We start from the raw sequence: 46,003 nt of genomic DNA, 5'->3' as shown, positions 1-46,003 counted from the left end.
CCGGTGACAATGACGGTGCGGGCAGCCTCAAGGAGGTTTGTTTTATTAACGGATTCTAGGGTGCCTCTGATGTCGGCGATGATGGTGGGGGTGTCGGTGATGGTGATGGAGTTCGGGCCTTTAGAGCGGTAGGTGAAGCGTACTCCGGGTTTAGCGGTGCGCTTGACACGAAGCTCCTTCAAACGCTTGGTGGCGACCTGGCGGACACGGTGGGCAGGGGTGCCGGCAAGCTTGATGCGTAGGTTCCAGGCATCAAGGTCTTTGTTGACTTTGGCGGTGTAGGACTCAATCAGGGTGAGAATGCTAAGGCTATGTTTGTGTGCCACCGCGGCGGCACGGGCTTTGCGTTGTTTGCCGGTGAAGCGGGTTTGCCCGAAGTAGATACGGTGAAGATGGGCAAGTTCTGTAGCATCGGCTGCGTCGGCGCCGAGCGCGCGGAGCTCGTCGGGTGAGCTGGTTGCTTGTTCCACTAGCGCGATCCCCGAGTTGCGGTAGTGGAAGTAGGTTTCTAATACCCCCATGGCCACGAAGCTTAAAACAGGCCCACCAACCCCGCAACCGGAAAACGCACACACCGCACGATTTTCATCGTGCGGTGTAAGCGACTTTGGGGTGGCTGACGGGGCTCGAACCCGCGACACCCAGGATCACAACCTGGTGCTCTACCAGCTGAACTACAGCCACCATCGTTGCCTGAAAGCAACGAGATACAGGTTAACCCACGCCGGGGATTTTACAAAAACGCCTGGTAGTCCGCCGTCGTGTCAGCCTTAAGTTGCTCAGCTTCCTCGCTCGTGGGGCCCTCATCGGTGCGGAAGACACTACGGCGGTAAAAGTCGAGCTCACGGATGGACTCGATAATGTCCTGCAATGCTCGATGTGCCATGCCCTTATCGGGCTGGTTGTAATACGCCCGCGGGTGCCAGCGCCGCGCAAGCTCCTTAATCGTCGAGACGTCAATCATGCGATAGTGCAGGGCTTTATCCAAGCGCGGCATGTAGGTGCGGATGAACATGCGGTCGGTGGCGATGGAATTTCCGGCGAGCGGAGCGGGGTGGTTGGGATCGCAATGCTTCTCGACGAGCCTCAGCACCGCTTCCTCAGCCTCTTCAATCGTCACGGTGGATTCGCGAATCTCCTTGTCGAGCCCAGACTTGGCGTGCATCTTGGTGACGAAGTCATCCATCTGGTCCAACTCGTCCTCGGTGGCGTGGACTACGAGGTCGAGGCCCTCGTCCAGGACGGTGAGCTCGGCGTCGGTAACCACGGCGGCGACCTCCACGATGACGTGGCGCTTGGGGTCGAGTCCGGTCATCTCCAAGTCGATCCAGACAAGGCGGTCATTCTTGGTGGGGATTTCACTCATGGCTCCCACCTTAGTTTCCTCCCCTGCGGCGGCCTTCGTTGCGGGGCACAGGGGGCCATCGGGGGTGCTCGAGGGGGTGAATAGTGGCCGCGTCGTTAGGTTTTCTCAAGCAGGTGCGGTAGTTCACCTTAATCGATGTGAGCTGGGGGTTTGCTGTGTGGAGGTGAGTGGACGCGGCAAAGGGGTCGAAGTTTTTCATGATTCTACTCACGAAGGCCCTAGGTGATGGGCCATGATGAATCCAGCCCGAAAAGTGACGGCACTCACAAATCCCGAAGGACGGTTTCCTCCGATGTCAGGCTTTATCGACACACTCAACGCAGTAATTTGGTCGCCCGCGTTGGTTTTCCTGTGCCTTGGCGCAGGCATCTACTTCACCGTGGTGACCAAGTTTCTCCAAATCCGCTGCATTCCCGACATGATCAAGCAGCTCAAGGACGGCGAAAGCTCTGAATCCGGAGTTTCCTCCTTCCAATCCCTCATGATTTCCCTGGCCGGCCGAGTCGGCGTGGGTAACATCTCCGGTGTTGCCACCGCTATCGCCTTCGGCGGCCCAGGCGCGGTGTTCTGGATGTGGGCTGTGGCGCTGCTGGGGTCTGCGACGTCCTTCGTTGAATGTACGTTGGCGCAGGTCTACAAGGAGAAGGATCAGGACACTGGAGAGTACCGCGGCGGCCCGGCCTACTACATCGAGAAGGCCTACAAGCACACCAAGGCAGGCCCCTTCATGCTGGTCTACGGCTGCGTGTTCGCCGTCGCCATGATTCTGGCCACCAGCTACTTCCTGCCCGCTATTCAGGCCAACGGTGTAGCCGCGGCCGTCGATAATGCATGGGGTATTAGCGTTGGTTGGTCCGCCGTCGTCCTCGCAGGCGTGCTCGCCATCATCATCGTGGGTGGCGTCAAGCGCATCGCCAACTTCGCCTCCCTCGTTGTTCCTTTCATGGCTGGTGCCTACATCCTCTTCGCCATCATTATTCTCTTCGTGAATTTCAGCCAGATCCCCGAGGTCTTCGGCATGATCTTCAAGTCTGCCTTCGGTGCAGAGCAAGCCTTCTCTGGCCTGCTGGGCTCTGCCATCATGTGGGGTGTCAAGCGCGGTATTTACTCCAACGAGGCCGGCCAGGGTACGGGCCCGCAGTCCGCAGCTGCTGCCGAAGTGTCCCACCCGGCGAAGCAGGGTTTTGTCCAGGCCTTCGCGGTGTACATCGATACCCTCTTCGTGTGTTCCGCTACCGCATTCATCATCATCTCTACTGACATGTACAAGGTCTTCGAGAACGAATCCGAGGACGGTCCGGTGCGCTACGCCGGTGCGATTCCGGACGATGTTGCGGTCGGCCCGGGCTATGTTCAGCACGGCCTCGACACTCTGCTCTCTGGTTTCGGCCCGACCTTCATTGCCATTGCTATTGCCTTCTTCGCCTTCACCACGGTGCTGGCTTACTACTACATGGCAGAAGTTAACCTCACCTACTTCAACCGCTGGATCAAGAGCAAGGTCGCCCGTCGGGCGCTGGTGTGGGTATTGCGCGTGCTGCTCGTTGGTTCCGTGGTTATCGGCGCTACTTCTACTCCGGGTGCTGCCTGGGCTCTGGGTGACATCGGTGTGGGCGCAACCGCATGGCTTAACATCATTGCGATTCTCTTCCTGCAAATCCCGGCACTGAAGTGCCTCAAGGACTACAGCGCGCAGAAGAAGGCCGGCAAGGACCCGCAGTTCGACCCTGAGGCGCTTGGAATCAAGAACGCCGAGTTCTGGGTAGAGCGCAAGCTCGCTCGCGAGGAGGCTGCGCAGAAGGCCATCGCACAGGACTCCCCGTTGCAGGGTAAGTAACCCCTCACGCACTACGGCGCCCTACTCTCGGCAAGAGAGGGGCGCCTCTGGTGCGTTTTAGGCCATCTTGGAATAGAAGCTGCCGATGAGCGGTGCGGCAATCGGCGTAGGGACGATCTTGCCCAGTGCATTCATGGCCTTCGACAGCGGTCCGGGAACTACTCGGCGCTGGTTGCGGGCCATGGCCTCGAGAGTCTCCTCAGAACAGGACTCGTAGGTGGTCCACAGGAAGTCCGGTACTACCTTGTCTACGATGGATTGCTCTTCCTCCGGAATGACGGCGTCACGAACCGGTCCAGGGGCGAGCAGCGTGCAACTCACGCCCGTGCCCTTCAGCTCGTAGTGCAGCGCCTCCGTAAAAGCATTGACGCCGGCTTTGGTGAACACATAGGTGGCGTTGTTCGGAATAGAGACGTTGCCGGCAGCCGAACCAACGTTGCAGATAGCGCCGCTGCGTCGTGGCAGCATCTGGTCAAGTGCCGCGCGGGTCAAACGGTGCACGGCCTTCGCATTGAGATCGAATTGGCGCGTCTCGTAGTCCCAATCTTGGTCCATAAACTTGCCAAAGCTGGCGATGCCCGCCGAGTTGACGATGATGGAGATTTCCTTGGCGGACATGAAATCGATGACCCGGGAGACGTCGGAAGCCTCGGAGAGGTCGGCGGCCAGCGCGATGGCGTCGACCTCATGGCGGGAACGCAGCTCCGCAGCGATGGACTCCAGAACTTCCTCGCGGCGGGCGACAAGAATCACGTTGTAGCCGCGTGCTGCTAAATCCCTGGCCATTGCGGCGCCGATGCCTTGGCTAGCACCAGTCAGCAGGGCATAAGACGTGCGGGTAGGGGCAGGCAGCCCGGGGGAGTGAGCCATGGTGAAACGGCGTCCTTTCTCTGGGGTCAAGGTTTCCACCCAGAGTAGAGGAAAATCAGGGTTTTTCCCGATGCCTTTCCCGCACTCGTTCTGAATAATAGAAAGGGAAAGGAGACATCATGAACAACCAACGCCTTACTCGTTCCACGACCGACACGATGATTGGAGGTGTCTGCGGTGGCATCGCAGACACCTACAATCTTGACCCGGCTCTCGTACGCGTGCTCTTCGTCGCAGCCGCGCTCTTAGGTGTTTTCCCCGGAGTCCTGCTCTACCTCATTCTGTGGGTCGTCATCCCCGTCCAGTAATTACTGAAGCGGACCCATGTCCATAAAGCTCTTCCACAGCCCCCACTCCTCCTGCAATCGCGGGAGGGCGGAGGGTGGGGTAGCGGTGCCGTCGATAAGCGTGGCGTCCATCATGCGCACGCCGTTGTCGAAGAAGAGCGCCGCATGCCCCGCCGCACCGTAGCGCAGCAAGGGCACGAGGTTGAGTCCGTCAAAGGACAGTGCGGCGTTCGGACGCACGTCTAGGCCGGCGATGGCCGCCAGCGTCGGCGCGAGGTCCAACGGGGATACTAGCTCGATGCTCTCGCCGTCCTCCGCTACACCAGGCCACAGCAGCGACATCGGCGCCGTGCCGTCCTCGCTTGCCTGGAGCGAACATACCGCCACGATGCCGTCGAGTGATGTCACCGCGGCGGGGTCCGGTTGTTCGAGGAGCCGGAACACGTTCTGCGCGGCAGAAACCCCGTCCGTGTCCTGCCGAATCTCATAGCCCGCTTCCTCGAAGACCTCCGTGATGCGTGTAGTTGCGCCGCGTTGCGGATACTGGCCGGTGAGTACTCCTCGGCGCGACTGGGCATAGCTTTCCGACGGCGCCCAGGCATTCCGAAAGCGCTTCCCCTTCAGCGCAGCGTCCGGGGCATGGTCAAACGTGGCGAGAGTGATATCCATACTTCTCAGCATAAGTGAGAGCGAGAAAGAGCCACTTCTAACCGCCCATTAAAGCGGCAAAAAGTGGCTCTGACCTGCGTGCCCCCAGCAGGACTCGAACCCGCGACACATGGGGTAGAAACCCACTGCTCTAATCCGCTGAGCTATGGAGGCGTACCGAGACATCATAACGCAGCACGTCACTGAGCCGGAAACCTAGCTCGTTGGAGGAAGCTCGGAGGAGGTGTCCAGGAGGACGTCGAGAAGCGTCTGCGCCGCCGGGGTCAGCGCCCGGTCTGCGCGGTGGATGAGCAGGGCCTGCATCGAGGGCAGGTGCTCCTCGATGCGCCGGAAGTGTACTCCCCTCTGGCCCAAAGCCTGGGCGGTGTGGGGCATGAGGCTGATGCCGTAGTCACCCGCCACGAGCGGCAGGCCCGTCTGTAGAGTCGAGACCTCTTGCACGGTGGCAGGCTTGCACTCAGGGGCTGTGGCCCACAGCTGATCCAACAGCTCCGGCAACCCGCTCAGCTCCGTCCAACGCTGCGGCAAAAGCCACGTTTCTGCCGTTAGCGCAGACAAGCGCACCGGGTCCGGCAGGTGGGACAAGCGCTGGGGGAGAGCTACGAGGAATTCCATATCCGCCGCGCGGTTAATCGTCAGCTGCTCGCCGTAGATGTGCTGGAAGCGCTGCGGATTGGTGCTGGGGATAATGCCAATCCCTACGGTGCCCTCCAGCACACGCTTGAGTGTCTCGGTGGGCTCGACGTCACTTAAGGACACGTTGACTTGTGGTGCGCGCTCGCGCATGCGCCGCAATACCGTGGGCATAAAGAGCCAGTTAAACTCAGGCGCCGAGCACAAGGTCACTGAACCTGCGTTTCCCGCTGCAATTTCCGCTAGCCGCGTGGTGGCTGTGGTCAGTAGCGTGTCGATCGAGGTAGCGACTCCATAGAGGAACTCGCCAGCCTCCGTAGTCTTAACGCCACTGCGCCCTCGGGAAAGTAATTTGACGTTGAGGTCCTCCTCAAGCCTGCGAACGGTCAGACTTAATGACGGCTGTGTAAGCCGCAGCGTCTCCGCAGCCTGCGTGAACGAGCCGTGGTCCACGATGGTGCGGAAATGGTGAAGCTGACGAGAGTCCATGAGTGCAGACTACCCTATTGCTGAGACTTTGCTGCCTTTTAGGTAAGAGAGAAGGGGGGGCGGTACACTGCCCACTATGCACGAAGAGAGAGATAACTCCAGCTCACAGGGCCAACAAGCGTCTGTGACGGCGGTCGCACAATCAGGTCCACGGGCCCAATCTTCCCGCCTTCTCAATCTTTCTTTTGTCGTTTTTGCGGGTCTTGTCGGCGGAATTATCTCGCTGTTTTTCCTCGCGGACTCGCTCGCGGCGCTGGGCATCCCTGACCCGGGCCGCATCACTACCTTCGGCCTTCCCTTCTTTCGTGCAGCCGCGTGGATGTTGATGGCGCTTTCTATTGGCTCGTTCATGGCCAGTGCTTTCTTCATCTACCCGGCCGTGCCAGATAAGGACAATGATCAGCTCATTCGGGCCGGCCTTACCGTTGACGGCCATATTGCCGCCCGCACCGGCGCCTGGGCTGCCGTCGGCACCGCTGTGGTGTCCTTGCTTGAGGTTCCCCTCGTGATGTCAGACCTGACAGGCACGCCCATTGCCCAAGTGCTCAACCCGGAGCTGATGGGCATGGCGGTGGGGCAGATTGCGGCGTCGCAAGTCTGGCTATTGACCGCAGGCATTGCCGTTCTTGTTTCCCTCGTCGGATTCCTTGCCCGCACGTGGGCGGGGCAGGTAGGGGCGTTCTTCCTGTCGTTGCTCCTTACGGTTCCGCTCGGGATGGAGGGCCACTCCGCGGCTGGCGGTGACCATGACTATGGCACGAATTCACTACTTCTCCACCTCTTCTTCATTATGTTGTGGGTCGGTGGGCTCATGGGACTTATTGCCCACGGCCGCCGCCTCGGTCCCGACATGGATGTGGCGGTGCGCCGCTACTCCTCGGTGGCGCTGTTTTCCATCGTGGCTCTCGCAGCGACAGGAGTGGTCAATGCCTTCATTCGCGTTGAGCTGAGCGATCTTTTCTCCACGCGCTACGGCCTGCTGGTGTTGAGCAAAGCTGTGCTCACCGTGGTGCTTGCGGCGGTCGGTTACGTGCATCGCAGCATTACCATTCCGCAGCTTAAGAGTTCCCCGCGCCTGTTCATTCGGGTGTCCATCGTGGAGGTCGCCATCATGGCCGCCACCGTGGGCGTGGCCATTTCCATGGGCCGCACTCCGCCACCGCCTCCACGTGACCCGAATTTGAATGCCATGCAGATTCTGGTGGGCTATGAGCTTTTCGACGCCCCCACTTTCTCCAACGTATGGACCATGTTCCGCTTTGACCTCATGTTTGGCTCACTGGGTCTCGTCCTCGCGGGCTTTTACCTGTATGCGCTGTGGCGTCTCAAGCGCCGCGGCCTCACGTGGTCGGCCGAGCGGACCGCCTGGTTCCTGTTGGGTTCGCTGGGCATGACGCTCATCTTGAGCAACGGCATTGGCCTGTACATGCCAGCGCTGTATTCCATGCACATGCTCGTGCACATGATTCTTTCCATGGCCATCCCCTTGTGCCTGGTCTTGGGCGCACCGGTCACGCTTATGATGGAGGCTTTTGAGCCGGGGGCGCCTGGCAAGCCAACGCTTCACGACGCCTCCGTGGCCCTCACCAAGTCCCGTACCCTGCGTTTTCTCACGCACCCAGCAGTCAATGTTCTGCAGTTCCTGACGTTCCTCTACGTGCTCTACCTTTTCCCGAGCTTCTATGAGGTCGCCATCTCAGAACATGCCGGGCACGTCATCATGAACTGGGTCTTTCTGATTTCCGGCTACATCTACTACTGGGAGGTTATCGGCCCCGACCCGCTGCCGTGGCGCGCGCCGACGAGGATTCGTCTGGCTATCCTTTTCTTCTCGATGCCGCTGCACCTTTTTGCCGGTGTCTACCTCATGCAGATGCAGTCCATCCTGGGCTTGGAGTTCTATGAGTCGCTGAACTTGCCGTGGGACCCGGACCTTGTCAAGGATCAGCGCGCCGGTGGCGGTATTTCGTGGGGCTTCGGCCAGTTCCCGCTGGTGGTGGTGTTCGGAAAGCTGTTTATCGACTGGCTCCGTGAGGACCGCGCCCAAGCCCGCCGCTATGACGCGAAGGCTGACGTCGATGGCGATGCTGACTTGGAGAGCTACAATGCCATGCTCAAGCAGATGAGCGAAGGCGATGATGCGGGTTTCCGCCCACACTAAGGGTGTAGCGGCCTGTGAGTTTTGGGGACCTGAAACCCCTATTTTGTTGACGCTTACAACAAGTTATCCACAGGTTTTCGGCTGGGGTATTGCGGGCGCTTCGGGACGTGGCAATGATGCGAATCAAGGGAGGTCGATGACGCCTCCTTAGACACAGATTCACGAACCACGTAAAGGACCCCGCAATGTCGCAATATCCCATTTCACTAACCGGACGCCTAACGAGCGACCCACACCTGACCAAAATCAGTGAGACGATGTATAAAACCCGTTTCCGCATCGCCTCCTCCCGCAGCGTTCCCGAGACTACTGAGGAAGGCAAGACTATTTGGCGTGAGCTCGACCTCAACTTTATCGATGCCGAAGTCTGGGGCCAGTGCGCCATCAACGTCAAGAAGTCACTCCGGAAAGGTATGCCCGTCTTTGTCATGGGCTCGATCGTCACCGACCAATGGAAGGACCCACAGGGTGGCAATCGTTCCAGGACGTACATTAAGGCCGGCCATGTGGGCTTAGACCTTAACCGTTTCATTATTACGTCTATAAAGATCGGCACCCCGTATGGCGAAGAAGGTGCGGAGCAGTTGTGGTTGGGAGAGAACCCGCCGGTGCCGGACGTGGACCATACGGCGTCGGAAAGCACGGCGCCGTCGTCGGAAGAGACGGGCGCCATGCCTGAGGCACTACAGCCCACCGAGGACACGCCGCAGGACACGGCCGCTGACCGCCAGCAGGCACAGAGCGCTGCCGAGGAGATTCCGGAGCCGGAGGAGGCCATGGTCTAACCAGGGTGGGGCACCGTCAGCGGCCATGTGATGTAGTCTTTGTACTGTTATTTACCATTCCTGACAGAAGCAAAGGGTGAAACATGGGCGAGTTCATCTACACGATGAAAAACGTGCGCAAGGCCATCGGTGACAAGGTCATTTTGGACAATGTCACCATGGCCTTCTACCCGGGCGCCAAGATTGGCGTCGTGGGCCCCAACGGTGCAGGTAAGTCCTCGATCCTGAAGATCATGGCCGGCCTTGACCAGCCCTCCAACGGTGAGGCCTTCATCGATCCGGGCAAGACCGTGGGCATCCTCCTCCAGGAGCCGCCGCTCAATGAGGAGAAGACGGTTCGCGAAAACGTTGAGGAAGGCCTCGGCGAGATTTTTGAAAAGAAGCAGCGCTTCGAGCAGATCGCCGAGGAGATGGCTACCAACTACTCCGACGAGCTCATGGAGGAAATGGGCAAGCTACAGGAGGAGCTGGACCACGCCGATGCCTGGGAGGTTGACTCCAAGATTGAGCAGGCCATGGAGGCCCTGCGCTGCCCGCCGTCCGATGACCCGGTGACCAACCTCTCCGGTGGTGAGCGCCGCCGCGTGGCACTGGCCAAGCTGCTGCTGAGTGAGCCGGACCTGCTGCTTCTCGACGAGCCCACGAACCACCTCGACGCCGAGTCCGTCCAGTGGCTGGAGAAGCACCTCGAGTCCTACCCAGGCGCTGTCCTGGCTGTTACCCACGACCGCTACTTCCTCGACCACGTCGCGGGCTGGATCTGTGAGGTTGACCGCGGCAAGCTCTACCCCTACGAGGGCAACTACTCCACCTACTTGGAAAAGAAGGCCGAGCGCCTCGAGGTGGCCGGCGCCAAGGACAAGAAGCTGCAGAAGCGCTTGAAGGACGAGCTCGCTTGGGTTCGCTCCGGTGCTAAGGCTCGCCAGGCTAAGAACAAGGCCCGTCTCCAGCGCTACGAGGAGATGGCGGCCGAGGCCGAGCAGTACAAGAAGCTCGACTTTGAAGAGATCCAGATTCCGACCCCGCCGCGTCTGGGTAACAAGGTCGTGGAGGTTGAGAACCTGACCAAGGGCTTCGACGGCCGTGTCCTCATCAAGGACCTGTCTTTCACCCTGCCGCGCAACGGCATCGTCGGTGTCATCGGCCCGAACGGTGTGGGTAAGTCCACCCTGTTCAAGACCATCGTGGGGCTGGAGCAGCCGGATTCCGGATCTGTTACCGTCGGTGACACCGTCAAGCTCTCCTACGTCGACCAGGGCCGTGAGAACATCGACCCCGAGGCCACCGTGTGGGAGGTCGTCTCCGGCGGACTGGACTACATCCACGTTGGCCAGAACGAGATGCCTTCACGTGCATACCTGTCGGCCTTCGGCTTTAAGGGCCCGGACCAGCAGAAGCCGTCCAAGGTTCTCTCCGGTGGTGAGCGCAACCGCCTCAACTTGGCGCTGACGCTCAAGGAGGGCGGCAACCTGATCCTCCTCGATGAGCCGACCAACGACCTAGACGTGGAGACCCTCGGCTCCCTTGAGAACGCCCTGGAGAAGTTCCCGGGCTGCGCGGTGGTCATTTCCCACGACCGCTGGTTCCTGGACCGCACCTGTACCCACATCTTGGCGTGGGAGGGCAACGTTGCTGAAGGCCAGTGGTTCTGGTTCGAGGGCAACTTCGGTGATTACGAGAAGAACAAGGTCGAGCGCCTCGGCGAAGAGGCAGCTCGCCCGTCCCGCGTGACGCACCGCAAGCTCAGCCGCTAGGTTGAGCGCCCCTCACCCTCAGCCGGTAGGCGCAGACTAGCGCCTGCCTAAACCTCAGGAAGGATCCTGGAATGTCCGCTCAGAATGTCGTGTCGGAGAGCACCACAGATAACGTCCACGCGTTAACCGTTGGCGTGCGGTGGTCGGACTTCGACATGTATGGCCACATGATGAACGCCAACTTTATTGAACTAGCGCAGGAAGCGCGCTTGGCGTTTGCCATGCACAACTTCTACTCGCGCGGCGTTAACATGGTGGCCTTTGTCCGCCACATTGAGGCCGATTATGTGCGCCCTATCAAGTGGGATGGCCGCCATGGCACGGTGACGGTGGAAACCACGGTGGTGCGCCTGGGCCGCACGTCCTTTACCACGCGTCAGAAGATCAAAGACTCCCAGGGGCAGGTGGCCTGCGTTATCGACTGCGTCCAGGTCACCATCGACCCAGAGACGCAGATGCCGCGCGAGGTGAGCGAGGAGGAGCGCAACATCATCCTCGAGCATGCTGTCGTTGAGCTAGACGATAACGCCTAGGCCATGGTCGGTGAAACGCTCGAAGTGAGTGGCGGTGGGGTAGGGCTGCGTGCCCTGCTCACCCGCGCGATGGGGCTCGATGCTTCGGCGTCGGTGCGCCTGCGCCAGCATGACGATACCCACGCTGAGGTCTTTGTTACCACGCCTTTCGAGGTCGTGGCCTCCCGCCGCGTCGAAGGCACGGTAGGGCGCGACGGTGCGGTGGTCTCGGCGCAGTCGCTTCTCGACGCCCTCGAGACCTCCCCCGACCCCGATCTCCTCGGCGAGCCCGTGGAGCTTCGACTCGGCCCCGCCCGCGATCCCTCGTGGCCCGGTGCGCTGCCGCCGCAGGACGGGTTTGTGGAGATCGACTCGCTTCCCGTGACCGTCGTGCGTGAGCTCGCGGATCAGGGCCAGCAGTTAGCTCGTCAATTTTCTGGCCCGATGGGTCCGCCGGCAAGCCTGCTCAATCAAACCGTCATCACGGTAGAAAACGGGGAAGACAAGGTGGAAATCCCGATGCGGATGATTTTCGCCTGCACCAACTTGGGGCTCATCCCAGGGTTTGCTGCCCCCATGAATGTGCCTCGCCACCTGCGTGTGGCTGGAAAAGGCCGTTGGGTGCGTGTGGATGCTCCTTTTGGCAGCGTCTATCACTCGACGCGCCTGTCTCTCTTCTAAGCGTGGTGGCAGCGCCACCACGCGCTAGAGCAGTACCGCGCCAGCCAGGGCCGCGCCCACCGCGACGGCCCAAGGCGGCGCCTTGAAGAACAAAGCTGCACCGGCAGCGACCGCAATCATTCCAGAGGCCCAGCCGGTGACACCGTGGGTAATGATGGGATCCCACAGGGCCGCCACGAGCAGGCCGATGACGGCCGCACTAATCGCGGAGAACGCGCCGCGCAGCCACGCCAGGTGATTCCACCGCGCCCAAAAATACAGCGCCGATAGCGTGAGAAACGCACCGGGCAAAAAGATCAGCACCGTGCCCAAGACGGCGCCCGCGATGCCGCCATCAACCGCACCGAGATACGACGCAAAGGTAAACAGCGGTCCCGGCACTCCCTGCGCTACCGAATAGCCGGCCAAGAATTCCTGCTGACTCAGCCAGCCGGCCCCCACGAACTGGTCTTCCAAAAGCGGCAGCACCACGTGGCCGCCGCCAAAGACCAGCGCGCCAGACTGGTAAAAGGCGTTGGCGCGGGTGACGAGGTAGGAATCGGTGAACTGTGCTGCAGCCGCTAAACCACCGAGCAGGAGGAAAAACGCGCCAAGGCAGCCCCACGCTAGCCCGGCGGGTACCGCGCGGAGGTCGTTCGCGGTGTCGGGTGCCTGGGAAGTCGGCAAGAATCGGCGCAGTACCGTTGCCCCCAGCAGTCCCGCCACAGCGAGCACAGCCAATTGCCATGCCGATCCGGCCACCAGGAGTAGGGCAGAACTGATAAGGGCGAGGGCCCAGGCGGTGGGCGTCGTTAAGAGCTTCTTTGCCATGCCCACAATGGCATGCACCACCACGCCGGCCGCCGCAGCGAGAAGACCGGCTAATAATCCGTCGAGCCAGCTCACCCCGCTGCCCGGAACCGCCAGGCCAAACACGGTGAGGATGAGCGCCGACGGGAACGTAAACAGCAACCACGAATACGCCATACCCGCAAGCCCCGCGCGTCCATAGCCCAGTGCCATGCCTACCTTGGAGCTGGCCGGGCCCGGTAGGAATTGCGACATGGCAACCAGATCGGCATAAGCGGCATCCCCCAGCCACCCCCGGCGGTGGACAAACTCGGTCCGGAAATAGCCCAGATGGGCCGCAGGCCCCCCGAAAGCGGTCCATCCTAAAGGGAAAAAAGAACGGCCAACTTCGCGCAGATTACCGGTGAGATTGCTCATTGCCGGAATCCTAGCTCCTTAAGAGGCAGGGCGCGATTCAAAAAGCAAATCGGGCCTCAAGCTGCAGCGTTGTCGACTAAGATGGGCCAGGCACGAACATTTTCTGTCTCCAAAGGAGTCTGGCATTATGCGCATTGCAGCCCCCAAAGAAATCATGAACAACGAGAACCGCGTCGGCCTTACCCCCAGCGCCGTGCAGACGCTCGTGCAGGACGGTCATGAGGTCCTCATTGAGACCAATGCCGGCGCAGGTGCCTCGTTCCCGGACGAGCTTTACGAAGAGGCCGGCGCTACCATCGTTGCGACCGCCGAGGAAGCGTGGGCCGCGGACATGGTGGTCAAGGTTAAGGAGCCGCTCGAGTCTGAGTACGGTTTCTTGCGCGATGACCTTTTGCTCTTCACCTACCTCCACCTGGCAGCTGACCGCCCGCTCACGGAGGCTCTCATGAAGGCGGGCACCACCGCCGTTGCTTATGAGACTGTCACCGATGCCCGTGGCACCCTGCCGCTGCTAACCCCGATGTCCCAGGTTGCTGGCCGCCTCGCCGTTATTGAAGGCGTGCACCACCTGCTGTCCACGCAGGGCGGACGCGGCGTGTTGGCTTCCGGCGTGCCGGGTACCCAGCCGGCGCGCGTGGTAGTCATCGGCGGTGGCCAGGTTGGCGCATCGGCGGTGGCCATGGCCCACGGCCTGCGTGCGGAGGTTACTGTGCTGGACCTCGACCCGCACGTGCTGCAGCGCTTCGACGAGCAGTACCAGGGCGGCGTGCGCACCATCGTGTCCGACCCGGCAGCGCTGGAGGCAGAACTCCTCCAGGCCGACCTTGTCGTCGGCGCGGTTCTCGTACCGGGCGCCGCAGCACCGAAGCTGGTGAAGGACGATGTGGTCAAGCGTATGAAGGAAGGCGCCGTGCTTGTCGACGTCGCCATTGACCAAGGCGGCTGCTTCGAAAACTCCCACAAGACCTCGCACGACGACCCGACCTTCAAGGTCCACGACACCCTCTTCTACTGCGTGGCTAACATGCCGGGTGCTGTGGCCAACACCTCTACCCGCGCGTTGGGTTCGGCCACCTTGCCCTACATGCGTGCGCTTGCCGCAGGCGGCTACGATGCCGCAGTCGAGCGTTTCCCGGGCCTGGCTGGTGGCCTGATGACCCGTGCTGGTGAGCTGGTCTCCCAGCCGGTGAAGGACGCCTTCAACCTTTAAGGCGCTGTATTGATGAGCATCGCTGCTACCCGCTCCATGTGATCCCAGATCATGGTGCGGTAGGCCGGCGGGATGGTCTCCTCATCAATCTTTGCTAGGGAGTTTCCCATGAGCTCCAACCAGCGATCATGGGCAGCCTTGTCGATGGGGTAGGGGCGTGCCTCATGCGCAGGCGTGGGTGCCCGCGGTTCTCAGAGAAAAGCTGCGGGCCGCCCCAGTACTGTACGAGGAACCACAGAAGGCGCTGTTCCGCGCCGGCCCAATCCTGGTCCGGATACATGGGGCCGATGACGTCGTCAGTGCGCACTTGGGCATAAAATCCGCCAACGAGCTTCTCAAAGGTCTCCATCCCACCGATGGCCTCGTACACACTGTTGGGTTGCATGACTAGTCTTCCTTTCGCGTCAGCCCTTGTCATTGACCCGATTCTTCCATGTCGAAGATGGCCATCCCGCGCGGGTAGGGGGTGGCGATTCCTTCCGCATGCATGGCGCTGAGAATTCTGGACTGAAGAGCGCGCTGGACGTCCCACTGTTTGCCGGGAAGGGTCTTCACGGACACGCGGAAGGACATGTGGTCTACCTCAAGGCCAGACATGCCGTTAACGGTGGGCTCGGCCAAGATAATGTCACGGATGGTGGGGTCGTGGGAGGCGTCGGCAGCCGCGGCGTTGATGACGGAGAAGGCCTTGTCCGGATCGTTGCTGAGCGCAACCGGAACCTGGATTCGGGCCACCGAGTAGCGATCGGAATGGTTGGCTACCTGCAGAATTTCGCCGTTGCGGACGTACCACAATGCGCCATCGATATCGCGGACGGTCGTAATGCGCAGGGAGATGGATTCCACATCGCCGAAGACACCATTGCCCAGATCGATGGTGTCGCCGATGCCGTATTGGTCCTCCATGAGCATGAAGATGCCGGAGAGGAAGTCCTTCACCAGCGCTTGGGCGCCGAAACCGAGGGCGACACCGACAACACCTGCTGAAGCCACGAGCGGGGCGACGTTGACGCCGAGTTTGTCCAGGATGGCGAGCACGGCCCAGACCCAGACGAAAATGGTTACTGCTGAGCGTCCGACGCCCGCAAGTGTCTGAATGCGGGACACGCGCCGAGCTTCGTTGGTGGAGGCGAGGGCCTTATCGGTCTCCACGTGCGTTTTGCGTGGCGAGAGCGGCGAGCTGAGCTTGCCCTTCTTGATGCTGTTGTCAGCCAGTTTGGTGATGAGGCGGCGCAGCAGCCAATTGCCCACGATGGCGACGATGAGGATGAGTGCGATGCCGATGGGCTTATCGACGAGCCACGAGCGCATCTGCTCGCTTTGCCACCACTGGGTGACGGCGTCGACAGTGTTGTCTGATGCGGATGCAGCGGCGATAAAGGTAGCCACGGTGTCCTTTCTTTTGCTCGTGATGGACGCCTACCGATAGTAGGCATGGTGAGTGAATATTAAAAGGCTGTCACTCTCACTACTGAACAGCTTGGTCTAGACTGTGGTTCCATGACTGACAACCGCACTCTTGGCTTTTCTTCGCGTTCCATCCATGCCGGTTACCAGCCGGATCCCTACATGGGATCCATCAACGTGCCGATCTATGCCTCCACGACCTTCCAGCAGGATGGTCTCGCGCAGCTGCGCGGCGGCTACGAGTATGGCCGCGTGGCTAACCCCACGGTCCATTCCTTGGAGAAGACCCTCGCGGCACTTGAGAACGCGTCGTACGCGCGCTGCTTTGCCACAGGCATGGCGGCCGTCGATACCCTTATCCGCATCATCGTGCGCCCGGGTGACCACGTGATTCTGGGCAACGATGCCTATGGCGGCATGTACCGCCTGCTGCACCACGATTACGGTGAGTGGGGCGTGGAGCTGAGCATCGTCAACACTGCCGATACCGCGGCGGTCAAGGCGGCCTTCAGGGAGAACACGAAGCTCATCTGGCTCGAGACTCCCACCAACCCGGCCACGACGGTCACGGACATCGCCGAGGTGGCTCAGGCGGTCAAAGCGCTTTCCGACGCCCACATCGTCGTCGACAACACCTTCGCCACGCCCTACCTACAGAACCCCCTAGATCTCGGCGCGGACCACGTGCTGCATTCCACCACGAAGTACCTGGGCGGCCACTCGGATGTGCTCGGCGGTGCGGTTGTTACCAACTCGGCTGAGATGGATGAGCGCCTACTCTATTTCCAAGGCAACGTCGGCGCGGTCTCCTCGCCTTTCGACGCCTACCTTACTGCCCGCGGTATTAAGACCCTCGAAGTCCGCATGGACCGCCACTGCGCCAACGCGCAGGCAGTGGCGGAATTCCTTGAGTCCCGCCCCGAGGTCAAGCAGGTTCTGTACCCGGGCCTGACGTCCCACCCGGGCCACGAGCTGGCGAAGAAGCAGATGCGTGGTTTTGGGGGCATGATGTCAGTGCGCTTCCACAGCGAAGAACATGCCCGCCAGGTGTGCCTCAACACCAAGCTCATTTCCCTGGCGGAGTCCCTCGGCGGTGTGGAGTCCCTCATTGAGCACCCGCAGAACATGACGCACATCTCGGCTGAGGGCTCCGAGCTTGTCCCGCCGGCGGACCTGGTGCGCATCTCGGTGGGCATCGAGTCCATTGATGACCTGCTTGCTGACCTCGAGCAAGCACTCGACGCCCTGAACTAACACCCGTGGGGTGAAAGAGGCCCCGAGGAGTCAGGGCCACGTGTCAGCTAAAGGGTGTTGAGGAGGGAACCAGCAGTGCGGTCGGTCTCCTGCAGCATGAGCGGGTCCGTGCCCGGCATGGGGGAGATGGTGGTATCCGGCCACTGCGCGTAGGTGGGAATGCCGACGATGTGCAGGCGGGGGTCCTCGCCACCGCCGGGGTTCACGACGCGACGGTTCCAGGTTGTTTCCGGCGAGCCGGTAGCCTGACCGTGGTCAACGAAGGCACGCACGCGGCCGTTGAGCGAGACCGCGAGAGGGTCAGCGGCGCGGCGGATGTCGGGGGAGTGCATCCAGGCGTCGATAAGCCAGGCCGAGGAGGCCTCGCCATGCGTGGTGCGCAGCGTGAACTTCTCGCCCACCTCGAGCTGGGGGCGCTCGCCGAGGAAGGTGGCGAGGCCGGCGTCGACAAGCGCGAGCAGCTGGCGCGTGCGAAACAGCGGCGGACCGGAACCCACCATCTGGCCAAACGCCATGAATTCTTTGTACGTGCTCGTGCGGGACTCCCACGTCATGCGACCCTCCGAGCCAGCGATGGACGCAGGCTTGCGGGCAGCGGAAATGGCCCACAGTGCGGATTTCAGCGGGGAATCGGCAGCAGCGACGGCCTCACGGATATCGCGCGCTAGGCTCTCGGTGATGTATTCGGTGACGTCAACGCCTTCAAAATCGGCCAGTGGGTGGGCCCAGTGTGCCAGGTCCAGCGGCTGGCTCGAGGAACCCTCGAGCGCTGCGGTGAGCTGGTTCGCCATGCCGCGCAAGTCCGCAGCATCAACCGCGGTGGCGTCGATAGTTGCCAGGATGTCCTCGAGCGGGCGCTTAAGCGCCTCAGGGGCCACGCGCGCCTGGTTCTCGTAGTACTCGGCGTAGGCATCGCGCAGGATATGCGGTAAAAGCTGCGTGCCGAAGTCGAGCTCAGCCTTCGGATCGAGAGCGGCCACCGCGGTGCGGAAGCGAGTCAACGCTGCCTTCGGCGGCAACGTGTGGTACTCCGACTTCGGAATATACGGGTATCCGCGGCCCGAACTCACGATGAAGTGCGGCTCGTCGCCGCTCGGCTCGTAGCGTAGCCCGGAGCGCGTCGAAGGATCCTCCACAAATTCACCACCACGGTCGATAGTGAGTAGCGCCATGACGTCGAAGAAGCCCATGCCCAGTCCGCGGACCAGGACCTTCTCGCTCGCAGGAACGTCGCTCACCGGCTGCTCCACGGGGTTGTCGGGGCGGACCCAGTGCAGGCCCGACTGCGCAGCGTCCGCCAGGACGCGCTCGGATTCGTTGAGGGCCGGGACCTGCCAACCGTAGGCCAGGGCGGTGGCGTCGGCGGTGATGGTGGTGTCATCGGAAAGTGTAATGACATCCTGCTCACCGCTGTCCTCCACGGACAGCGCGCGGGCGCGGTGCTGGACCACGTCAACGTTCTCCGGCAGCTGTGCCAGTGCTACCTCATAGACCCACTCCAGGTAGGCGCCGTAGAGTGCGCGGGAAGGGTTGGACTCTGGACGGGTCTGCTCCAGTTCCTCGGCGAAGGAGCTGGCGAGGTCGCGGTGGGGTGCGAAGGCGTCGTAAAGCTTCAGCTTGGCGGGGGAAAGGTCTGGGCGCTCGCCGCGCAGCAGCTGGATCCACTCGTAGAGAATGGGGCCTTCCAGTACCGGGGCGGTGGTGGTGGAGTCAGGCTCGGTGAAGAGGGTGACCGCGCCAGCGAGCGTGTTCATGCACAGCGTGCGAGTTTGCTCGGTATCCCAAATACGGCCGGCGCCCAGTGGGGCGTCGTCGATAATGTGCAGCGTCAGGGGTGCTGCAAGAGGGGTGGCGCGCAGGTGGGCGGCGAGGCGCTCAACCAGCGAAATGCCACGGGGGCCGGCGCCAACGATGGCGATGGAGGGCATAATAATCAAACCTCAATTTTTAGACTGTGCTGTCTAGTGGAATAATACCGGTCGGTATGCGTTGTGTTAAATCACACGCACGTCAACGAACTATCTTGTGAAAGCTCTTACCGTGAAAACTCTACGCGCACTCGCCGCCACCCTGGCCGCAGCTCTTGCCGCTTCCGTCGGCGCCTGCTCGGCCACGGACCGGCCGGCCGGGGAGGACAACGTCCTCACCTATCTCGAGCCGCAATTTTTCCGCACGCTCTACCCACCTGCCGCAGGTTTCTATCCCAACGGCGGCGTGGTCAACCAACTCACCGACCGCCTGCTCTACCAGGACCCAGAGACCCTCGAGCTCTCGCCGTGGATCGCCACGGACATGCCCGAAGTCAACGAGGATGCTACCGAGTACACCTTCGATATCCGCACGGACGTCACGTACTCTGATGGCTCCCCACTTACTGCGGAGAACGTCGTGGCCAACTTTGACCTTTTCGGCCGCGGCGATAAAACCCGCACGCTGACTAGCTCAGAGCAGATTGCGAACTATGACCGCGGCGAAGTCGTGGATGAGGACACCGTGAAGTTCTACTTCACCAAACCCTCCCCAGGCTTCCTCCAAGCCACCTCCGCCTACAACGCTGGCCTGCTATCTGATTCGACCCTCGCGCTCGACAACGAAGGGTTCGGCCCCGGCAACGCGGTGAACGTCATTGGTTCTGGGCCGTTCGTGGTGGAGTCGGAAGAAATCGGCACCGATCTTAAGCTCGAGGCCCGCGAGGATTATGACTGGGCCCCGCCCGCCGTGAAGCACCAAGGCCGCGCACAGTTGGACGGTATCCACTACATCTTGGCCGCCGAAGAATCCGTGCGTACCGGCGCTATTACCTCAGGACAAGCGGACATCGCTCGCCAGATCTCCGCCCCGCAGGAATCTTTGTTGGAAGACCGCGGCATCAGCATTGTCTCGCGCGGCACGAACTCGATGAATAACCAGTTCGCCTTCCGCTTCGACCACCCGCTGCTGCAGGACAAACGTGTGCGCGAGGCCATCATCCACGGCGTCGACCGTGCGGAGATCCTCCGCGTGCTCTTCTCCGATTCCTACCCGCTGGCCACCTCGACCGTGGCGCAGACCGGTCTGGCCTATAAGGACCAATCAGCTGCCTACGCCTTCGATCCGGAAGAGTCGAAGCGCCTCCTTGATGAGGCAGGCTGGGAACCAGGCCTCGATGGCATCCGCGTCAAGGACGGAAAGCGGCTGAGCCTGCGCACCAACACAGCGCTTCCGCAGCCGCGCTCGAAGGAGGTCATGACGATGGTGCAGGACCAGCTTCGCGGCATCGGAATTGAAATCCGCGTCAACGCCGGTGACCAGGCCACCCAGAACGCCGACGCTAAGGACGTCAACAAGGTGCAGATTTATCACTCGATGGTGGGCCGCGCCGATTACGACGTCATCACCTCGCTCTACGGCATCAACAACCGCGACGCTTTCCTTAACCAGGATGGGGAAGGGGAGCCCGTCGATAAGCACCTGCAAGAGCTTCTCGACGTCGTCCTCGACACCTCCGACGTGAAAGGCCGCATCAAGGCCACTGAAGACGTCCAGGATTACATCACCGAGCAAGCCTATGCACTGCCGCTCTTTGAGGAACCCGTGGTTTACGCCGTGCGTCCGGAGGTGTCAGGCTTTAGCCCCGAGTCGGTCGCGCGCCCGTGGTTCTACGAGGTCACCATCGACGCCGCGCCGCAGCGCGCGGCATCGGATGAGGAGGAGAAATAAATGACAACCCGCCAGATTCTTAGCCGCATCGGGCAAGCTGTGCTCGTGCTGCTTATTACCTATACCGTGGCCTTCTTCCTGCTGTCGGCGCTGCCGTCGGATGCGGTGCAGTCACGGTTCGGTGACCCGGCCCTGGGCCTGTCTCAGGCGGAGATTGACGCTATCCGTGAGGAGATGGGCGCGGATAAGCCGCTCATGGTGCAGTACTTCACCGCGTTGGGAGGTTTCCTGACCGGCCATTTCGGTAACTCTACGCAGTCGGGTGCGCCGGTAGCCACGCTGCTTGCCGACGCCCTGCCCCACACCCTCATCCTTGCCGCTTGCGCCATCGGCTTGGCCATCATCGTGGCTGTCCTTGTGGCGTTTCTAGCCACGCTGCCGGGGATGGGGAGTATCGCTACCTTCTTCCGTGGCCTGCCGTCCCTCATGGTTTCCCTGCCCGGATTCTGGATCGGTATTTTGCTCATCCAGGTCTTCTCCTTCCAGCTGGGTTGGGTTCGCGTCATTGAGCCCGGCGGGGTGGAGGGGCTTATTTTGCCTACGCTCACGCTGGCGGTTCCGATGACTGCTCCGCTTATTCAGGTGCTCATCCGCTCTATCGATGAGACGCAGTCGCGTCCCTTCGTGCAGGCGGTGCGCTCGCGTGGTGCGTCGGAATCGTGGATTTTCTGGCGCACGATCCTGCGCAACTCGCTGCTGCCGACGCTGACCATGGCGGGCTTGCTTTTCGGCGAGCTGGTGGGCGGTGCCGTGGTGACGGAGACCGTCTTTGGTCGCACCGGTCTGGGCTACATGACCGCCCAGGCCGTGGCTAACCGCGATACCCCGGTGTTGCTGGCTGTGGTGCTTATCGCTGCCACGGCCTACATCATCATCAACCTTGTCGTGGACCTGCTCTACCCGGTGCTCGATCCGCGCCTTCGCGCGAAGTCCTCCGACCACAAAGCTCCCCGTACGCCCGCCGCAGCCCCGGCTGTTGGCGTTGAAGAAAGGACGGTGCGCTCATGAGCATGATGCACACTAAGCCGCGCGGCGGCTACCGTCGCGCCGCTGCTGGCCAGGGCAACCCTTGGCTTAAGCCAGGCTCGATCATCGCCATCGTCATTCTGGCCGTGGCTTTCCTTGCTGCGTTGTTCCCGGGCCTGTTTACCTCGGCCGACCTTTATGCCGGCACTGATGTCGCCCTGCTCGCGCCGGGCGAGAACGGCCACTTCATGGGCACTGATGCCGTGGGCCGCGACCTGTATGCCCGCGTGGTGTACGGCGCGCGCCAGTCCCTCCTTGGGGCGCTCATCGCTGTGGTGGTGGGGCTCGTCGTCGGCACGCTCATTGGTCTTGTGGCCGGCTCCCTGCGGGGAGTTGTTGACACTATCCTTATGCGCGTTGTCGACGTGCTGCTGTCCATCCCCGGCATTTTGCTCTCACTGTCCATCATCATCGTGCTGGGCTTCGGCTCGGTGCAGGCGGCGGTCGCCGTTGGTGCGACCTCCGTGGCCACTTTCGCGCGCCTGGCCCGCTCCCAGGTCATCACTGTGGCGAATGCCGAGTACATTGAGGCGGCTTTCGGTGCTGGCGCTACTCGCACCACGGTGCTGCTGCGCCACCTCCTGCCGAACTCGCTGACTCCGGTTATCGCCCTGGCCACCCTGCAGTTCGGTACTGCCATCCTGCAGCTGTCCATCCTCGGCTTCCTGGGCTACGGCGCCCCGCCGCCTACCCCGGAGTGGGGCCTTATTATTGCCGAGGGCCGCGACTTCATGGCCACCGCTTGGTGGCTCATCATTTTGCCCGGCATCGCGCTCGTTGCCGTGGTGATGTCCGCCAACCGCCTGTCCCAGAACTTCCCCGTGGAGGCCTAATATGTCTGAAGCAACACACTCAGCGCAGCCCCTGCTTAGCGTGCGGGACCTCAACGTCTCCTATTCCACCGGACGCGGTGACGTTTCCGCCGTCCAGGGCGTCAACCTTGCGGTGTACCCGGGGCAAATGACCGCCATCGTGGGCGAGTCCGGCTCCGGTAAGACCACCTCTGCTATGGCCGCCATTGGCCTGCTGCCCTCCAACGCCACGATTGACGCCGGCACCATCACCTTCGACGGCCGTGATATCACTTCGTTGCGTCGCCGCGAGTGGCTCGAGCTGCGCGGTCGGCGCATCGGGCTTATCCCGCAGGACCCGAATAACTCGCTCAATCCTCTCAAGACCATCGGCGTCTCGGTGGAGGAGGGCCTGACCATTCACCACATCGGCAGCGCGGCCGAGCGCAAAGCCAAGGCACTAGAGCTACTGGAGCGCGTTGGCATCGATGACCCCGAGCGCCGCTATAACCAGTACCCGCATGAGCTCTCGGGCGGCATGAAGCAGCGCGTGCTCATCGCTGCGGCCGTGGCGCTGGAGCCAGACCTCATCATTGCCGACGAGCCCACCTCGGCGCTGGATGTCACCGTGCAGAAAATCATCCTCGACCTCCTCGATGATATGCGCGAGGAGCTCGGCATGGGCATTCTCTTTATTACCCACGATTTGGCGGTGGCTGGTGACCGCGCCGACCGTGTCGTGGTCATGGAGGCCGGCCAGCTGCGCGAGGAAGGCTTGGCCGCCACGGTGCTGACGAACCCGCAGCACGACTACACCAAACGCCTGCTTGCCGACGCCCCCTCCCTCACCGTCGCCGACGCCAGCCCAGCCGCCACCCGCGCCGCAGCCAAGACCGACGCGACTCCTTTGGTGCGGGTGGAGGGCCTGACCCAACGCTTTGGTGATTTCACTGCCGTCGATGACATCTCCTTTACCGTGGCCAAGGGCTCCACCCACGCGCTAGTGGGCGAGTCCGGCTCCGGCAAGACCACGACGGGGCGCAGCATCGCCATGTTCAACATCCCAACGTCGGGCAGTATTAGCGTGGGTGGGCGCGACATCGTGGGCCTGCGCGGCAAAGCCTTGCGCGAAGAGCGCAACAACATCCAGCTGGTCTACCAGAACCCTTACGGCTCTCTGGACCCTAAGCAGTCCATCGGCCAGACGGTGGCGGAGCCGCTGCGGAACTTGAAGGGGGCGCGTGCAAGCACGGCGAAAGCCAAGGCCAAGGAGTTCTTGGACCTGGTAGCTCTCAACCCGGACTACTATGACCGCCGCCCACGCGAGCTTTCCGGCGGCCAACGCCAGCGCGTGGCCATCGCGCGCGCCATGATCGTGGAGCCAGAGCTGGTCATCCTCGACGAGGCTGTCTCCGCTCTCGACGTCACCGTGCAGGCACAAATCCTGCGCCTGCTTGCCCGGCTGCAGGAGGAACTTGGCCTGACCTACATCTTCATCTCGCATGACCTAGCGGTGGTCAACCAGATTTCCGATACCGTCTCGGTGCTCTCGAAGGGGCAACAGGTCGAATCCGGGCCCACCGCCGAGGTCTTTAGCAACCCGCAGTCACCGTTTACCCGGAAACTTATCGAGGCCATCCCCGGCTCGCGCTACCGCGCCGGCGACCTCAACCTGGGCCTGTAGCCTGGGGACACCGACGAAAGGATTACATATGGCAGACATCATTAACGTGCTGGCGGGTGTTGAGGGGGACGTCGCTAAGCTGCGCGAGCGCCGGCCCGAAGCCAAGGAGAACGCCCAGGCTTCCTTCGCCGCGCTCCTCGAGCCTGCAGAGCCCGGTACGTTCAGCTATGCGGAGCGCTACGCCATCGCGACCTTTGTTGCAGGCATCTACCAGGCGACGTCTGCCGTCGCCTTTTACTCCGACCTGTTGGCGGAGGAATCAGAGGAACTCGCCGCAGAGATAGCCCGCGCGGTAGAGCGCGGCATCACTACCGGCCCGTACTCCGGCGGCGGCTTCACGCTCTTCGATGGCTCTCCACGGCTCGCCGCCGCCCTCGACTTCGCGCACCTTCTGGTCTTCCACCCCAAGGACGCCTCCCCGGCCGCGATCGGTCACCTGCAGGCGGCCGGATGGTCCAACGATGACATCGTGACGCTGGCACAGCTCGTGAGCTTCCTGTCCTTCCAGCTGCGCGTGGCCCACGGCTTGTCCGTGCTTGCTGGCACCGCACAGGCCGCGGCCGTGACTGAGGCGCCGCGCCCGACCCACACTACGGAGTGGGTGCCGGGGGAGGGGACGCTGGTGCCGGACGTCGTCAAGCCGCAGGGCTTTGTGGCGCACTCGCTGGGCTGGAAGCCGTGGGTGCCGCCGCAGCCGAAGGAGGAGTTCACGGACGCACAGCGCGATGCGTTGATTAAGCCCGAGCGCATCGACATGGAATACTTCCGACTGCTGGCCCGCGACCCGGCCGCGCTCAAGGCGCGCACGCGCACGGATCTGGACATTTTCTACAACACCGACGGCGGCCTGGGCCGTGCCGAACGTGAGCTGGCCGCCACGGTGGTCTCACGACTCAACGGCTGTGAGTACTGCGCGTCGGTGCACCAGCAGCGCGCTAAGGAGGAGGGCGGTGACGCCGCGGCGGTTGACCGGCTTCTTGAGGAAGGCGTTTCCGCCGACCTGGGCTCAGGACAGTGGTCCGCCATCCGCGATGCTGCCGTGGCCCTGACCGAGTCGCCCTTCGCGTTCGACGCCTCCCACGTTGAACGCCTCGAGTCCGTGGACTTCGATACGCTGCCCATCATTGACGTCATTAACTCTTCCGCGTTCTTCAACTGGGCTAACCGCCTCATGCTGACGCTGGGGGAGCCGGATGTGCCAAAGCGCTTCCGCTAAATGAAGGAGGAATAATCATGGTGAAGACTGCCGTTGTCACCGGTGCTACTGGTGGAATGGGCGTGGAGATCATCAAGGACCTAGCCCGGGACCACCGTGTGTATGCCCTGGGTCGGCGCGCCGGGGAGCTGCCGGAGGCGGAGAACATCGTGCCGGTGGCCATCGACCTGCTGTCGCTTCTCGACGGTGCAGCGCTTCCTGACGAGCTGGCTTCGCTCGAGCGCGTCGATGTGCTCGTGCATGCCGCGGCCCAGGCGGATAAGCACTCGGTGGAGAGCGCTCGGCCTTCCGATTGGCGTGCGCAGATGGATCTCAATGTGCACGTTCCTGCGGAGCTGACCCGCCAGCTGCTGCCTGCTGTGCGTGCGGCGGAAGGGCTTGTGGTGTTCATCAACTCCGGCGCGGGCATCCACTCCTACGGGGACAACGTAATTTACGCCGCCACGAAACATGCGCTCTACGCGCTTGCTGATGGCCTGCGCCTCGGCGAGCTCGGCATCCGCGTGTCCACCGTCGCGCCGGGCCCGACGGATACCCCGATGCTCAAGGGCCTGCAGGACTACAACCCGGAGCACGTTATCGCTCCGGTCGAGGTGGCGAAGGCGATCCGCGCCACCGTCGATGCCGGCCCGACGACGCAGCTTACGGAGATTCGCGTGCGACCGCGTATTGAGCTCAACCAGCGAAAGTAAGCACCCGCCGTTCGAGATGCAAAAACCGCGGGGCGCGGTACAGTTGTGAGACGTGTCCACCTCTCAACGCCGCCGCCCTGCTTACTTGGTGATCGCGGATTCGCTGCGGAGCAAGATTGAATCCGGTGAGCTGCAGCCGGGCGACCGTTTCCCGACGGAGCGGGAGCTGGTCCAGGAATACAAGGTGGCGCGCATGACGGTGCGCCACGCGCTCGACATCGTGCAGATTGAAGGGCTCATCGACCGCAAACGGGGCCGCACCGGCGGCACCTTCGTGCGTGCGACCCCGCCGACGCTGAGCCTGACGAGTGGGCGCAGTGCTCTGCAGCAGCTGCGGGAACATGGACTCGATATTTCGGTGCAGGTGCTTTCACTTGTGCTTATCGACGCCCCCGGACACCTCGCCTCCGCCCTCGGCATCGAGGACGAGGACCCCGTGTGGGAGGCGCGCGCAGTGCATGTGTCGGAAGGCTCGCCCATCATGGCCACGACCCTGCTCATCCCGCATTCCTTGGCACCAGAGCTTAAGGAGCAGGACTTGGAGAAGCCACTGTCTACGCTGTTGGCGGAGCTGGGGCTTACACCGGTGTTCAAGCGAGATTCCCTCATGGCGGCCACCGCGCGCACGGAGGAACAAAAGATACTTGGGGTCGGCCGTACGCAACCGGTCTTGCGGATTACTCGCACCGTCAAGATGGAGGACGGCACTGTGGTCGCTCAGCTGGAGGAAACCCTGCGCCCCGACGCCGTCTCCGTCGAAGTTGAGCTTGGCGAGGACCCCTCACCGTCCCTCGACTAACCCCCTTCGCCGTTATTCTTCTCCTTTAGCGCGAACCTTGTTTGCCTCAAGTCCGGGCTAACCCGCGCGCCTAATCCAATCGTGCGGTTATAGAATGCACCCATCTGCTTGGGCTACATGCGGGATCGCCGATGTGCCCGCTGACCGTGGTGTGGTTGGCGGGCTTCATCGTTGCGGCGTGGGTGCGAAGCTTTAGTTCGCACCCGCTGGGCGGCGTGGCTGCGTGCAGGCGATTAGCCTGCACCCGGCGGGTCGGGTGGTTGGCTTGTTCCTGGCGGTGGGGCGGGTGGTTGGCCTGTGGTTTGTCCTGTTTGTTCGGCGGCGAGTCGGGCTGTGGCTTCTTGGTATTCGGGCATGGCGGTAATTGGCACACCCCAGGGCGGGATGTAGCTCACCCCGGTATTCAGTCGGAACATGTAGCCGCGCCCGGTGGGTCGTTTGGGGTCATCGTCGTTAATACCGTTGTGGTAGGCGCACAGGAAGGTGAGGTTTTTAAGGTTGGTAAAACCTCCTGCCTGCCAGGGGATGAGGTGGTGGACTTCGCAGTAATCAGCTGGTTTATTGCAGCCGTCACGTGAGCAGGTTTGGAATTCAGCAGCCAGGCTGATGCGTTGTTTCCAGCTGGCATGCCGCTGAATCCTATAAGAGTTAACCGGGCCTTCCAAAGGGTGGATGATGGTGGCGTAGCCAATCTCAGCAAACTTGTAGGCCAAAAAGTCTGCGCCTGTCATGCGTGCGCCGTTGGTGAGGTTAAGTTCTATTTCCTCCCCATCCTCGTTAATAATTTGGTCGAGCTCGTTGAGGGTGACAACGACTTGAGCATGTACGGCAGGTGTGGTGCCAATACCGCCGGTGACAATGACGGTGCGGGCAGCCTCAAGGAGGTTTGTTTTATTAACGGATTCTAGGGTGCCTCTGATGTCGGCGATGATGGTGGGGGTGTCGGTGATGGTGATGGAGTTCGGGCCGTGTGAGCGGTAGGTGAAGCGTACTCCGGGTTTAGCTACACGTTTGGCACGAAGCTCCTTTAAACGCTTGGTGGCGACGTGGCGGATACGGTGAGCGGGGTGCCGGCAAGTTTTATGCGTAGGTTCCAGGCATCGAGGTCTTTGTTGACTTTGGCGGTGTAGGACTCAATCAGGGTAAGAACGCTAAGGCTATGTTGTTGTGCCACCGCGGCCGCACGGGCTTTGCGTTGTTTGCCGGTGAAGCGGGTCTGCCCGAAGTAGATACGGTGAAGATGGGCAAGTTCTGTAGCATCGGCTGCGTCGGCGCCGAGCGCGCGCAGTTCGTCGGGTGAGCTGGATGCTTGTTCCACTAGCGCGATCCCCGAGTTGCGGTAGTGGAAGTAGGTTTCTAATACCCCCATGGCCACGAAGCTTAAAGCAGGCCCACCAACCCCGCAACCGGAGCAGAAAAGACACTGGTTGCGGGGAGAATCCGATCAACCGCGGTCGATGGCGCGGTTACGCAGGGCGCGGGCGAGGCGGTCGCGCTGCTCGGTGACTGCGCGGCGCAGTCCACCGGCCAGGCCTCGGGAGAGGAACTCATCGGCGCGGTCGAGGGTTTCCTGGCTGACATCCCAGCGCGGGAACAACCCGGTCACCGTGGTCAGAGCAATCTCGTTGGACTGCGCGGACCAAATCTTTTCCGCCACGTCGAAGAACTCAGCACTCGGCAAGAGATCGTCGGAGCCAACAAAGGTCAGACCCGCTAGCTTCGACTCCAAGTCGCGGTTGCCCAGCTCACCAGCGACGATCTCGTCCCACACCGCGCGCTTGTTGTCCTCGGTATTGACAGCAGCCAGCGCCTTGAGGGAGGCCTGGTAGCCCGTCGCGGTGTTATCGCGCTTGAGCTCCTCAGCCACCGCAGTCATGGCGGCGCCGGCGTGCTCGGGGCCGGTGACGTCGGCGTGCTCGGGGCCGGTGACGTCGGCAAGCGAGCCATCGGCGATGAGCGCGGTGAGCGCCTTCCAGCGCAGGCCCGCATCCGAGGAGGTCTCAAGGAGATCCTGGAAGAAGGCGCGGGAGGCGTCGTGAAGCTTAACGCCCGCCAGAGCCTGGGTGAAGACGATGGAACGCTCAGTGTTGTCGGAGCGGGTGCCTTCAAGGAGTGCGTCGGCAAGCTGCGTGTCCTCCTTGGCCCATTTCGGGTCGGCGTAGGTGGACTGGGCCAAAGCTGCCTGGGAGAGGATGCGCTCGAGCACGGCGAGCTCAGTCTCCGCCTCAGCACCGCGGGCCACGAGTGCGACGAAATCGCGGGCGCGCATCGAGCCCGCGCGGGTCATCTCCCACGCGGTGGACCAGCACAGGGTGCGGGCCATGGGGTCTTCGAACTTGTCGATATTCTCCAACAGGAACTTAAGGGAGCCCGCATCCAACTCGATGAGGCAGTAGGTCAGGTCATCGTCATTGGGCAGCACGAAATCGATATCCGCCAGCGGGCGGCCGATGAGTTCCGGAATCTCGGTGGAGGCGCCATCGATATCCATCTCGATGCGCTCGGTGCGCACCACCTTCTCTCCCTGCAGCGCGTAGACGCCGACGGCGACGCGGTGCGTGCGCAGGGTATCACCGCGCTGGGTGAGGTGGGCCCGTGTGATGGTGCCGGACTCGTCCGTCTCCAACGCCACGCCCAGTGTGTTCACGCCCGTGGTCTTCAACCACTGCTGCGCCCAGAAGGACAGGTCGCGCCCCGAGGCCTCCTCCAAGTGACGCAACAGATCCCCGAACGTGGCATTCGACCACTGGTGCTCCTGGAAGTGGCGGCGCACCCCGGCGAAGAAGTTCTCGCGGCCCACGTAGGCCTGCAGCTGCTTGAGCACCGACGCGCCCTTGGCGTAGGTGATGCCGTCAAAGTTCTGCTCCACGGTCTCAATATCGGAGGCATCCGTGGAAATCGGGTGCGTCGTGGGCAGCTGATCCTGCTGGTAAGCCCAGGCCTTCTCTACGTTGGCGAAGGTTACCCACGCGGTGTCGTACTGAGTTTCCTCCGCCTGGGAAATCGCCGCCGACCAGGTGGCGAAGGACTCGTTGAGCCACAGGTCATCCCACCACTGCATGGTCACCAAATCACCGAACCACATGTGCGCCAGCTCGTGGAGGATGGTATCCGCGCGGCGCTCGTACTTGTAGTGCGAGGCCTGCGACGTAAACACGTACTCATCACGAATGGTCACGCAGCCGGCGTTCTCCATCGCACCGGCGTTGAATTCCGGTACGAAAATCTGGTCATACTTGCCAAAGGGGTAGGCAAAGCCGAAGTTGCGGTGGTAGAAATCAAAGCCCTGCTTGGTCTCGGTGAAGAGGCGCTCCGCGTCGAGCGATTCCATAAGAGACGGGCGGCAATAAATCCCCAGCGGCACCTCAACGGACTTGGCAGGAGAGCCCTCCGGGTGCTCCGCCAACGTGCCGGTCCAGGTATCCGTCACGCCCACATAAGGGCCCGCGCACAGCGCAATCAGGTACGTCGACAGGGGGTAATCCACCGCCGCGCGCACGGTGTTGCCCGAACGCGTGATGGGGGAGTTCGTAATCACCGTCCAGTGCTCCGGGACCTCGAACGCCAGCGAGTACGTCGCCTTCAAATCCGGCTGGTCAAAGCAGGCAAAGACGCGCTTGGCATCGGCGGTCTCGAATTGGGTGTAGAGGTAGGCCTCACCATCCACTGGGTCGACGAAGCGGTGCAGACCCTCACCGGTGCGGGAGTAGCGGATCTTCGCCACGACTTTGAGCTCATACTCGGCCACTTGCAGCCCGGATAGCGGGATGCCGTAGGTGGGGTCATAGGTGCTGGTAGGCAACGGCGCACCGTTGAGTCGGACCTCGAGAAGCTCGTCCCCGCGCAAGTCAATGAAGGTTGAGCCAGCTTCCTTCACCCGGAACTTCACCACGGTCGTGGAGGTGAAAAACTCCTCCCCGGTGAGGTCGAGTGCGACGTCATAGTGCTCTACCTCCACCATGCCCGAGCGCTGCTGGGCTTCCTCGCGGGTGAGGTTAATCGAGGTCATGTAGGTTACTCCTCTTCGTCGGTGATTAAGTCTCTGCACCAGCGTAGTCACACGCCTAGGGTGGGATGCCACAGACCGCACAAACAAAGGAGATTTACCGTGGCTCAATCCGTAACGTTCTGGTTCGACTGCTCCTGCCCCTTCGCATGGCTGACCTCGCGCTGGATTAAGGAGGTGGAGAAGGTCCGCGATATTGAGGTGACTTTCGAGCCGATGTCCCTGTCCGTGCTCAACAAGGGCCGTGACCTGGAACCGGAGTATATGAAGATGATGGAGGCCAACTGGGGCCCTGCTCGCGTGGCGGCCAAGATTGCTGTTGAGGCCCCGGAGAAGGTCGATGCCTTCTACACCGCCATGGGCACCCGCATCCACACCGAGGGCCAGGGTGGCAAGAAGGGCTACGGTGCCTACGACTCCCTCATTGAGCAGGCGCTTGTCGACGCATCCCTCCCCATCGACTTCGCCTCCGTGGCCAACACCGAGGAGATGGATGAAAAACTCACCGAGTTCCACAACCGTGGTATCTCCGAGGTCGGCGACGAGGTGGGCACCCCGGTGGTGAAGTTTGGCGATACTGCCTTTTTCGGGCCAGTGATTACTCGCGTTCCTACTGGTGAGGAAGCCGGCGAGCTTTTCGACGCCTCCGTGCGCCTCGCCCAGTTCCCCTACTTCTTCGAGCTCAAGCGCTCCCGAACGGAAGCCCCGCAGGTTTAGCGAGTTCGATTCTGCGTCACTGAGACGATGACGCAGATGAGGACCACTGGGCTAAGCGCGAAGGCGGGCAGCCCGGCAATGTTGATGATTGGGAGGGAGGCTTGCGCTTGAAACTCCTCCCACGCGGCGACTACCCACGTGGCCCATGAAGCTCCCGCGAGGAGTGCAAGCACACCGGCGGTGATCCCAGCCGCGCGGTGTGGCTTCTGGGCTATCCACCATGCGCCCACCCCGAGGTGAGCTGCGGTCATCACGATCGCCATGACCAGGGGCCGGAGGAAGCTGCGTTCCGTGAAGAAACCTGCGGCGAACAAGCCGGCGCCGATGAGAAAAGCTATGAAGTATAGGCTGGCCACGCCTCGTGTCATGGGTATGAAAACCTCCTCTTGTGCGTGAGTGGCCCCAAGCGTAGCAAGCGCACGCTATTAATGGCAGGGCTCAGCGGACAGTCGTCCTGCCCGCTAAGATGTGGGCCATGCGCGTTTATTTAGGAGCAGACCATGCAGGGTTCGAGATGAAGAACGTCATCGCCGAACACCTAAAGAAGCAGGGCCACGACGTCATCGACTGCGGTGCCCATGAGTACGACGCCGAGGATGACTACCCGGCATATTGCATTGAGGCAGCCCTGCGGACCGTTAATGATCCGGGCTCGCTGGGCATCGTGCTGGGTGGTTCCGGCAACGGCGAGCAGATCGCCGCGAACAAGGTGAAGGGTGCGCGCTGCGCCTTGGCGTGGTCCCCCGAGACCGCCCGCCTTGCCCGCGAGCACAATAACGCCCAGCTCATCGGCATCGGTGGTCGTATGCACTCCGAAAAGGAGGCACTCGCCATCGTGGATGCCTTCCTGGATCAGGAATGGTCCCGTGCCGAGCGCCACCAGCGCCGTACCGACATTCTTGCCGAGTACGAGCGCACCAACATTCCGCCGGAGCTTCCGGAGGCTTAGTAGTTCATCTCCTTGGGGTGAGTGCCGCCACGGCCCTCTTCCCCAAGGTCGAGATCAGTAATCGCAGCCATCTCGGACTCATCCAGCGCGAAGCCGAAGACATCGAAGTTCTGCGCAAGGCGTTCCGGATTCTCGGACTTCGGGAAGACAATGACGCCATTCTGAAGGTGCCAGCGAATGATTACCTGGGCCGGGGAGACGCCGTATTTTTCGGCGGGCTCAGTAATTTCCGGCAGCTCAAACAGATCCGTCTTACCCTGGCCCAGCGGGCCCCATGCCTCAATCTGAACCTTGTGAGCGCGGAATGCATCGAGCTCGCGCCAGCGCTGTAGGTAGGGGTGCAGCTCCACCTGGTTGACCACGGGGGTTTCCTCGGTATGGGTTTCGAGCTTTTCAAGGTGCTCAAGCTCGAAGTTGGACACGCCGATGGACTTGGCCTTGCCGGCCTTCTTGAGCCCGATGAGCTGCTTCCAAGCCTCCACGTAGGTGTCATTCTCCGGGCACGGCCAGTGGACGAGGTAGAGATCCACGTAGTCGAGGCCTAGCTTCTCTAGGGATTCATCGAGTGCAGCGGCCGCATCGGTCTGGCGGTCATTCCACAGCTTCGTGGTGATGAACAGCTCCTCGCGCGGGATTCCCGAGTTAGCAATCGCGCGGCCTACACCTTCCTCGTTGCCGTAGATGGCGGCGGTATCGATGTGGCGGTAGCCCACCTTGAGGGCTTCGAGGACCAGTTCCTCGGTCCTGTCGGGATCTACCTTGAAGACACCGAAGCCGAGCTGGGGGATAGCGTTGCCGTCGTTGAGTTCGATATTGGGTACAGTCATGCGGCCCACTCTACGCAGGGCTTGGTCATCCGTGCAGAAGTAGAGAATCAGAGGTAATAGGCAAAAGTGTGTCTAATTCGCCGGACGGGACCCGATAAATACTGGAAGGGTTGTGGGCTTTGTGATGCACACGACCTGTATAGGGAGCGTATCAACGTTTATTAATGTTTCGTTGTGAAAGTTGGAGTGCTCAGCTAATACTGGAAATCAGTATCAATTGAACCTTGCTTGATACGTCCGACGATAAGGAGAGAACTATGCTGAGAGGTAAACTGGAAGAGCCTATAAACGGGGAAACTTCTCCCTGGGCGTGCATTGAGATGCAACCATAGGAGGGGAAATGAGCTTCGGCATAATTGAGCTATTGCCACTAATTATTCTATTGCTAATAGTAGGAATCGTGTTCTTTTTCTTTCAACGCCGTAAAGGGGGCAAGAACTAGAAGCGTAGCTTCGGCCCCCCCTTTTGAGAAGCGTTGGGGAGTTTCTTCGTTTAAGCACCACCTCCATTGACACACCGGATGGAGGTAAATTCACATCACGCGGTCATCCAGACGGGCGACCAGTCGCATGCGAATGAAAACGACTAAAGCCGCACCGGCTACCTAAACTAGGTGATCAGTGCGGCTTTTCCTTGGAGGGAATGACGGGAATCGAACCCGCGTCTTCAGCTTGGAAGGCTGAGGTATTAGCCACTATACGACATTCCCACTAGCCCGAATCTCTGCGCGCTGGGCGCGTGAAACGGCGTACGAGCTACTTTAGCGCACGATGGCTCTGAAGTGAAAACGGGAACTAGATAAGGCTAAAAGCCGTTAGTTTGAGTAGGTACGCAATCTGAACAACATAGTGTTTAACTCGTAGATGAAAGTGGTGCTTTTCGTGGGCTCCTTATTGCTCCTTGTCCTCATCGCCGGTGGTGGCGTGTGGTTTTTGTCTTCTCGTAATGGAAAGAAGCAGCAGGAACTGCGAGAATCCCAGCGTTTCGAGGATGCCTTGGCGGATGCGCGCCGCTGGACCGAGCGCCTTGGCGGTCAGGTGATGAACCTCAGCGGCACGGATACTGCCTCTCAGCAAGCCATGGCGGATGCGTCCGAGCGATTCACCGCAGCAAACTCCGCGATTTCCCGGGCCACCACGGTCAAGCAGGCGCACCTGGCGCGTGAGTCCGCGCTGGAGGGCCTGTACTACGTGGCAGCCGCGCGGGAGATTATGGGCATGGACCCGGGTCCCGAACTCCCGCCGCTGGAGGGCCAGCGCCAAGCCGGCAAGGTCACGGAGACCCGCACGGTGGAGGCCAACGGGGAGACGCTGACGGCGTCGCCAAGCGCATCGGCACAAACCCCGAACTACTACCCGGGTGGTGTCGTAGCAGGACGTCCGGTTCCAGCCGGGTGGTACTCGCGCCCGTGGTGGGCTGATGCGTTATCCACCGGCGTGTGGATGGTGGGCTACTCCATGATGTTCAATGCGATGTTCGCGGGTATGTCCGGCGTCGGCTACTCCGCAGCCGCGGCAGAAAGCGGCGACTGGGGTGGCGGCATGGACAGCGTTGGTGAAATGGATCCCGTTGGCATGGACGAGGTCGGCGATATGGGTGCCGGCGATGTCGGGGGAGGCGAAGAAGGCGGCTTCTTTGATGGCCTCTTTGGCGGCGACGGAGGCGATGGCGGAATGTTCGACTTTGACTTCGACTTCTAAGCGAAGAAAGAGCCTCTGACATGCAGAAAGGCCGTTAAATTGGGGCCGGTGTTGGGATAGTCAAGCGCCTATCGGTACACTAGCCCCAGTATGAAGCGCAGCTGCGTGCGGGACTTCCCCCGGGCGCAGAGGCTTTCCATACGGGGCGTGGCGCAGCTTGGTAGCGCACCTGCTTTGGGAGCAGGGGGTCGCAGGTTCAAATCCTGTCGCCCCGACGTATGGGGGCCTGGACACTCATCCAGGCCCCCTAATTTCATCTTTGAACGATCACAATCAGGAGAGTTTCTCGTGAAGACCACCGTAGACAAGCTGAGCGATACGCGCGTCAAGCTCACCGTCAACGTTCCGTTCGCTGAGCTGGACAAGGAAATCGCTCAGGCCTACGCGGCGATCGCGCAGCAGGTTTCCATCCCCGGCTTCCGTAAGGGCAAGGCTCCGCGCCAGCTTATCGACGCCCGCTTCGGCCGCGGCCCTATCCTCGAGCAGGTCGTTAATGACATGTTGCCGTCTCGCTACGAGCAGGCCGTTGAGGAAAACGACCTTAAGGTTATTGGTCAGCCGGAGGTTGACATTGCCAAGCTGGAGGACAACGACTTTGTCGAGTTCACCGCTGAGGTAGACGTGCGCCCGGAGTTTGAGGTTCCGGACTTCTCCAAGATTTCCGTCAAGGTTCCGGCCCTTGAGGTGGGCGATGAGGACGTCGACAAGGCCCTCGAGGACCTGGCTTCCCGCTTCGGTGAACTCAAGGACACCAAGCGCAAGATGAAGACCGGTGACTTCGCTGTCATCGACATCACCACTGAGGTGGACGGCGCCAAGCTGGATGAGGCGTCCCACGAGGGGATGACCTACCGCATCGGTGACGACAACCTGATTAAGGGTCTGGACACCGCTCTGCGCGGCATGAAGACCGACGAGGATAACGAGTTCACCACCACCATCCAGTCCGGTGAGCACGAGGGCGAAGAGGCCACCGTGAAGGTCCACGTCCAGCAGTCCAAGGAGCGCAAGCTTCCGGAGCTCGACGACGAGTTCGCACAGATGGCTTCCGAGTTCGATACCATCGACGAACTGCGCGAAGACACCAAGACCCGCGTCGAGGAAACCAAGAAGTCCGAGCAGGCTGCCAACATCCGCGATGAGGTCCTCAAGGCCGCTCTCGACGAGGTTTCCTTCGAGCTGCCGAAGTCCATCGTCGACGAGCAGGTTCACGCTCAGCTGCACCAGGTCATGGGCCAGATGGCTCACGACGAGAAGGCACTGGCACAGTTGCTTGAGGCTCAGGGCACCACTCGCGAAGAGTTCGATGCTGATGCTCGCAAGTCCGCTGAGGAGTCCGTCCGCACCCAGCTCTTCCTGGACGCACTGGCTGAGGTTGAGGAGCCGGAGGTATCCCAGCAGGAGCTGACCGACCACATCCTGTTCACCGCGCAGTCTTACGGCATGGACCCGAACCAGTTCATCCAGCAGCTGCAGTCCAGCAACCAGCTGGGCAACCTGTTCTCTGACGTTCGCCGTGGCAAGGCCCTGGCAATGGCCATCTGCCGTGCCGAGGTCACCGATGAAGAAGGCAACAAGGTTGACGTTGACCAGTACTTCGGTGAAATCGAAGAAGAGGACGCTGCAGAAGCTTCCGAGGAGAAGTAATCTCCCGCTTGTAACGAGCTGCTGCCACATGTGTGGTGGCGAGCGCGCGTGAAACCCCGGATTCAGGTAACTCAAGGATGAGCCTGAATCCGGGGTTTGTGTCATTGTGAACGCCCTCTAGGAGTCTTTGAGTACTTCGTAGAGGGCGTGATGGGGGTTGGCTGGGGATACCGCTAGCCGTTCGTGGCTCTACAGGCCTCGTCGGTCAACTGCAGGAAGCGCATAACGTAATCCTTGACAAAGTCTGCGGTGCGTTCATTGAGATGTCCGGACTCTTCGAAAAGGGTGGGGGATTGGCCCAGAAATACTTCGGGCTGACCCGGAAGCGGCATATCGAAGTAGGACAGGGCGAGGCGAAGGTTCTTCTGTGAACTGTAGCCGCCCATGCGGCCTACAGAGTGGCTAATGATACCTGCGGGAAGGTTCTTCCACGCCACATCTGAGTTGGGTTTAGAGCCGATGTCCACTGCGTTTTTGAGGCAGGCAGGGATAGTGCGGTTGTTCTCTGGCGTAATGAAGAGGATCCCGCTCGAGTTCTTGATGGTCTCGCGAAAGGTGGTGTACTCAGCCGGAGTGGGCTTGTCCGTGACGGCGGGGTCATCGTAGTCGAAGTCATAGAGCGGCAAGTCACGGATTTCCACGATGTTTGCCTCGCAGTCTTCAGGGATCATCGTGAGCACCTCGTGTGCAATCTTGCGTGCAAATGACTCTCGGCGCAGGCTGCCGACGATAACGCTGATACGTGGGGTGGTCATGGTAAACCTTCTTTCTTAGTTGGGTGTAGGGAGACGTGGTCAAGGGAGAAAAGGCTTGCAGCCAAAGGCCGGTGGTGGGCCGGCAGCGTGGGCGGCGGTGAGGAAGTCATCTACTTTGTCTCCTTCTTCATGGCGGAAGTACAGTTCGATGAGTCCTAGAAGCCCCCCGAGGACGGCCTCTCGTGCGGCGGATGTATTCAACAGCCGCATGGCTGCGGGTTGGTTTCCTTCGCGGATGGCTTCAAAAAGCGCGATGGTCTCAAGCCAGCTTCCTTGGTCCGGTCGCGGAAAAGGTTTAGAAATCCCAGTCATCATCACTCGTTTCTTCAGCAGTACCAATGACATAGGAGGAACCAGATCCAGAGAAGAAGTCATGGTTCTCATCTGCTCCGGGGGCTAGGGCCGCGAGGATTTCTGGGTTCACTTCCGTTTCTTCGGGCGGGAAATAATCCGGGTAGCCCAAATTCATGAGTGCCTTATTGGCGTTATAGCGAACGAACACGGCTACATCGTCCATGAGTCCCAAAGGCTCATATAGCTCGCCGGAATAGTCCAGCTCTAGTGCATAAAGCTCTTCGAGCAAAGAAATGGTGAAATCATGCATTTCCTTCTGCCGTAGCGGGGTCGTGGATTCCAGACCGCGCTGATACTTGTAACCCGAGTAGTAGCCGTGCACTGCCTTGTCACGCAGAATGAGGCGAATCATGTCTGCCGTATTTGTCAGGGTGGCGTGGACAGAAAAGTGCAAGGGAAGATAGAAACCCGCGTAGAGAAGCAGCGAGGAAAGCAGCGTCGATGACACCTTGCGTTTGAGTGGATCCGGCCCAAAATAGTGCGCGAGCACTTTCTTGGCGCGTGCCTGGAGAAGGTCATTCTTCACCGCCCAGCGGTATGCTTCATCAATTTCCTTTGTACTGCTCAGGGTAGAAAACACTGAAGAGTATGAACGGGCATGGACTGACTGCATGAAGGCGATGTTGGTATACACGGCCTCCTCGTGTTCGGTGCGGGCATCTTGAATCTGACAGATTTCACCCACGGTGGCCTGGACAGTATCCAGGGTGGTGAGTCCCGTGAACACGCGCATGGTGAGGTTGCGTTCCTCGGGCGTCATCTTCTGCCACGCCGGGAGATCATTAGAAAGCGGGACCTTCTCTGGCAACCAAAAGTTGGCGGTGAGACGGTTCCACACTTCAAGATCCTTGTCATCGCTCACCCGGTTCCAATTGATGGCGCGGATGCGGGCTGAAGGATCATGCCGGTAGCTCGGCGGAGTAACTGAAATGCTGGTTAGTTCAGCACTATTCGATGTTGAAGACATAGCTTCTTTCTTTTTGATTGGATGGTTGTGGACAAGGGGGAGGACCGTGCTCCTACAAAGCACAGGAGACGCAGCCTTCGACCTCGGTTCCTTGGAGCGCGGATTGGCGTAAACGGATGTAGTAGAGGGTCTTGATTCCGGCTTTCCAGGCATAGATTTGTGCCTTGTTGATGTCCCGCGTGGTGGTATCAGCGGTAAAGAACAAGGTCAGGGAAAGCCCTTGGTCCACGTGTTGGGTGGCCATGGCGTAGGTGTCGATGATTTTTTCGTATCCCACGGCGTAGGAGTCATCGAAATACTCCAAGTTGTCGTTGGTCATTTCCGGCGCGGGGTAGTACACGCGCCCCAAGCGGCCTTCCTTGCGTATTTCAATTTTGGAGGCAATTGGGTGGATGGACGCGGTGGAGTCATTGATGTAGGAAATTGATCCAGTGGGTGGAACTGCCTGCAAGTAGGCGTTGTAGATGCCGTCTTGCATCACTTGATTCTTGAGCCGTAGCCAATCCTCGCGTTGGGGGATCTGCACGCCTGCTTCGTGGAAGAGCTGTTTTACGTGTTCAGTGGCTGGCGCCCAGTCTTGGTCGATGTATTTGTCAAAGTAGGCGCCAGTGGCATAGGTGGATTCTTCGAAGCCTGTGAATCGTTGACCTTTTTCAACCGCGAGTGCATGGGATGCGCGGAGCGCATGGTAGGTCACCGTGAGGAAATAAATATTTGTAAAGTCCAGTGCCTCGGCGCAGCCATAAGGAATACGCTGTGAAGCAAGGAAGCCGTGGAGATTCATTTGGCCCAGACCAATGGCATGCATGGAAGCATTTCCGTGAGCGATGGAAGGAACAGCTTCGATGTTCGTCAGGTCTGAAACCTTCGTGAGGGCACGCACTGCGGTTTCGACGGTCTCCCCGAAGTCCGGCGATTCAAAAGCCTTCGCAATGTTGAGCGAACCTAGATTGCAGGAAATATCCTGGCCAACGGTGGTGTAGTCCCCTGAAGCTCCGTAGGTCGATGGCGTGTTGACCTGGAGGATTTCGCTACACAGGTTGGACATATTGATATGTCCTTTGAGGGGATTAGCGCGGTTGACCGTATCTTCAAAGAGGATGTAGGGGTATCCGGATTCAAACTGAAGCTCAGCCAGCGTGGTGAAAAACTCGCGGGCCTTAATGGTCGTGTGAGAGATTCGCGGATTGGCAACCAGCTCGTCGTAGTACTCGGTGATGGACATGTCAGACATGGCTACGCCGTACTCGCGAGCGATGTCATACGGGCTAAAAAGATGCATATCCTTGTTCTCTTTGGCCAGCCGGAAGGTTATATCTGGAATAACAACCCCCAGCGAAAGAGTCTTGATGCGGACTTTCTCATCGGCATTTTCCCGCTTAGTATCCAGGAAGCGAAGAATATCTGGATGGTGCGCATGCAGGTAGACGGCTCCAGCGCCCTGCCGGGCGCCCAATTGGTTGGCATAGCTGAAGCTATCTTCGAGAATCTTCATGACTGGGACTACGCCGGAAGCCTGGTTCTCAATCTTTTTGATCGGGGCTCCGGATTCGCGCAGATTGCTCAGCAACAGGGCCACTCCACCACCGCGCTTTGATAGTTGCAGTGCAGAGTTCACGCAGCGGCCAATGCTCTCCAAATTGTCTTCGATTCGCAGGAGGAAGCAGGAGACCATTTCGCCGCGCTGGGCTTTGCCTGCGTTGAGAAAAGTAGGGGTGGCGGGCTGGAAGCGTCCGGTCATGATGTCATCCACCAGCTTTTCTGCGAGCTCTTCGTCGCCCTGTGCAAGGTATAAAGCTGTGGTGGCGACGCGTTCTTCGTAGCCTTCTAGGAATCGGGAGCCATCAAAGGTTTTCAGTGCATATGAAGTGAAGAACTTAAATGCGCCGAGGAAGGTGCGGAACTGGTGCTTAGCTCGATGAGCTCTGTCATACATGGCGCACAGAAAGGCGTCATCATAAAGCTCAAGGAAATCCCGCTCGTAGTACTCATTATCAACCAACCATTCCAAGCGTTGCTTGGTGGAATCGAACTGATGCATGCGGGGAGCGACATGGTGCGTGACATAGTCTTGTGCTGCCTGAATGTCCTTGTCAAACTGGATTTTTCCAGAAGCGTCGAACAAGTTCAGCTGCGCGTTGAGTGCGTGGTAGCTCTTGCGCTTGCCGACACCGCCGGCATTGTCTGCTGAAGCGGTGCGGGGCGTAGCGCCATTAGTCTGTGTGGGGGTGGCATCGAGAGGCCACATTGTGTTTTCCAATCTGTGTGATGCGGATGTGTTCTTCATCTTGTGGGGGATTAATGGGGTGTCATCGTTAGCTGCTTTTGCTGCTCCCAAAACTTTTGAAGGCCTTGCTTTACGGCGGCAATGTCTCTCTGGGTGCCGAGAAGCTCGAAGTGATACAGCTCCGGTACGTGGCACTTGGCGGAAATGATGCGTCCGGCGACGCAGTAAGCACTTCCGAAGTTGGTATTCCCTGAGGTAATAACGCCCCGGATAAAGGAGCGGTTGATTGGGTCATTGAGGAAGTCGATGACCTGTTTGGGGACTGCGCGTTTGAGCGAGCCGCCGCCGTAGGTGGGAACGATGAGTACGTACGGGTGTGATACCTGGATCATCCCGGTTTTCTTGGGGCGCAGTGGAATGCGCACCGCGGGTCTATCTAAGCGTTCGACGAATCTTTTCGTGTTTTCTGAAACGCTGGAAAAGTACACCAAATCTGGTGAGTCTGACATGGCAATCCTGCTCATCCTGGCCTTAGCCATAAGTGGGATAGGTGATATTCGAAAAGACTAACTACGCAATGCCGTAGTTGCAACTACGGCCTAACGTAGTTTTGAAAAGGGCAGGTGAGAGCAGGATTAATGCAAAGGGGAAGATCTAAAGGTTGTGGTGTGCTACAAACACTGCGTCGGTAGCTGGGCGTCCAAGTACTACCCACTGAGTGCTGCCGGCCACCTGTATTTCGAGAGAATCTGAAAAGGGCGCTCCCTCGCGCGTGCTAAGAATAGCCCCAGTGACAATGCCGCGCTCTTCAAGGAACTTCAGCAGTTGTGGGTCGGAATCAGAAATGCGTTCCACGGTCACCTGCGATTGTGCACCGCTGTCGGTGAGGCGATGCGCACTGGGGATTGTGATCTGTCCGTCAACCGTAGGGATAGGATCGCCGTGTGGATCCCTAGTGGGGTAATCAAGGAACTTATCCACACGTTCTATGAGCATGTCAGACACCGCGTGTTCGAGATTTTCGGCTTCATCATGGACTTCGTCCCAGGTGTAGCCCAATGCTTGAACCAAAAAAGACTCAAGCAATCGGTGACGGCGCACCATGACCAATGCGTACTGCCTGCCAAGTTCGGTTAACTCCACAGAGCCATAGGGCGTGTGTGACACGAGCCCTTGCTTCGCCATTTTGCGCACTGCATCAGAGACCGAGGAGAGCTTGAGTCCCAGCTGTTTCGCTATAAGTGTGGCGGTAACGGGCTCGGACGACCATTCCTTTAGCCCCCAGATAGCTTTCAAATAGTTCTGGGTACTGGTGGACAGCTCGGAAACAGACATGAGTAAATGTTAACCCAGCTTCCGTGTGCGCCTTTGGCGCTGTGCCCCAACGCTCATAGCGAACAGAGGCCAAGTTTGAGAGGAATGCCGGTAAGGTGGGGCCAGTTAAAGCATTCTTCACTTGAAGGAGAACCACTAATGTCTGAGAAGATTTCAATGAACTCGTCGTCTACGGGTATGAATCTGAGCGATAGCGTGTACGAGCGCCTGTTGCGCGAGCGCATTATCTTCCTGGGAACCCAGGTCGATGATGAGATTGCGAACAAGCTTTGCGCCCAGATCCTCCTGCTGTCTGCCGAGGACCCCACTCGCGACATTTCGCTTTACATCAACTCCCCGGGTGGCTCTGTCACTGCGGGCATGGCCATTTACGACACGATGAAGTACTCGCCGTGCGATATTGCCACGTACGGCATGGGCCTGGCTGCCTCCATGGGTCAGTTCCTTCTCTCCGGCGGCACCAAGGGCAAGCGCTACGCTCTGCCGCACGCGCGCATCATGATGCACCAGCCTTCCGCTGGTGTCGGTGGTACCGCAGCTGACATCGCCATCCAGGCTGAGCAGTTCGCGCAGACCAAGCGTGAGATGGCTGAGCTCATCGCTGAGCACACCGGCCAGACCTTTGAGCAGATCACCAAGGACTCTGACCGTGACCGCTGGTTCACCGCCCAGCAGGCCAAGGAGTACGGAATCGTCGACCACGTCATCGAGTCCGTCAACGGTCCTATCAGCAACTAGGGAACAAGGAGCCTTAATACAATGTCTAACCTTCAGATGCCTTCTTCCCGCTACGTTCTGCCAGAGTTTATTGAGCAGAACGCGCAGGGATCCAAGACCACCAACCCGTACTCCAAGCTGTTTGAGGAGCGCATCATCTTCCTGGGCACCCAGGTCGATGACACCTCCGCTAACGACATCATGGCGCAGCTGCTGGTGCTGGAGTCTCAGGACCCAGACCGCGATATCACGATGTATATCAACTCCCCGGGTGGATCCTTCACCGCGCTGATGGCCATCTATGACACCATGCGCTACGTGCGCCCGGACGTGCAGACCGTGTGCCTGGGCCAGGCCGCCTCCGCCGCAGCCGTCCTGCTGGCTGCCGGTGCCCCGGGTAAGCGCGCAGCACTTCCGAACTCTCGCGTGCTTATCCACCAGCCGCGCACGCAGGGCACCCAGGGCCAAGTCTCTGATCTTGAGATTGAGGCCAACGAGATTGAGCGTATGCGCCGCCTCATGGAGGAGACCCTGGCTGAGCACACCGGCCGCACCGCTGAGCAGATTCGCATCGATACTGACCGTGACAAGATTCTCACCGCCCAGGAAGCAGTGGAGTACGGTCTCATCGATACCGTCTTTGATTACCGCAAGCTCAACGCCTAGGTAAGTTGCGTGTAGGCGCGATGCCCCGCCTCCGGATTTGTTCCGGGGCGGGGCTTGCTTTCGTCGAAGAGCGGCTTAGCCCTCATAAACTGGCAGGATGACGATGTGGCCATAGCGCTTGTCGACGTCCCAGGAGAGGTTTCGCACGGAGTCGCGCGAGGTGACGTCGACAAGCACGGCGTCTGCGCCGCCGGTAGCAATCGCGGCCTGGTCTTGAAGGTCGAACCTGGCGTTGCTCCTGAACGGTTGGGGCGGATGCGTCTGAGCTTCAGCCTAGGCGGCTAGCACCGGTGGTGTGGAGGGTATTGCTGACGTCGATGTCGGTGAAGCGGCGGACAGCAGAAGTAAACGAGTAAGCAGCTCTGTCTATATTCGTTAAATGCTGTTTTAAATTCAATGGCGCGCCACTCAGTTGGGAATGACGCTCATGTCCGAGTGGTTTACTAGAGTGGAACGAAGACCGCGGGGGCTGCGGTAGAATCGCCCCACTAACACCCTCAGAGAAAAGAGTTGAAAGGCGTTCATGGCACGTATGCAAGAAAGCGCTGACCTGCTCAAGTGCTCCTTCTGCGGAAAGAGCCAAAAGCAGGTAAAGAAGCTTATCGCCGGCGGCGGCGTCTACATCTGTGACGAATGCATCGAGCTCTGCAACGAGATTATTGAGGAGGAGCTCGGCGCAGCTCAAGCCGAGGCGGATGAAGAGAAGGAGATGCGTCTGCCGCGTCCTTCGGAGATTTCGGCCTTCCTGGATAAGTACGTCATCGGCCAAGACCAAGCCAAGCGCGTGCTGTCGGTGGCGGTGTACAACCACTACAAGCGCATCAAGGCAGAAGAAGCCGCGGGCTTGGAGAGCCGCCGCAAGAAGGCACAGGAAGAGGACGTGGAGATTGCCAAGTCCAATATCCTCATGTTGGGCCCCACTGGCTCCGGTAAGACCTACTTGGCGCAGACCCTAGCCCGGCTTCTCGACGTCCCCTTCGCCATCGCCGATGCTACGTGCCTTACCGAGGCCGGCTACGTGGGCGAGGATGTGGAGAATATCTTGCTTAAGCTTCTCCAGGCAGCAGATTTCGATGTTGAACGCGCGCAGCACGGCATCATCTACGTTGATGAGGTAGACAAGATTTCCCGTAAGTCGGAGAACCCGTCAATCACTCGTGATGTCTCCGGTGAGGGCGTGCAGCAGGCGCTGCTCAAGATTCTTGAAGGCACCGTGGCCGCCATCCCACCGCAGGGCGGGCGCAAGCATCCGAACCAAGAGTTCATCCAGCTGGATACCTCTAACATCCTGTTCATTGTTGCTGGCGCCTTTGCTGGTTTGGACAAGGTGATTTCGGAACGCGTGGGCAAGAAGGGCGTTGGTTTCGGCGCCAAGCTGGAAACCAAGGATGAAAAAGAGTCCGTGGACTTCTTCTCCCAGGTGCGCCCCGAGGATCTGGTGAAGTTCGGTCTTATTCCGGAGTTCATTGGCCGTCTTCCAGTTGTGGCGACGGTGGATAACTTGGACCGTGAGTCTCTAGTCAAGGTCCTCGTGGAGCCGAGGAATTCCTTGGTCAAGCAGTACCAGCGCCTGTTCAGCATGGACGGCGCGGAGCTGCACTTCGAGGATGAAGCGCTCGATGCTATCGCCGAGCTAGCACTGGAGCGCAAGACCGGTGCTCGTGGCCTGCGCGCCATCATGGAGGAGCTGCTCGTGCCGGTGATGTATGACCTGCCGGACCGTGAGGACATTGCCAGCGTCCACATCACCGAAGCCTGCGTGAAGGGCGAAGGCGAGCCGGAGTTCGTCTATTCGGACGAAGCGAAGGAATCCGCTTAAACCTGATGTAGATTCATGGCCGGGTGGTGCTGGAAAGCGTCGCTCGGCCATTTTCGCGGTCCAAACCAGAGTGGATGAGAGGAATCGATCATGGAGCTACGTGATGAACAATCACTGCAGGTGGCTAAGCTCTATTATCGCGGAGGGCTGAGCCAAAGCGAGGTGGCCGCTGAGATGGGGCTTTCCCGGCCAACTGTTGCCAAGCTCTTGCAACATGCCAAAGCCCGCGGATACGTCACGGTTGAGATCCATGATCCCCGCGAGGACGGCGATGAGCTAGGCCAACGCC

Annotated in this window: 42 protein-coding genes, 4 tRNA genes and 2 pseudogenes (1 of these 48 cut by a window edge); 25 read left to right on the top strand and 23 right to left on the bottom strand. The window is 60.3% G+C overall.

Going from position 1 to position 46,003, the window contains the following annotated elements:
* The 3 genes and pseudogenes from NX84_RS10785 to orn all read right to left on the bottom strand — a co-directional run.
* Positions 1-521: pseudogene (locus NX84_RS10785) on the bottom strand (HNH endonuclease signature motif containing protein); the annotation flags it as partial.
* Between the two features lie 87 nt (positions 522-608).
* Positions 609-684, bottom strand: a tRNA-His gene (locus NX84_RS10780).
* A gap of 49 nt (positions 685-733) precedes the next feature.
* Entirely contained in the window at positions 734-1,366 is a 633-nt protein-coding gene (gene orn, locus NX84_RS10775) for an oligoribonuclease (protein WP_039676451.1), read from the bottom strand.
* Between the two features lie 292 nt (positions 1,367-1,658).
* Between orn and NX84_RS10770 the strand changes: the two genes are divergently transcribed.
* The gene (locus NX84_RS10770) at positions 1,659-3,203 is read left to right on the top strand and encodes an alanine/glycine:cation symporter family protein (RefSeq protein WP_039676450.1); all 1,545 of its coding nucleotides are present in this window, start codon (positions 1,659-1,661) and stop codon (positions 3,201-3,203) included.
* A gap of 57 nt (positions 3,204-3,260) precedes the next feature.
* On the opposite strand, the gene cmrA is transcribed toward NX84_RS10770, so the two are convergent.
* Positions 3,261-4,073, bottom strand: coding sequence for a mycolate reductase (cmrA, locus tag NX84_RS10765; protein ID WP_039676449.1), 813 nt, complete (start codon positions 4,071-4,073; stop codon positions 3,261-3,263).
* 119 nt (positions 4,074-4,192) lie between these two features.
* Here cmrA and NX84_RS10760 point away from each other — a divergent pair, with 119 nt between their 5' ends.
* Positions 4,193-4,381 carry a PspC domain-containing protein gene (locus NX84_RS10760; RefSeq protein WP_039676448.1) on the top strand — a complete coding sequence of 63 codons (189 nt, stop codon included), beginning with the start codon at positions 4,193-4,195 and terminating at the stop codon, positions 4,379-4,381.
* On the opposite strand, the gene NX84_RS10755 is transcribed toward NX84_RS10760, so the two are convergent.
* The 3 genes from NX84_RS10755 to NX84_RS10745 form a co-directional block, all read right to left on the bottom strand.
* Positions 4,382-5,029, bottom strand: coding sequence for a hypothetical protein (locus NX84_RS10755; RefSeq protein ID WP_039676481.1), 648 nt, complete (start codon positions 5,027-5,029; stop codon positions 4,382-4,384).
* 79 nt (positions 5,030-5,108) lie between these two features.
* Positions 5,109-5,182: transfer RNA gene (locus NX84_RS10750), tRNA-Arg, on the bottom strand.
* Between the two features lie 42 nt (positions 5,183-5,224).
* Positions 5,225-6,151 carry a LysR family transcriptional regulator gene (locus tag NX84_RS10745; protein ID WP_039676447.1) on the bottom strand — a complete coding sequence of 309 codons (927 nt, stop codon included), beginning with the start codon at positions 6,149-6,151 and terminating at the stop codon, positions 5,225-5,227.
* A 76-nt stretch (positions 6,152-6,227) separates the two neighbouring features.
* On the opposite strand from NX84_RS10745, the gene NX84_RS10740 reads away from it, so the two are divergent.
* The 5 genes from NX84_RS10740 (at position 6,228) to NX84_RS10720 (ending at position 12,044) form a co-directional block, all read left to right on the top strand.
* Positions 6,228-8,312, top strand: a complete 2,085-nt coding sequence (locus NX84_RS10740; RefSeq protein ID WP_039676446.1) for a bifunctional copper resistance protein CopD/cytochrome c oxidase assembly protein — start codon at positions 6,228-6,230, stop codon at positions 8,310-8,312.
* Positions 8,313-8,497: 185 nt separating this feature from the next.
* Positions 8,498-9,097, top strand: coding sequence for a single-stranded DNA-binding protein (locus tag NX84_RS10735; protein WP_039676445.1), 600 nt, complete (start codon positions 8,498-8,500; stop codon positions 9,095-9,097).
* A gap of 83 nt (positions 9,098-9,180) precedes the next feature.
* Positions 9,181-10,851: an energy-dependent translational throttle protein EttA gene (gene ettA, locus NX84_RS10730; protein WP_039676444.1), complete on the top strand. Its 1,671-nt coding sequence runs from the start codon at positions 9,181-9,183 to the stop codon at positions 10,849-10,851.
* A 71-nt stretch (positions 10,852-10,922) separates the two neighbouring features.
* Positions 10,923-11,384, top strand: coding sequence for an acyl-CoA thioesterase (locus NX84_RS10725; RefSeq protein WP_039676443.1), 462 nt, complete (start codon positions 10,923-10,925; stop codon positions 11,382-11,384).
* A gap of 3 nt (positions 11,385-11,387) precedes the next feature.
* The gene (locus NX84_RS10720; protein ID WP_039676442.1) at positions 11,388-12,044 is read left to right on the top strand and encodes a DUF8185 domain-containing protein; all 657 of its coding nucleotides are present in this window, start codon (positions 11,388-11,390) and stop codon (positions 12,042-12,044) included.
* A gap of 24 nt (positions 12,045-12,068) precedes the next feature.
* On the opposite strand, the gene chrA is transcribed toward NX84_RS10720, so the two are convergent.
* Positions 12,069-13,250, bottom strand: coding sequence for a chromate efflux transporter (chrA, locus tag NX84_RS10715; protein ID WP_039676441.1), 1,182 nt, complete (start codon positions 13,248-13,250; stop codon positions 12,069-12,071).
* Between the two features lie 127 nt (positions 13,251-13,377).
* Here chrA and ald point away from each other — a divergent pair, with 127 nt between their 5' ends.
* Positions 13,378-14,460: an alanine dehydrogenase gene (gene ald / locus NX84_RS10710; RefSeq protein ID WP_039676440.1), complete on the top strand. Its 1,083-nt coding sequence runs from the start codon at positions 13,378-13,380 to the stop codon at positions 14,458-14,460.
* Here the strand turns inward: ald and NX84_RS10705 are convergent.
* Both NX84_RS10705 and NX84_RS10700 read right to left on the bottom strand, forming a co-directional pair.
* A pseudogene (locus NX84_RS10705) lies at positions 14,457-14,845 on the bottom strand (globin). The gene ald and the pseudogene NX84_RS10705 sit on opposite strands and share 4 nt — an antisense overlap.
* Positions 14,846-14,874: 29 nt before the next feature.
* A complete protein-coding gene (locus NX84_RS10700; RefSeq protein WP_039676439.1) occupies positions 14,875-15,849 on the bottom strand; it encodes a mechanosensitive ion channel family protein in 975 nt (324 codons plus the stop codon).
* A gap of 111 nt (positions 15,850-15,960) precedes the next feature.
* Here NX84_RS10700 and NX84_RS10695 point away from each other — a divergent pair, with 111 nt between their 5' ends.
* The gene (locus NX84_RS10695; protein WP_039676438.1) at positions 15,961-17,121 is read left to right on the top strand and encodes a cystathionine gamma-synthase; all 1,161 of its coding nucleotides are present in this window, start codon (positions 15,961-15,963) and stop codon (positions 17,119-17,121) included.
* Positions 17,122-17,168: 47 nt separating this feature from the next.
* On the opposite strand, the gene NX84_RS10690 is transcribed toward NX84_RS10695, so the two are convergent.
* Positions 17,169-19,049 carry an FAD/NAD(P)-binding protein gene (locus NX84_RS10690; protein ID WP_039676437.1) on the bottom strand — a complete coding sequence of 627 codons (1,881 nt, stop codon included), beginning with the start codon at positions 19,047-19,049 and terminating at the stop codon, positions 17,169-17,171.
* 112 nt (positions 19,050-19,161) lie between these two features.
* On the opposite strand from NX84_RS10690, the gene NX84_RS10685 reads away from it, so the two are divergent.
* The 7 genes from NX84_RS10685 to NX84_RS10655 are packed head-to-tail and all read left to right on the top strand — an operon-like array spanning position 19,162 to position 27,028.
* On the top strand, positions 19,162-20,820 hold the full coding sequence (locus NX84_RS10685; protein WP_039676480.1) for a TIGR04028 family ABC transporter substrate-binding protein: 1,659 nt from the start codon (positions 19,162-19,164) through the stop codon (positions 20,818-20,820).
* On the top strand, positions 20,821-21,828 hold the full coding sequence (locus tag NX84_RS10680; protein ID WP_039676436.1) for an ABC transporter permease: 1,008 nt from the start codon (positions 20,821-20,823) through the stop codon (positions 21,826-21,828).
* Positions 21,825-22,679, top strand: a complete 855-nt coding sequence (locus NX84_RS10675; RefSeq protein WP_039676435.1) for an ABC transporter permease — start codon at positions 21,825-21,827, stop codon at positions 22,677-22,679. Before NX84_RS10680 ends, NX84_RS10675 begins: the two co-directional genes overlap by 4 nt.
* Before the next feature lies 1 nt (position 22,680).
* Positions 22,681-24,321, top strand: coding sequence for a dipeptide ABC transporter ATP-binding protein (locus NX84_RS10670; protein ID WP_039676434.1), 1,641 nt, complete (start codon positions 22,681-22,683; stop codon positions 24,319-24,321).
* 28 nt (positions 24,322-24,349) lie between these two features.
* Positions 24,350-25,537 (top strand): alkylhydroperoxidase domain protein, encoded by a 1,188-nt coding sequence (locus NX84_RS10665; protein ID WP_039676433.1) that lies wholly within the window; start codon positions 24,350-24,352, stop codon positions 25,535-25,537.
* 17 nt (positions 25,538-25,554) lie between these two features.
* Entirely contained in the window at positions 25,555-26,229 is a 675-nt protein-coding gene (locus NX84_RS10660) for an SDR family oxidoreductase (RefSeq protein ID WP_039676432.1), read from the top strand.
* A 52-nt stretch (positions 26,230-26,281) separates the two neighbouring features.
* Complete coding sequence (locus NX84_RS10655; protein ID WP_039676431.1) at positions 26,282-27,028, top strand: GntR family transcriptional regulator; 747 nt, start codon at positions 26,282-26,284, stop codon at positions 27,026-27,028.
* Positions 27,029-27,261: 233 nt separating this feature from the next.
* Here the strand turns inward: NX84_RS10655 and NX84_RS13240 are convergent, their stop codons facing one another.
* The 3 genes from NX84_RS13240 to pepN form a co-directional block, all read right to left on the bottom strand.
* Positions 27,262-27,759 (bottom strand): HNH endonuclease signature motif containing protein, encoded by a 498-nt coding sequence (locus tag NX84_RS13240; RefSeq protein ID WP_231913761.1) that lies wholly within the window; start codon positions 27,757-27,759, stop codon positions 27,262-27,264.
* A 296-nt stretch (positions 27,760-28,055) separates the two neighbouring features.
* The gene (locus NX84_RS13235; protein WP_231913770.1) at positions 28,056-28,397 is read right to left on the bottom strand and encodes a hypothetical protein; all 342 of its coding nucleotides are present in this window, start codon (positions 28,395-28,397) and stop codon (positions 28,056-28,058) included.
* Between the two features lie 75 nt (positions 28,398-28,472).
* Complete coding sequence (pepN, locus tag NX84_RS10645) at positions 28,473-31,037, bottom strand: aminopeptidase N (protein WP_039676430.1); 2,565 nt, start codon at positions 31,035-31,037, stop codon at positions 28,473-28,475.
* Between the two features lie 99 nt (positions 31,038-31,136).
* Between pepN and NX84_RS10640 the strand changes: the two genes are divergently transcribed.
* A complete protein-coding gene (locus tag NX84_RS10640; RefSeq protein WP_039676429.1) occupies positions 31,137-31,751 on the top strand; it encodes a mycothiol-dependent nitroreductase Rv2466c family protein in 615 nt (204 codons plus the stop codon).
* Here the strand turns inward: NX84_RS10640 and NX84_RS10635 are convergent.
* On the bottom strand, positions 31,748-32,119 hold the full coding sequence (locus NX84_RS10635; RefSeq protein ID WP_039676428.1) for a hypothetical protein: 372 nt from the start codon (positions 32,117-32,119) through the stop codon (positions 31,748-31,750). The genes NX84_RS10640 and NX84_RS10635 overlap by 4 nt on opposite strands.
* Positions 32,120-32,226: 107 nt before the next feature.
* On the opposite strand from NX84_RS10635, the gene NX84_RS10630 reads away from it, so the two are divergent.
* On the top strand, positions 32,227-32,700 hold the full coding sequence (locus NX84_RS10630; RefSeq protein WP_039676427.1) for a ribose-5-phosphate isomerase: 474 nt from the start codon (positions 32,227-32,229) through the stop codon (positions 32,698-32,700).
* On the opposite strand, the gene NX84_RS10625 is transcribed toward NX84_RS10630, so the two are convergent.
* On the bottom strand, positions 32,697-33,527 hold the full coding sequence (locus NX84_RS10625) for an aldo/keto reductase (protein ID WP_039676426.1): 831 nt from the start codon (positions 33,525-33,527) through the stop codon (positions 32,697-32,699). The two genes, NX84_RS10630 and NX84_RS10625, sit on opposite strands and share 4 nt — an antisense overlap.
* A gap of 634 nt (positions 33,528-34,161) precedes the next feature.
* Positions 34,162-34,236, bottom strand: a tRNA-Gly gene (locus tag NX84_RS10620).
* A gap of 154 nt (positions 34,237-34,390) precedes the next feature.
* Between NX84_RS10620 and NX84_RS10615 the strand changes: the two genes are divergently transcribed.
* The 3 genes from NX84_RS10615 to tig all read left to right on the top strand — a co-directional run bounded on the left by NX84_RS10615 (position 34,391) and on the right by tig (position 36,874).
* Positions 34,391-35,227 carry a DUF1542 domain-containing protein gene (locus NX84_RS10615; RefSeq protein ID WP_174519857.1) on the top strand — a complete coding sequence of 279 codons (837 nt, stop codon included), beginning with the start codon at positions 34,391-34,393 and terminating at the stop codon, positions 35,225-35,227.
* A 141-nt stretch (positions 35,228-35,368) separates the two neighbouring features.
* Positions 35,369-35,442, top strand: a tRNA-Pro gene (locus NX84_RS10610).
* 73 nt (positions 35,443-35,515) lie between these two features.
* Positions 35,516-36,874, top strand: coding sequence for a trigger factor (gene tig / locus NX84_RS10605; RefSeq protein WP_039676425.1), 1,359 nt, complete (start codon positions 35,516-35,518; stop codon positions 36,872-36,874).
* A gap of 173 nt (positions 36,875-37,047) precedes the next feature.
* On the opposite strand, the gene NX84_RS10600 is transcribed toward tig, so the two are convergent.
* From NX84_RS10600 to NX84_RS13275, 6 genes are all read right to left on the bottom strand, one after another.
* Positions 37,048-37,629, bottom strand: a complete 582-nt coding sequence (locus tag NX84_RS10600) for an NADPH-dependent FMN reductase (RefSeq protein ID WP_039676424.1) — start codon at positions 37,627-37,629, stop codon at positions 37,048-37,050.
* Positions 37,630-37,668: 39 nt separating this feature from the next.
* Positions 37,669-37,941 (bottom strand): hypothetical protein, encoded by a 273-nt coding sequence (locus NX84_RS10595; RefSeq protein ID WP_039676423.1) that lies wholly within the window; start codon positions 37,939-37,941, stop codon positions 37,669-37,671.
* Entirely contained in the window at positions 37,925-38,950 is a 1,026-nt protein-coding gene (gene nrdF, locus NX84_RS10590; RefSeq protein WP_082013963.1) for a class 1b ribonucleoside-diphosphate reductase subunit beta, read from the bottom strand. The genes NX84_RS10595 and nrdF overlap by 17 nt, the downstream gene beginning before the upstream one ends.
* 52 nt (positions 38,951-39,002) lie before the next feature.
* A complete protein-coding gene (nrdE, locus tag NX84_RS10585; RefSeq protein WP_039676422.1) occupies positions 39,003-41,198 on the bottom strand; it encodes a class 1b ribonucleoside-diphosphate reductase subunit alpha in 2,196 nt (731 codons plus the stop codon).
* Between the two features lie 50 nt (positions 41,199-41,248).
* Positions 41,249-41,716 (bottom strand): class Ib ribonucleoside-diphosphate reductase assembly flavoprotein NrdI, encoded by a 468-nt coding sequence (gene nrdI, locus NX84_RS10580; RefSeq protein WP_039676421.1) that lies wholly within the window; start codon positions 41,714-41,716, stop codon positions 41,249-41,251.
* 115 nt (positions 41,717-41,831) lie between these two features.
* Positions 41,832-42,512 (bottom strand): metal-dependent transcriptional regulator, encoded by a 681-nt coding sequence (locus NX84_RS13275; RefSeq protein ID WP_039676420.1) that lies wholly within the window; start codon positions 42,510-42,512, stop codon positions 41,832-41,834.
* 138 nt (positions 42,513-42,650) lie between these two features.
* Here NX84_RS13275 and NX84_RS10570 point away from each other — a divergent pair, with 138 nt between their 5' ends.
* The 4 genes from NX84_RS10570 to NX84_RS10555 form a co-directional block, all read left to right on the top strand.
* Positions 42,651-43,250, top strand: a complete 600-nt coding sequence (locus NX84_RS10570; RefSeq protein ID WP_039676419.1) for an ATP-dependent Clp protease proteolytic subunit — start codon at positions 42,651-42,653, stop codon at positions 43,248-43,250.
* A gap of 21 nt (positions 43,251-43,271) precedes the next feature.
* The gene (locus NX84_RS10565) at positions 43,272-43,895 is read left to right on the top strand and encodes an ATP-dependent Clp protease proteolytic subunit (RefSeq protein ID WP_039676418.1); all 624 of its coding nucleotides are present in this window, start codon (positions 43,272-43,274) and stop codon (positions 43,893-43,895) included.
* Positions 43,896-44,418: 523 nt separating this feature from the next.
* Positions 44,419-45,714 carry an ATP-dependent Clp protease ATP-binding subunit ClpX gene (gene clpX, locus NX84_RS10560; protein WP_039676417.1) on the top strand — a complete coding sequence of 432 codons (1,296 nt, stop codon included), beginning with the start codon at positions 44,419-44,421 and terminating at the stop codon, positions 45,712-45,714.
* Between the two features lie 90 nt (positions 45,715-45,804).
* Positions 45,805-46,003, top strand: partial view of a sugar-binding transcriptional regulator gene (locus NX84_RS10555; protein WP_039676416.1) — the start only. Its footprint extends 737 nt past the window's final position; 199 of the gene's 936 nt are visible here — the first part of the coding sequence; the start codon lies at positions 45,805-45,807; its stop codon lies off the right edge, out of view.

The sequence above is a fragment of the Corynebacterium minutissimum genome, assembly GCF_000805675.1.
GTDB lineage: Bacteria > Actinomycetota > Actinomycetes > Mycobacteriales > Mycobacteriaceae > Corynebacterium > Corynebacterium minutissimum.
The sequence above is the reverse complement of the archived record's forward strand: the minus strand, read 5'-3'. Positions and strand labels throughout refer to the sequence as shown.

Coding starts and splice junctions, on each gene's coding strand:
- orn (WP_039676451.1), bottom strand. CDS start 1,366: ATGAGTGAAATCCCCACCAAGAATGACCGCCTTGTCTGGATCGACTTG.
- NX84_RS10770 (WP_039676450.1), top strand. CDS start 1,659: ATGTCAGGCTTTATCGACACACTCAACGCAGTAATTTGGTCGCCCGCG.
- cmrA (WP_039676449.1), bottom strand. CDS start 4,073: ATGGCTCACTCCCCCGGGCTGCCTGCCCCTACCCGCACGTCTTATGCC.
- NX84_RS10760 (WP_039676448.1), top strand. CDS start 4,193: ATGAACAACCAACGCCTTACTCGTTCCACGACCGACACGATGATTGGA.
- NX84_RS10755 (WP_039676481.1), bottom strand. CDS start 5,029: ATGGATATCACTCTCGCCACGTTTGACCATGCCCCGGACGCTGCGCTG.
- NX84_RS10745 (WP_039676447.1), bottom strand. CDS start 6,151: ATGGACTCTCGTCAGCTTCACCATTTCCGCACCATCGTGGACCACGGC.
- NX84_RS10740 (WP_039676446.1), top strand. CDS start 6,228: ATGCACGAAGAGAGAGATAACTCCAGCTCACAGGGCCAACAAGCGTCT.
- NX84_RS10735 (WP_039676445.1), top strand. CDS start 8,498: ATGTCGCAATATCCCATTTCACTAACCGGACGCCTAACGAGCGACCCA.
- ettA (WP_039676444.1), top strand. CDS start 9,181: ATGGGCGAGTTCATCTACACGATGAAAAACGTGCGCAAGGCCATCGGT.
- NX84_RS10725 (WP_039676443.1), top strand. CDS start 10,923: ATGTCCGCTCAGAATGTCGTGTCGGAGAGCACCACAGATAACGTCCAC.
- NX84_RS10720 (WP_039676442.1), top strand. CDS start 11,388: ATGGTCGGTGAAACGCTCGAAGTGAGTGGCGGTGGGGTAGGGCTGCGT.
- chrA (WP_039676441.1), bottom strand. CDS start 13,250: ATGAGCAATCTCACCGGTAATCTGCGCGAAGTTGGCCGTTCTTTTTTC.
- ald (WP_039676440.1), top strand. CDS start 13,378: ATGCGCATTGCAGCCCCCAAAGAAATCATGAACAACGAGAACCGCGTC.
- NX84_RS10695 (WP_039676438.1), top strand. CDS start 15,961: ATGACTGACAACCGCACTCTTGGCTTTTCTTCGCGTTCCATCCATGCC.
- NX84_RS10690 (WP_039676437.1), bottom strand. CDS start 19,049: ATGCCCTCCATCGCCATCGTTGGCGCCGGCCCCCGTGGCATTTCGCTG.
- NX84_RS10680 (WP_039676436.1), top strand. CDS start 20,821: ATGACAACCCGCCAGATTCTTAGCCGCATCGGGCAAGCTGTGCTCGTG.
- NX84_RS10675 (WP_039676435.1), top strand. CDS start 21,825: ATGAGCATGATGCACACTAAGCCGCGCGGCGGCTACCGTCGCGCCGCT.
- NX84_RS10670 (WP_039676434.1), top strand. CDS start 22,681: ATGTCTGAAGCAACACACTCAGCGCAGCCCCTGCTTAGCGTGCGGGAC.
- NX84_RS10665 (WP_039676433.1), top strand. CDS start 24,350: ATGGCAGACATCATTAACGTGCTGGCGGGTGTTGAGGGGGACGTCGCT.
- NX84_RS10660 (WP_039676432.1), top strand. CDS start 25,555: ATGGTGAAGACTGCCGTTGTCACCGGTGCTACTGGTGGAATGGGCGTG.
- NX84_RS13240 (WP_231913761.1), bottom strand. CDS start 27,759: ATGACAGGCGCAGACTTTTTGGCCTACAAGTTTGCTGAGATTGGCTAC.
- NX84_RS13235 (WP_231913770.1), bottom strand. CDS start 28,397: ATGGGGGTATTAGAAACCTACTTCCACTACCGCAACTCGGGGATCGCG.
- pepN (WP_039676430.1), bottom strand. CDS start 31,037: ATGACCTCGATTAACCTCACCCGCGAGGAAGCCCAGCAGCGCTCGGGC.
- NX84_RS10635 (WP_039676428.1), bottom strand. CDS start 32,119: ATGACACGAGGCGTGGCCAGCCTATACTTCATAGCTTTTCTCATCGGC.
- NX84_RS10630 (WP_039676427.1), top strand. CDS start 32,227: ATGCGCGTTTATTTAGGAGCAGACCATGCAGGGTTCGAGATGAAGAAC.
- NX84_RS10625 (WP_039676426.1), bottom strand. CDS start 33,527: ATGACTGTACCCAATATCGAACTCAACGACGGCAACGCTATCCCCCAG.
- NX84_RS10615 (WP_174519857.1), top strand. CDS start 34,391: ATGAAAGTGGTGCTTTTCGTGGGCTCCTTATTGCTCCTTGTCCTCATC.
- NX84_RS10600 (WP_039676424.1), bottom strand. CDS start 37,629: ATGACCACCCCACGTATCAGCGTTATCGTCGGCAGCCTGCGCCGAGAG.
- NX84_RS10595 (WP_039676423.1), bottom strand. CDS start 37,941: ATGACTGGGATTTCTAAACCTTTTCCGCGACCGGACCAAGGAAGCTGG.
- nrdF (WP_082013963.1), bottom strand. CDS start 38,950: ATGTCTTCAACATCGAATAGTGCTGAACTAACCAGCATTTCAGTTACT.
- nrdE (WP_039676422.1), bottom strand. CDS start 41,198: ATGTGGCCTCTCGATGCCACCCCCACACAGACTAATGGCGCTACGCCC.
- nrdI (WP_039676421.1), bottom strand. CDS start 41,716: ATGGCTAAGGCCAGGATGAGCAGGATTGCCATGTCAGACTCACCAGAT.
- NX84_RS13275 (WP_039676420.1), bottom strand. CDS start 42,512: ATGTCTGTTTCCGAGCTGTCCACCAGTACCCAGAACTATTTGAAAGCT.
- NX84_RS10570 (WP_039676419.1), top strand. CDS start 42,651: ATGTCTGAGAAGATTTCAATGAACTCGTCGTCTACGGGTATGAATCTG.
- NX84_RS10565 (WP_039676418.1), top strand. CDS start 43,272: ATGTCTAACCTTCAGATGCCTTCTTCCCGCTACGTTCTGCCAGAGTTT.
- clpX (WP_039676417.1), top strand. CDS start 44,419: ATGGCACGTATGCAAGAAAGCGCTGACCTGCTCAAGTGCTCCTTCTGC.